General features: G+C 41.2%; 49 protein-coding genes (1 of these 49 running past the window's edge). 37 read left to right on the plus strand and 12 right to left on the minus strand.

Going from position 1 to position 57,671, the window contains the following annotated elements; translation table 11 throughout:
- The first annotated feature begins 226 nt into the window (after nucleotides 1-226).
- From gdhA to Q0791_RS03855, 3 genes are all read left to right on the plus strand, one after another.
- The gene (gene gdhA, locus Q0791_RS03845) at nucleotides 227-1,567 is read left to right on the plus strand and encodes an NADP-specific glutamate dehydrogenase (protein WP_299002905.1); all 1,341 of its coding nucleotides are present in this window, start codon (nucleotides 227-229) and stop codon (nucleotides 1,565-1,567) included.
- A 41-nt stretch (nucleotides 1,568-1,608) separates the two neighbouring features.
- Entirely contained in the window at nucleotides 1,609-2,268 is a 660-nt protein-coding gene (locus Q0791_RS03850) for a cupin domain-containing protein (RefSeq protein ID WP_299002906.1), read from the plus strand.
- A gap of 122 nt (nucleotides 2,269-2,390) precedes the next feature.
- Nucleotides 2,391-4,214, plus strand: coding sequence for a hypothetical protein (locus Q0791_RS03855; RefSeq protein ID WP_299002907.1), 1,824 nt, complete (start codon nucleotides 2,391-2,393; stop codon nucleotides 4,212-4,214).
- A 365-nt stretch (nucleotides 4,215-4,579) separates the two neighbouring features.
- Here the strand turns inward: Q0791_RS03855 and Q0791_RS03860 are convergent, their stop codons facing one another.
- Nucleotides 4,580-5,896 carry an NAD(P)/FAD-dependent oxidoreductase gene (locus tag Q0791_RS03860; RefSeq protein WP_299002908.1) on the minus strand — a complete coding sequence of 439 codons (1,317 nt, stop codon included), beginning with the start codon at nucleotides 5,894-5,896 and terminating at the stop codon, nucleotides 4,580-4,582.
- A gap of 638 nt (nucleotides 5,897-6,534) precedes the next feature.
- Here Q0791_RS03860 and eat point away from each other — a divergent pair.
- The 5 genes from eat to Q0791_RS03885 all read left to right on the plus strand — a co-directional run bounded on the left by eat (nucleotide 6,535) and on the right by Q0791_RS03885 (nucleotide 12,996).
- On the plus strand, nucleotides 6,535-7,959 hold the full coding sequence (gene eat, locus Q0791_RS03865) for an ethanolamine permease (protein WP_299002912.1): 1,425 nt from the start codon (nucleotides 6,535-6,537) through the stop codon (nucleotides 7,957-7,959).
- 44 nt (nucleotides 7,960-8,003) lie between these two features.
- The gene (locus Q0791_RS03870; RefSeq protein WP_299002915.1) at nucleotides 8,004-9,374 is read left to right on the plus strand and encodes a glutamine synthetase; all 1,371 of its coding nucleotides are present in this window, start codon (nucleotides 8,004-8,006) and stop codon (nucleotides 9,372-9,374) included.
- Nucleotides 9,375-9,618: 244 nt separating this feature from the next.
- Entirely contained in the window at nucleotides 9,619-11,037 is a 1,419-nt protein-coding gene (locus Q0791_RS03875; protein WP_299002918.1) for an aldehyde dehydrogenase family protein, read from the plus strand.
- An 11-nt stretch (nucleotides 11,038-11,048) separates the two neighbouring features.
- A complete protein-coding gene (locus Q0791_RS03880; RefSeq protein WP_299002921.1) occupies nucleotides 11,049-12,215 on the plus strand; it encodes an iron-containing alcohol dehydrogenase in 1,167 nt (388 codons plus the stop codon).
- A 58-nt stretch (nucleotides 12,216-12,273) separates the two neighbouring features.
- Nucleotides 12,274-12,996 carry a GMP synthase gene (locus Q0791_RS03885; protein WP_299002924.1) on the plus strand — a complete coding sequence of 241 codons (723 nt, stop codon included), beginning with the start codon at nucleotides 12,274-12,276 and terminating at the stop codon, nucleotides 12,994-12,996.
- Here Q0791_RS03885 and Q0791_RS03890 read toward each other — a convergent pair whose 3' ends face one another.
- From Q0791_RS03890 to Q0791_RS03905, 4 genes are all read right to left on the minus strand, one after another.
- Nucleotides 12,997-13,392, minus strand: a complete 396-nt coding sequence (locus tag Q0791_RS03890; protein ID WP_299002926.1) for a hypothetical protein — start codon at nucleotides 13,390-13,392, stop codon at nucleotides 12,997-12,999. It abuts the gene before it with no gap.
- Between the two features lie 188 nt (nucleotides 13,393-13,580).
- On the minus strand, nucleotides 13,581-16,202 hold the full coding sequence (locus tag Q0791_RS03895; RefSeq protein WP_299002930.1) for an MlaD family protein: 2,622 nt from the start codon (nucleotides 16,200-16,202) through the stop codon (nucleotides 13,581-13,583).
- Nucleotides 16,180-16,821: a paraquat-inducible protein A gene (locus Q0791_RS03900; protein ID WP_299002933.1), complete on the minus strand. Its 642-nt coding sequence runs from the start codon at nucleotides 16,819-16,821 to the stop codon at nucleotides 16,180-16,182. Before Q0791_RS03900 ends, Q0791_RS03895 begins: the two co-directional genes overlap by 23 nt.
- The gene (locus Q0791_RS03905) at nucleotides 16,808-17,440 is read right to left on the minus strand and encodes a paraquat-inducible protein A (RefSeq protein WP_299002936.1); all 633 of its coding nucleotides are present in this window, start codon (nucleotides 17,438-17,440) and stop codon (nucleotides 16,808-16,810) included. The genes Q0791_RS03900 and Q0791_RS03905 overlap by 14 nt, the downstream gene beginning before the upstream one ends.
- Nucleotides 17,441-17,739: 299 nt before the next feature.
- Here Q0791_RS03905 and Q0791_RS03910 point away from each other — a divergent pair, with 299 nt between their 5' ends.
- From Q0791_RS03910 to Q0791_RS03935, 6 genes are all read left to right on the plus strand, one after another.
- Nucleotides 17,740-18,054, plus strand: a complete 315-nt coding sequence (locus tag Q0791_RS03910) for a YebG family protein (protein WP_299003093.1) — start codon at nucleotides 17,740-17,742, stop codon at nucleotides 18,052-18,054.
- A gap of 398 nt (nucleotides 18,055-18,452) precedes the next feature.
- Nucleotides 18,453-18,911 (plus strand): GAF domain-containing protein, encoded by a 459-nt coding sequence (locus Q0791_RS03915; RefSeq protein ID WP_299002938.1) that lies wholly within the window; start codon nucleotides 18,453-18,455, stop codon nucleotides 18,909-18,911.
- Nucleotides 18,912-19,205: 294 nt separating this feature from the next.
- Nucleotides 19,206-19,847 carry an RNA chaperone ProQ gene (proQ, locus tag Q0791_RS03920; RefSeq protein ID WP_299003096.1) on the plus strand — a complete coding sequence of 214 codons (642 nt, stop codon included), beginning with the start codon at nucleotides 19,206-19,208 and terminating at the stop codon, nucleotides 19,845-19,847.
- Between the two features lie 29 nt (nucleotides 19,848-19,876).
- On the plus strand, nucleotides 19,877-21,910 hold the full coding sequence (gene prc, locus Q0791_RS03925; RefSeq protein WP_299002939.1) for a carboxy terminal-processing peptidase: 2,034 nt from the start codon (nucleotides 19,877-19,879) through the stop codon (nucleotides 21,908-21,910).
- An 83-nt stretch (nucleotides 21,911-21,993) separates the two neighbouring features.
- Nucleotides 21,994-24,561 (plus strand): aminopeptidase N, encoded by a 2,568-nt coding sequence (gene pepN / locus Q0791_RS03930; RefSeq protein ID WP_299002941.1) that lies wholly within the window; start codon nucleotides 21,994-21,996, stop codon nucleotides 24,559-24,561.
- Between the two features lie 156 nt (nucleotides 24,562-24,717).
- Complete coding sequence (locus tag Q0791_RS03935; protein WP_299002944.1) at nucleotides 24,718-25,365, plus strand: SGNH/GDSL hydrolase family protein; 648 nt, start codon at nucleotides 24,718-24,720, stop codon at nucleotides 25,363-25,365.
- 82 nt (nucleotides 25,366-25,447) lie between these two features.
- Here Q0791_RS03935 and Q0791_RS03940 read toward each other — a convergent pair whose 3' ends face one another.
- A complete protein-coding gene (locus Q0791_RS03940) occupies nucleotides 25,448-26,428 on the minus strand; it encodes a zinc-dependent alcohol dehydrogenase family protein (RefSeq protein WP_299002946.1) in 981 nt (326 codons plus the stop codon).
- A gap of 156 nt (nucleotides 26,429-26,584) precedes the next feature.
- Here Q0791_RS03940 and Q0791_RS03945 point away from each other — a divergent pair, with 156 nt between their 5' ends.
- The 5 genes from Q0791_RS03945 (at nucleotide 26,585) to Q0791_RS03965 (ending at nucleotide 31,882) form a co-directional block, all read left to right on the plus strand.
- Entirely contained in the window at nucleotides 26,585-27,484 is a 900-nt protein-coding gene (locus tag Q0791_RS03945; RefSeq protein ID WP_299002949.1) for a LysR family transcriptional regulator, read from the plus strand.
- Nucleotides 27,485-27,711: 227 nt separating this feature from the next.
- Complete coding sequence (locus Q0791_RS03950) at nucleotides 27,712-28,467, plus strand: glycosyltransferase family 2 protein (protein WP_299002952.1); 756 nt, start codon at nucleotides 27,712-27,714, stop codon at nucleotides 28,465-28,467.
- A complete protein-coding gene (locus tag Q0791_RS03955; protein ID WP_299002956.1) occupies nucleotides 28,467-29,138 on the plus strand; it encodes a TVP38/TMEM64 family protein in 672 nt (223 codons plus the stop codon). The genes Q0791_RS03950 and Q0791_RS03955 overlap by 1 nt, the downstream gene beginning before the upstream one ends.
- Nucleotides 29,131-30,849, plus strand: coding sequence for a glycosyltransferase family 39 protein (locus Q0791_RS03960; protein WP_299002962.1), 1,719 nt, complete (start codon nucleotides 29,131-29,133; stop codon nucleotides 30,847-30,849). The genes Q0791_RS03955 and Q0791_RS03960 overlap by 8 nt, the downstream gene beginning before the upstream one ends.
- A gap of 22 nt (nucleotides 30,850-30,871) precedes the next feature.
- Nucleotides 30,872-31,882 (plus strand): NAD-dependent epimerase, encoded by a 1,011-nt coding sequence (locus Q0791_RS03965; protein ID WP_299002965.1) that lies wholly within the window; start codon nucleotides 30,872-30,874, stop codon nucleotides 31,880-31,882.
- A 107-nt stretch (nucleotides 31,883-31,989) separates the two neighbouring features.
- Here Q0791_RS03965 and Q0791_RS03970 read toward each other — a convergent pair whose 3' ends face one another.
- Nucleotides 31,990-32,484: a hypothetical protein gene (locus Q0791_RS03970; RefSeq protein WP_299002967.1), complete on the minus strand. Its 495-nt coding sequence runs from the start codon at nucleotides 32,482-32,484 to the stop codon at nucleotides 31,990-31,992.
- Nucleotides 32,485-32,690: 206 nt separating this feature from the next.
- Between Q0791_RS03970 and Q0791_RS03975 the strand changes: the two genes are divergently transcribed.
- From Q0791_RS03975 to Q0791_RS03990, 4 genes are all read left to right on the plus strand, one after another.
- Nucleotides 32,691-34,310, plus strand: coding sequence for a hypothetical protein (locus Q0791_RS03975; RefSeq protein ID WP_299002970.1), 1,620 nt, complete (start codon nucleotides 32,691-32,693; stop codon nucleotides 34,308-34,310).
- 235 nt (nucleotides 34,311-34,545) lie between these two features.
- Nucleotides 34,546-36,516, plus strand: coding sequence for a hypothetical protein (locus tag Q0791_RS03980; RefSeq protein ID WP_299002973.1), 1,971 nt, complete (start codon nucleotides 34,546-34,548; stop codon nucleotides 36,514-36,516).
- Between the two features lie 535 nt (nucleotides 36,517-37,051).
- Complete coding sequence (locus tag Q0791_RS03985; protein WP_299002975.1) at nucleotides 37,052-38,116, plus strand: hypothetical protein; 1,065 nt, start codon at nucleotides 37,052-37,054, stop codon at nucleotides 38,114-38,116.
- Nucleotides 38,117-38,224: 108 nt separating this feature from the next.
- Nucleotides 38,225-38,974, plus strand: coding sequence for a hypothetical protein (locus tag Q0791_RS03990; RefSeq protein ID WP_299002977.1), 750 nt, complete (start codon nucleotides 38,225-38,227; stop codon nucleotides 38,972-38,974).
- 177 nt (nucleotides 38,975-39,151) lie between these two features.
- On the opposite strand, the gene Q0791_RS03995 is transcribed toward Q0791_RS03990, so the two are convergent.
- From Q0791_RS03995 to Q0791_RS04005, 3 genes are all read right to left on the minus strand, one after another.
- Nucleotides 39,152-40,042: an ABC transporter ATP-binding protein gene (locus Q0791_RS03995; protein WP_299002980.1), complete on the minus strand. Its 891-nt coding sequence runs from the start codon at nucleotides 40,040-40,042 to the stop codon at nucleotides 39,152-39,154.
- Entirely contained in the window at nucleotides 40,039-40,869 is an 831-nt protein-coding gene (locus tag Q0791_RS04000; protein WP_299002983.1) for an ABC transporter permease subunit, read from the minus strand. Before Q0791_RS04000 ends, Q0791_RS03995 begins: the two co-directional genes overlap by 4 nt.
- A gap of 217 nt (nucleotides 40,870-41,086) precedes the next feature.
- Complete coding sequence (locus tag Q0791_RS04005; protein ID WP_299002986.1) at nucleotides 41,087-41,779, minus strand: YceH family protein; 693 nt, start codon at nucleotides 41,777-41,779, stop codon at nucleotides 41,087-41,089.
- 113 nt (nucleotides 41,780-41,892) lie between these two features.
- Here Q0791_RS04005 and Q0791_RS04010 point away from each other — a divergent pair, with 113 nt between their 5' ends.
- On the plus strand, nucleotides 41,893-42,525 hold the full coding sequence (locus Q0791_RS04010; RefSeq protein ID WP_299002989.1) for a queuosine precursor transporter: 633 nt from the start codon (nucleotides 41,893-41,895) through the stop codon (nucleotides 42,523-42,525).
- A 142-nt stretch (nucleotides 42,526-42,667) separates the two neighbouring features.
- Here Q0791_RS04010 and Q0791_RS04015 read toward each other — a convergent pair whose 3' ends face one another.
- Entirely contained in the window at nucleotides 42,668-43,501 is an 834-nt protein-coding gene (locus Q0791_RS04015; RefSeq protein WP_299002992.1) for a S1-like domain-containing RNA-binding protein, read from the minus strand.
- A gap of 350 nt (nucleotides 43,502-43,851) precedes the next feature.
- Between Q0791_RS04015 and speA the strand changes: the two genes are divergently transcribed.
- The 9 genes from speA (at nucleotide 43,852) to Q0791_RS04060 (ending at nucleotide 51,747) form a co-directional block, all read left to right on the plus strand.
- Nucleotides 43,852-45,765 (plus strand): biosynthetic arginine decarboxylase, encoded by a 1,914-nt coding sequence (speA, locus tag Q0791_RS04020; RefSeq protein ID WP_299002995.1) that lies wholly within the window; start codon nucleotides 43,852-43,854, stop codon nucleotides 45,763-45,765.
- A 142-nt stretch (nucleotides 45,766-45,907) separates the two neighbouring features.
- Nucleotides 45,908-47,059 carry a hypothetical protein gene (locus Q0791_RS04025; RefSeq protein ID WP_299002998.1) on the plus strand — a complete coding sequence of 384 codons (1,152 nt, stop codon included), beginning with the start codon at nucleotides 45,908-45,910 and terminating at the stop codon, nucleotides 47,057-47,059.
- A 121-nt stretch (nucleotides 47,060-47,180) separates the two neighbouring features.
- The gene (gene speB, locus Q0791_RS04030) at nucleotides 47,181-48,116 is read left to right on the plus strand and encodes an agmatinase (protein WP_299003001.1); all 936 of its coding nucleotides are present in this window, start codon (nucleotides 47,181-47,183) and stop codon (nucleotides 48,114-48,116) included.
- A gap of 55 nt (nucleotides 48,117-48,171) precedes the next feature.
- Nucleotides 48,172-48,810: a pyridoxamine 5'-phosphate oxidase gene (gene pdxH / locus Q0791_RS04035; protein WP_299003004.1), complete on the plus strand. Its 639-nt coding sequence runs from the start codon at nucleotides 48,172-48,174 to the stop codon at nucleotides 48,808-48,810.
- 26 nt (nucleotides 48,811-48,836) lie between these two features.
- A complete protein-coding gene (locus Q0791_RS04040; RefSeq protein WP_299003007.1) occupies nucleotides 48,837-49,421 on the plus strand; it encodes a YceI family protein in 585 nt (194 codons plus the stop codon).
- Between the two features lie 154 nt (nucleotides 49,422-49,575).
- Entirely contained in the window at nucleotides 49,576-49,935 is a 360-nt protein-coding gene (locus Q0791_RS04045) for a DUF3802 family protein (protein WP_299003010.1), read from the plus strand.
- 198 nt (nucleotides 49,936-50,133) lie between these two features.
- Entirely contained in the window at nucleotides 50,134-50,622 is a 489-nt protein-coding gene (locus Q0791_RS04050) for a RimK/LysX family protein (protein ID WP_299003012.1), read from the plus strand.
- Between the two features lie 78 nt (nucleotides 50,623-50,700).
- On the plus strand, nucleotides 50,701-51,045 hold the full coding sequence (locus tag Q0791_RS04055) for a hypothetical protein (RefSeq protein WP_299003014.1): 345 nt from the start codon (nucleotides 50,701-50,703) through the stop codon (nucleotides 51,043-51,045).
- A gap of 141 nt (nucleotides 51,046-51,186) precedes the next feature.
- Complete coding sequence (locus tag Q0791_RS04060) at nucleotides 51,187-51,747, plus strand: ATP-binding protein (protein ID WP_299003016.1); 561 nt, start codon at nucleotides 51,187-51,189, stop codon at nucleotides 51,745-51,747.
- 79 nt (nucleotides 51,748-51,826) lie between these two features.
- On the opposite strand, the gene Q0791_RS04065 is transcribed toward Q0791_RS04060, so the two are convergent.
- Nucleotides 51,827-53,212, minus strand: coding sequence for a methyl-accepting chemotaxis protein (locus Q0791_RS04065; RefSeq protein WP_299003018.1), 1,386 nt, complete (start codon nucleotides 53,210-53,212; stop codon nucleotides 51,827-51,829).
- A 400-nt stretch (nucleotides 53,213-53,612) separates the two neighbouring features.
- Between Q0791_RS04065 and pheS the strand changes: the two genes are divergently transcribed.
- The 4 genes from pheS to lpxM all read left to right on the plus strand — a co-directional run.
- The gene (gene pheS / locus Q0791_RS04070; protein WP_299003021.1) at nucleotides 53,613-54,596 is read left to right on the plus strand and encodes a phenylalanine--tRNA ligase subunit alpha; all 984 of its coding nucleotides are present in this window, start codon (nucleotides 53,613-53,615) and stop codon (nucleotides 54,594-54,596) included.
- Nucleotides 54,597-54,612: 16 nt separating this feature from the next.
- Nucleotides 54,613-57,000, plus strand: coding sequence for a phenylalanine--tRNA ligase subunit beta (gene pheT / locus Q0791_RS04075; protein WP_299003024.1), 2,388 nt, complete (start codon nucleotides 54,613-54,615; stop codon nucleotides 56,998-57,000).
- A gap of 4 nt (nucleotides 57,001-57,004) precedes the next feature.
- Nucleotides 57,005-57,301, plus strand: a complete 297-nt coding sequence (ihfA, locus tag Q0791_RS04080) for an integration host factor subunit alpha (protein ID WP_299003026.1) — start codon at nucleotides 57,005-57,007, stop codon at nucleotides 57,299-57,301.
- Between the two features lie 217 nt (nucleotides 57,302-57,518).
- Nucleotides 57,519-57,671, plus strand: the 5' end (the start) of a protein-coding gene (gene lpxM, locus Q0791_RS04085) for a lauroyl-Kdo(2)-lipid IV(A) myristoyltransferase (protein ID WP_299003028.1). Its footprint extends 786 nt past the window's final position; the window shows 153 of its 939 coding nt (coding positions 1-153); its start codon is at nucleotides 57,519-57,521; its stop codon lies beyond the right edge, outside the window.

The raw sequence follows: 57,671 nt of genomic DNA on the forward strand, positions 1-57,671 counted from the left end.
ACCAATCGAAGGGAGGTCAAACATAGGCCAAGAACTTACTCCCTAAAATTATATTAGCTCTTAACTGACCAGTATTAGGCCCTAGTGAACTTTCTTAGAAATTTTGATTTTTAAGAGAAACGATTGATATTTTATGCTGTGTGATCTGGCTTTATTTTAAAGCGTTTTGTTTTTGACCTATTCTATTAATAGTTGCTTTCTTACATCAGCGATTAATGGAGGTAATATGTACAATGATTTATCCTTAGCGCACTTTATGGATGGACTGAAAAAGCGCAATCCAGGTGAGTTAGAATTTCATCAAGCCGTGTATGAAGTGGCAGAGTCGGTGATCCCCTTTATTCTTGATAATCCCATTTATCAACATGCAGCGATTTTACAACGAATGACAGAGCCTGATAGGAGCATTATTTTTAAAGTTGTTTGGGAAGATGATGCGGGAAATATTCGCTTAAATAGAGGTTATCGAGTGCAATTTAATAATGCAATTGGGCCTTATAAAGGGGGATTGCGGTTTCATCCTTCAGTGAATTTCAGCATTCTTAAGTTTTTAGGTTTTGAGCAAACGTTTAAAAATAGTCTGACAACCTTGCCTATGGGGGCGGCGAAAGGGGGGGCAGATTTTAACCCTAAGGGCAAGTCTGATCGAGAAGTCATGCGTTTTTGTCAGAGTTATATGACAGAGCTCTACCATCATATTGGGCCCGATACGGATATTCCGGCTGGGGATATCGGAGTCGGGGCGAGAGAAATTAGTTTTATGTTTGGTCAATATAAGCGCCTACGTCATGAATTTACTGGCGTACTCACAGGAAAGGCCTTGGAGTTTGGAGGAAGCCTCATTCGCACTGAGGCGACAGGGTATGGCACTGCTTTTTTCATGGAAGAAATGCTTGCTCATCGGGGTGACAGTATTCGAGGGAAAACCTGTGTGTTATCAGGCTCTGGAAATGTGGCACTGTATTGTACTGAAAAAATTATACAGCTTGGCGGTAAAGTGGTGACTTTATCTGATTCGTCCGGTTTTATTTATGATGAACAAGGTATAGATGAAGAAAAACTGGCCTACTTGATTGAGCTTAAAATTTTTCAAAGAGGGCGTATTTGCGACTATGCCGATAAATATCAGTGTGACTTCTTTGTTGATGAGAAGCCTTGGAGGATCCGTTGTGACTTGGCTTTTCCTTGTGCGACACAAAACGAGATTGATAAAAACGATGCTCATTTACTTGTAACCAATGGTTGTATTGCTGTGGCTGAAGGTGCAAATATGCCAACTACGATAGAAGCGATTAAGATCTTACAACATGCCAAGGTCTTATTTGCTCCAGGTAAAGCGGCTAATGCCGGAGGCGTTGCCTTATCGGGCTTAGAGATGACACAAAATAGCGTTAGGTTGTCATGGAGTGCAAAAGAGTTAGAAGATAGATTGGCCAAGATTATGAAAGATATTCATCAGCAATGTGTGAAATACAATGAAGATGGAGATTATATTAACTATGTGAATGGCGCCAATATTGCTGGTTTTATCAAAGTGGCTAATGCCATGTTAGCTTATGGAATATGACATTTCATTTTAATTGGGCTCTTGAGCCTTAGGAAAAGAAGATGATTAAAATGAATATTGTTACCGCTGCTATTTTAGGAATGGGCTTGAGTGTTTGTGTGCATAGTGCTGAAACGGATCCCACCGCTGGCCATTTACCCGATATTCGGCGTATTGTAACGGGGAATAATAGCCAAGGTGATTCTTATATTGTTGAAGATGCTCCAGCGAAAGCAATATTAACGGTGCTCGAGCGACCGGGTTATCGTGTGGTGAATGTTTGGCGCACGAGTGCAGCACCTTCATTGGTGAATACAGCTGATACTGTTTCTGAGCAGCGAGGGATTTTGCCACCTAAGGGAGGGACAATATTGCGTATTATTGATTTTCCTCCAGAGTCTAAAGATCTTAGTGTATTGAGATCAAAGCTTGATGCGACGTTTAGCCAGATGTATCCAGATGCGGATTATCAAAAAAGTAAATACCCTGGAATGCATCAAACCCATACCATAGATTATGCCATTATCTTAGAAGGTGAAATTGTGGCTAAAATGGATCAAGGGGAAACCTTAATGAAGGAGGGTGATATCTTAATTCAAAGGGGCACAGATCATGCTTGGGTTAATAGGTCGAATAAGACGGCGCGAGTGGCATTTGTGTTGATTGATGCTGTGTCATGTTTAGTTAAGGCTGATGTCGATCGATTTTGTTCTCATCGCTAATTTGAACTCCTTTATCTGGTCTGATCAGTTTGTCATATGTTTAAAAAGTTCTGAAAGAGAGTCGTAGCGCAATGAGATATATTCATTTGCAATGTAACTAGACTATTTTCAAGAAGACAATAATGACAATAGGAATATCGACTTCAAGCGCTTTGCCGCAGAATACTATTGATATGGCTGCGTTAGTTACCTTATCAGAGCCTTGCGTAACGCCAAAAGCATTTAATGATACATTTGCCCCTTTACTATTGAACTTATTTGAGGGGGCCGAAAAGGGGAATGCCGAGTGCATTAGCCAGCTATTACAAATTGCATGTAAGCCTGAGGTTAATGAACAAAAAGATTTGAGCGCCGAAATGGCGAATAATTTACTGGAAAAACTATTTTATCGTGCGGACATAAACAGTGCGGCGGGGAGTCAATTGGCGTGTGCAGCGCAAGATTTATATACCTTGACAGTAAACATAGAAGCCAAGTCGCAAGGCCATGTAAAAGGCGATACTCAGCAGCTGCCCAGCATTATATTAGACATGGCGGTACAAGGTTTTTTAAATGCCGATGATATTAATAATGCATCTGCTGCAATGAAAGACTTAGTGAAGGTTCTAGGAGCTGCAGAGCCATCAGAGCCATCAGAGCCATCAAAGCAGGCGCCAATAAAACAGGAGCCAAAAGAGTCTGTTACATCACAGCAGAAAAATCCTTCTGCTTGGATGGCTGGTAAAATACATGCCGAAGCGATAACCAAAGGCGGTAATGGCAATACAGATATCGATCTGAGTATCGATGATGCGTTTGATGACATACCTGATAATGAGTCTGTTATTCGAAAACAACCTTTGAATAGTCAGTCTAATGTGCAACCAGATGCTGATGTTGTTTTAAATAATAGCCTGTCTTCTCCATTTATATCGCCAGTATTGCCAGAGGTAGGCGATATTGACAAATTACCTTTGACGGCAGAAAATTTGCAGACTTTGCAACAGACATTTGAACAAAGAGATAATTTAGTCGCAGCAAACAAGGCGAATAGCGTTAATGTAGCAGATATTGATACTCACTCTAATATGAGTGACAAAACTTGGACATCTTTCCCTCCAATGTCGCCTTCTTCAAACTCTTCTGCTTCTTCAAAAATTAGCTCACTTAATGAGAGTGAATTTAACTTTGACTTTGATGTTGACACTAGCTCAGAGGCTTCATCGATAGCGCCTTTTTTGCCGTCGTCAGTGAATAAAGCGACTGAAAAAGAGAAAAATAGTCAAGTGACCGAGCGAGCGCTTGTCTCCATGGTGAGTGAGCAGGCAAAAGCCCGTTTTGAAGATGCAAGAGCCCGCTTTGAAGCCGCAAGAAATGAATTTCAAGATGGTTTAATGAGGCATTTAAGAGAGGATTATACTGAAGAAGCGCGCATATCAAGGCTCTTTGAGCAAGGAATGGCCCATTTTGATAAGGTGACTTCGATTGAGCGTTTTGAACCTGCAGTTAATGCGGCTGCAATCGCGCCGTCATCAATGAGGGCTATTAATGCTTCAGACAGTGTAAAAGCCATCACATTACCTGAGTCAAGTTGGCCGAGAGCTCAGGGGATCGTTTCACCACAAGTGATGCCAACAGCGGCGAATTCGTCATTTGCACCAGCCAATGACGGGCGAGATCAAATCTTAGCACAACGACAAATAGATGCTGAGTTGAAGAAAGAAAATCGAGTCATGGATGAAGTGGTTGAGCAGTATAGTCAAACGACCTCCCTTCAAACTACGCCCCCTACTGTGAGCAAACCTGTTAGTCCAACTTCCAGTGAGAATGACGATCTTTGGGCACAAAATGCTCCATCTGTTGAAGGTGTCATAAAAGAGGGCATATCAAACATGTTCACGAGTGCGGTGGCTACAGCGACATCACCATTCAGCTGGGCGTGGGGTAAAGTCACAGGAAAGTCGTAGGAAAGTAGACGATAAGAAAAATTGCTGAGGAATGGATTGAGACAGTTACCAATTAATGCTTTTGGTAACTGTGTTTCGATCAACTTTAATACCAATTCCATTATATAGATGATCAATTCAGAGCTTCTCAGGCTTTTCAATTCAAGGCGCATTTATGCTGTAATGGTGATTCCCTTTCAAATGAATGCAACGCAGAAGTGGAATGTCTGAGCAGCTCACTTTGTGCGGGTTTCAACATACTTTATGCTACGTTAGCTGCTTTCGATATAGAATGACTATTAGCTTCAATCATCTGCCTTGCCTACAGCATGTTGAATTCCCGCTGAAAGATCACTTATATAATGGAATTGGTATAAGGCATAGAATTAGTGCAATTTCATTCTCGGTCTCACGGCACGCATGAGCTTTTCTGTTAACCATAGCGCAAATGTTTTGGTTGTGCCGTGGATCGCTTTTTGATGCATACGATAGAGGGAAATATACACTAGGCGGGCCAATTTTCCTTCAATGAACATAGTGTTTTTCGTGAGGTTGCCCATTAAGCTGCCAACAGTACTGAACTTAGATAAGTTAACCAAAGATCCATAATCGACATAGGTATAGCTTTCTAGTGGCTTGCCTTTGAGTTCATTTATTAGGTTCTTTTCGACACATTCTGCCATTTGATGTGCTGATTGAGCGCGAGGAGGGACGAATTTACCATCGGCTTGCTTGCAAGCACAGCAATCGCCAATGACATAAATATCATCATTGACAGTACTGACTAAAGTGTCTTTTACCATGATCTGGTTGGCACGGTTTAACTCAAATAAATTAATTTCTTTAATAAAGTCTGGTGCTTTAACCCCGGCAGCCCACAGCATTAGGTTCGCTTCAATGTGAGTTCCCTCTTTTGTAATAAAGCCTGTGGTCGTGGCCTCACTGACGCAGGTGTTTTCAAGCACATTTACACCGAGTTTAACCAGCTCTCGTCTTGCTGATGCGGCAATGCGATCGGGAAGAGCGGGTAAGATGCGCGGGCCGGCTTCAATTAAATGAATATGTAGCCTATCGGCTGTCATTTTACTTAAACCATAACTTTTCAGCAGCTCAGTGACATGATAAAGCTCAGCTGAGAGTTCAACCCCTGTTGCCCCTGCGCCCACAATGGCAATATCGAGTCGTGTGTTAGTATCAGATTGATGAATACGGGTGAAGCTATCAAGTAATGCGTGATGAAAACGATCGGCTTGTTGATGAGAATCGAGAAAATAGCAATGTTCTTTAACCCCTGGCGTATTAAAATCATTACTGACGCTGCCAATGGCAATGACTAATTTGTCATATTGAATATGGCGCTCAGGCAGAATAGCGGCATGATGATCATTGAGAATTGGTGCTAGAGTGATGGTTTTATCATCATGGTTTAAATGGCAGAAGGTGCCCAGTTGAAATTGATAGCCATGTTTTGCAGCATGAGCGGAGTAGACCACACCATCGAGATTAGGATCGAGTGATCCCGTTGCGACTTCATGGAGTAAAGGCTTCCAAATATGGGTGCGATTTTTGTCGATTAAGGTTATGGTTGCTTTGCCTTTTTTACCTAGCTTATGGCCGAGTTGGGTGGCTAATTCTAACCCTCCGGCACCACCACCAATGATCACAATGTTTGGAATTGTTGAATTAGGGGTTGTTGAGTCCATATCTTCATTCTCACGTTGACTAACACTAGCGCGTACATATTGATGATAGGGCACTTAAATTCAAAATCGTTAAAGGTTAAACAAGATTTTACATTTTTATTTTCTAAATAATGCTTAATAATCAACAGTTTGTTTTGTGATCTGAAATTTAAATGTCAAATCTTAGATTAATATTAACTCATCATTGTGAGTAAAAGCATAAAGCTTGTAGGGGCCTTTACTGACTTGATTAATCAATATTGAATTATTGTTATCACGCACAACATTCACTCTAACAAAAGAGCAAGCTTAATAAATTTACTATTGCATTTACGACTGTATTTCACGTATTAACGCCATAAAACGAGCCGTAAATCGCTAAAGGTTATAGTGCTATATATTGAGCTGAGTGTCACTAGGAGATGTTAAATTTTCGGCAATACTAATAGATAGAGGAATGGATAAAGCGAAATGATATTGCGGTATATTCATCATTCATGGACATAGTTCTTTTTTAGAGCAAATGGCTTATTGTGTTCTGGCTATTTTTAAGGCTAAATCATTTTTATTCCGAATGACTTGGATAGAAAAAGTGTCTTTATTTCGCTGTATCACGGGTATAGAGACAATAAACTTTATTGAAACGATGAGGATATATCATGGTCGATAAAGAAATACCTTACAGCAGCCAGTCCGATACTCAGGTCAAAGATTTGAAGGCGCAATATTTATCTAAACGACAATTAAAGAAAGGGGTGGCGGGTTGGATCATATTGGCCTGTCTTGGTGTGTCTTATGTGATTTCCGGTGATTTTGCAGGGTGGAACTTTGGGTTAGCCTCAGGTGGATTTGGTGGCATGTTGATTGCCACTGTGATCATGGGGATCATGTATGGTGGCTTAGTGCTGACCTTGGCTGAGTTATCCTCTTCTTTACCAACCGCTGGAGGCGGATACAGTTTTGCGCGCAGAGCCATGGGACCTTGGGGCGGCTTTTTAACGGGGACGGCGATTTTACTTGAATATGCCATTGCACCTGCAGCGATTGCGATTTTTATTGGCAGTTATTTGCAAACCTTGGTTGGAATAGATGGCCCCATTGTCTATGGCGGCATTTATGTTATTTTTGTCGGTATTCATTTATGGGGGGCGGGTGAAGCGTTAAGGATCATGATGGTGATCACTTTACTTGCTGTCATTGCCATTCTTGTTTTTATTTTGGCTATGCTGCCTCATTTCCAATGGGCCTTGTTATTTGATATTGCGCCTAATCCTCAAGCTTTTGGTGCAAGTCGGTTTCTTCCAGAAGGCTTCGTGGGTATTTGGGCCGCTTTGCCTTTTGCCATGTGGTTATTTTTGGCCGTTGAAGGTGTGCCATTAGCGGCAGAAGAAGCACAAAATCCGGCTAAAGATTTGCCTAAAGGCATTATCGCTTCAATGATTATTTTGATTTTTTTTGCATTTTCAATTTTGTTGCTGGCCTCCGGTGGAGCAAGTGCTGAACAGATAAAGTCACATGGTGCGCCACTTGTGGGGGCATTAAGTGTGATTTATGGCAGTCAATCATGGGTCGTGACTTTTGTGAATGTGATTGGTTTATTTGGCTTAATTGCCAGCTTCTTTTCGATTATTTATGCGTATTCTCGGCAGCTATTTTCTTTATCTAGGGCAGGGTATTTACCACGATTTTTATCGCTATCGAGTAAACGTAAGGTTCCTGTGTGGGCGCTGATCATTCCCGGCTTTTTAGGGTTTTTGTTGTCGTTAACCGGTGAAGGGGATTTAATGATCACTATGGCGGTTTTTGGTGCGACACTGTCTTATGCCATGATGAGTTTATCTCACATTATTTTACGGGCAAAAGAACCTGAACTTGTTAGGCCTTATCGAACGCCCGGTGGCCGTTTTACATCAAGTTTAACCCTTGTTTTATCATTAGTTGCACTGGCTTCCACTTTTGTGGTGAGTTTTCATGCTGCGATCTGGGCGGGTATTTTTTATTTTATCATGTTGCTTTATTTCACCTTTTACAGTCGACATCATTTAGTGGCATCGGCACCAGAAGAGGTATTTGATGATGCATGACAATACGAAAAAATAAGGGAAATATCATTGAAAAGGGAGTTGATATGCTAAGTGCAAGGCAGGTAAAAACCATTGCGGATGCAAAAGCCATTGTTGAAGAGCGAGGTTTACGTCATGTCAAAGTCGGGCTGTTTGATATTGACGGAGTGATGCGCGGTAAATATATGGCGAAGGATAAATTTTTTTCTGCTTTAGAAAAAGGGTTTGCCTTTTGTGATGTGGTATTGGGGTGGGATCTTAAAGATCAGTTATTAGATAAAACGCAATATACAGGTTGGCATACAGGTTATCCCGATGCGCCTGTTCGCATTTTAGCCGACAGTTGCCGTGACGTTTACGAAGAGGAGGGCATGTTATTATTTATTGCCGAATTTGATGACGAGGCAGGGAAAATTTGTCCTAGGCAAACCTTATCACGGGTGATTAAACAGGCTCATGATATGGGCTTTAATGTGTTTGGTGCACTTGAGTATGAGTTTTTTCTTTTTAATGAAACGCCTGAGTCAGTGCGGCAAAAACATTATCGTGATTTAAATACTTTTACGCCGGATTGGTTTGGTTATTCCATGCTTCGTAACTCGGTACACGCGAAGCTGTATCGAGACATGCTAGAAATGGCTAACTTGATGGACTTTCCCATTGAGAGTTTACATACTGAAACGGGACCCGGCGTTATCGAGGCGGCGATTAGTGTTGATGAGCTTAGTGCGGCAGCAGATAAAGCGGCACTGTTTAAAACTTTTATGAAAGTCTTTGCTCAGCGGCACAATCTGATGGCCACATTTATGGCTAAATGGTCCGGTGAATTTCCTGGACAAAGCGGACACATACACCTTTCACTGCAACATCTCGATGGTCAATCTGCTTTTTTTGACCCCTCACAGAAACATAATATGAGTAATATTCAGCGACATTTTCTTGCGGGGCAGCAAAAGCTGATGCCAGAATTTTTGGCTATGCTTGCACCGACGATTAATAGTTATACGCGTATGATCCCAGGTTTTTGGGCGCCGACTCAAGCCACTTGGGGAGTGGAGAATCGCACCACAGCGCTGAGGGTGATTCAAGGTTCTGATAAATGTCAACGGATCGAGTACCGCTTGTGCGCGGCAGATGCCAATCCTTATTTAGCCTTGGCGGCAGCACTGGCCAGTGGATTATTCGGTATACAGGAGAAGTTAGAGCCTTATCCTCAGGTAAAGGGTAATGCCTATGAACAGCCCCAGCCGAATGAATTGAGTTTGCCAACGAGTCTATGGAATGCCGCGCAAAAATTGAGGCAATCGACAGCCGCAAAAACCTTCTTTGGTGAGGTGTTTGTGACACATTTTGCTAATAGCCGCGAATGGGAAGAGCGTGAATATCGCAAGCATGTGTCAGATTGGGAAATGAGCCGATATTTTGAAATCATTTAGTTTAGCGAGGCTCAGGAATATCAGACAAGCTTTTTGCCAATATTTTTGCCAATAGCCACGAATGGGAAAGACGTTATTTGAAATCATTTAGTTTAGTGAGGTTCAGGAATGTCAGACAAGCTTTTTGCGAATATTCTTGCCAATAGCCACGAATGGGAAGAGCGTGAATATCGCAAGCATGTGTCAGATTGGGAAATGAGCCGATATTTTGAAATCATTTAGCTTAGTTTAGCGAGGTTCAGGAATGTCAGACCAAAATGAGGTGAATGGCGAAGCAATACAAGAAACCCTTTCTCCTGTTGATAATCAAATTTATGTCACTCGTGCTTTAGCGACGCAAGATGAAATACATAGGCGAGTTCAAAGGGCCAATGCGGCCCAATTGTCTTGGGCTGCCGTACCTTTGATTGAGCGAAAGTTGTTGTGTATTCGTGCTATTGATATTTTGATGAGTCAAAAGTCTGCATTGGCGAATGAGCTTTGTTGGATGATGGGCAGACCTATTCGATATTGTGAAGGTGAGATCGATGGAGTCAATGAACGTGCGCAATATTTATTTAAAGTATGTGAACAAGGATTATCGCCCATACACCTTGCTGAAAAAGCAGGAGTGACACGTTATATTAAGCGGGAACCTCTGGGAGTTGTCATGATTATCGCGCCTTGGAATTATCCCTATTTAACGGCGATTAATAGTCTTATTCCCACATTACTCGCGGGCAATAGTGTCATTATGAAACATTCAGCGCAAACACCATTATGCGCTGAGCGGCTAGTGGCTGCGTTTGAAAAGGCTGGAATGGAAAAAGGTGTGTTTCAATATTTACATACTAGCCATGACAATACATTAGCTTGTATTGCGCAAGAAGCTATTCATCATGTGGCATTTACGGGATCGGTATTGGGAGGGCAGAAAGTTGAACAAGCCGCTGCCGGGCGGTTTATGCATCTTGGGCTTGAATTGGGGGGGAAAGACCCTGCCTACGTTCGCAGTGATGCCAAGATAAATCAAGTGGTTGACACTTTAGTGGATGGGGCTTTTTTTAATGCCGGCCAGTCTTGTTGCGCGATTGAACGTATTTATGTGCATGCCAGTCTTTATGATGAGTTTGTCGCTGCATTTATGCAAAAGGTGTTGCAATTTAAGCTTGGACGTTCCAATGATCCCAATACCACTTTAGGGCCTATGGTGAGTCATCTTGCTGCTCAGAATGTGAGAGCGCAAATACAAGAGGCGATAGCGTTAGGTGCCACGGCTCATATCGATGAAGCCTTGTTTCCTTTAAGTCAATTGGGAACGGCATATTTAGCGCCTCAAGTGTTGACGGAGGTTAATCATCAAATGAAAGTGATGACGACAGAATCTTTTGGCCCTGTCATAGGCATACAAAAAGTCAGCGATGATGATGAAGCCATTGCTTTAATGAATGACAGTGATTTTGGGCTCACAGCGGCGATTTTCACTCAAGATATTGAGGCAGGAACGGCCTTAGGGGATAGGGTTAACACAGGGACTGTGTTTATTAATCGATGTGATTATCTTGATCCTGCATTGGCTTGGACTGGAGTGAAGCAATCGGGAAGAGGCTGCAGCTTATCGATATTGGGCTTTGAGTCAATCACGCGGCCTAAGTCTTACTATATTAAACATAGCGTGTCTTAAAGGAGGGGAAAATGGCACTTGAAGCACATTGGCACTACCCTACGGATATTCGAGTAGGGGCAGGGTGTCTATCTTTTATTGCCCAAGCTTGTGAGTCATTGAATATCACCAAAGCGTTATTGGTGACAGACAAACAGCTAGCCAGTTTTCCTATGGTAAAGCAAGTGCAGCAGTTATGTGAAAATCACCAGATTGATTGTGATGTTTTTACTCAAATTGCCTTTGATCCTACCGATGAAAATATTCTTCTTGGTGCGAAAACGGTGAACCAAGATGGGATTAATGGCATTATTGCACTCGGTGGGGGGGCGAGTTTAGATGCGGGTAAAGCCATAGCACTCATTGCTAAGCAGTCATTATCTTTTTGGAATATGGAAGATGTTGGCGATAATTGGACCCATATACAGGGGGACAAGGTGTTGCCTGTGATTGCGGTACCAACAACGGCAGGGACAGGATCGGAAGTTGGGCGCGCTGCCGTGATCACAGATTTACAAGATCAGTATCCAAGAAAACGGATTTTGTTTCATCCTCAATTAATGCCAAAGCGAGTATTACTCGATCCATTACTCACGCTTTCACTCCCTCCACATATCACTGCCGCAACAGGGATGGATGCCTTGTCTCACCTTCTAGAGGCCTATTGTGCTCCCAGCTTTCATCCCATGGCTGAAGGCATCGCTATTGAGGGGATGAAACGCATTAAGCACTTTCTTCCTATCGCATTTCGACAAGGAGATGATATTGAAGCGAGAACACAAATGCTGGTGGCATCAACCATGGGGGCGACGGCGTTTCAAAGAGGGTTAGGGGCTATGCATGCCTTAGCCCATACATTAGGGGCGCTTTATGGTAAGCATCATGGCCTTTTAAATGCGATTTTAATGCCTTATGTATTAAAGTTTAATCAAGCCGTTATTGAAAATAAATTAGTGAATTTAGCCAAGTATTTAGCATTTGAACATCCAAGTGTCGAGGGGGTGATGGATTGGATTTTAGCCCTGAGAAACCATCTTGATATTCCTCATACATTAGCGCTTATCGATATTGATCTTTGTGATGCGAAAATGATAGGTCAAATGGCAATTTGTGATGCAGCAGCGCAAACGAATCCTATCATTTTAAGTGCTGAGCAATATACGGCTTTATTCACCGATGCCGTTGAAGGTCGGTTATAAAACTTGATATTTCTTTTTAGGTGCCCATAAGCGGAAAAATAGGCGCAAGGAGATAAAGATGAAAATAGGTCTTTTACTGTGTGATCGGGTTCGTGACCACCTTCAAGCTAAGCATGGTGATTATCCACAGATGTTTACTCAGCTCTTTGCATCATGCCAACCCAATGCTCCTGTTGAATTCATTGTTTATGCTGCGTTTGAGGGGGAATATCCTCAAAGTATGGATGAGTGTGATGGGTATATCATTTCAGGAAGCCGAGCTGGTGTTAATGATGATGAAGCTTGGATCTATGCATTAGCAGATTTTGTCCGTGAACTTAATGAAGAGCAGAAAAAGTGTGTCGGCATTTGTTTTGGACATCAAATGCTTGCCAAGGCTTTGAAAGGCAAAGTTGAACGTTCTGATAAAGGCTGGGGGCTAGGCGTCATGACTAGCCAAATAGTGCAAGTCATGCCTTGGATGGCTGAAAAGGGGGATAATATGTCAACCTTATCTTTAGTCATGAGTCATCAAGATCAAGTGAAAACGTTACCTCAATCGGCCAGGGTATTAGCTTCCAGTGCATTCTGTCCTTATGGTATGTTTCAAGTGGGCTCTCATTTTTTAGGTATTCAAGGACATCCAGAATTCAGTACTGATTATTGTTATGATTTAATTCAGTTGCGTTCAACAATACTTTTGGCTGACTTATTAGCGCAAAGTACTCTGTCATTAAAGACTGAGCCAGATGCATTATGGATGGCGCAATCGATACTGAATTTTTATCGTTATGAGGAATAATTATGGCTCACGTTTCGCATAACCATGACCTTTTTCAATGCCTAAGCAATCTTCACCGACAAACAGCCAAGTGAGTTGCTCCCCCTTTAAGCTGTATTCATAAATGTATTTTCCTGGACAGGTTGGCGCGGTATTTTTCCAGCGTATTTTAAAGTTTGTTGGGCTGTTTTTCATACCTTTTCCTTCTTTAGCGACACCTGTTGCGGACAAATACTTACCCGTAACCATTTTATTGGTTTGATTGAACGTCATAGTGACGTGAGTGGGGCCTTTTATTTTACTGGTGTAGTTCACGCCGACCCAACGACCGGAGACATTGACAGGGCTTGCAATGGCACTGCTTGTGATAAATAAGATCGATAGTCCTAGATTTAATGCAATATTTGCTATTGGCATAATCACATCCTTAATTGATTAAACATTGGAATAGAATACAGGCATTAAACTGTTTGCTGACTTAATGATTGATGAAAGAGCTGGCTACTAAGAGTCTAGTTGACAATATGAAGGCGTACAAAATGAAAGCGTACAAATCAGTGTTGTGTTCACGCCATGATCTTAGATTATCTCATGGCGTGAGAAAGCTAAGGGGTTGCTTGAGCTGGAGCCCAGTTATCCCAGCTGGGATCCTTTTTATCGTGAAGGGTGAAACTGTCACCGTTTTTTAATGTATTTTCCGTCACTGTCGTGTCTTTGGTCGCGATACCAATTCCCCCTGCTAAAATGGTTTCTAAGGAGCCGGTATCGACTTGCGCACCTGAAAATAATCCAACATCGACTTTGATGCCTGAGAGATCCCAAAATTGACTTGAACGATTCACTAAATTTCGATATTGAGGCTCCACATGGGCGTAAAGTTTGACGAAGGTCCCTTGACCCGACAGTGCATAGTGATCGATTTGTCCAATCTGTATGCCTCTAAAAAATAAAGGGGTACCGACTTTTAATGAGCCCAGCTGTCTTGTGGTAATGGCAAAGGTGAGGGCATCAGGGGCTAAGTGAACTTGTCCTTGTAAGGTACCATTAAAGCTTCGTGCCTTTTGCTCGCTGATCCCAGGGCTGACCTTAACAAATGGACCTGTGAGTAAGGTTTCCGGTGCCTTAATGCCTGTTAAATCAATTTGTGCATCGACCAATGAATATTGTGCATCGGCGCGTAAAAAAGGATTGGCATATTCGCCATAAAGATAAGCTTTGGCCGTTAAGGTTTTTAAAGAAGGATCTAGGCTGACTGTTTCCACTTCCCCAATTTGATAGCCTAAATAACGAATAGCTGCGTTGGCGGCGAGTTTGGCTTCAGCTGGAAAGTGCAAGGTTATTGCTTTGGCTTGCGATAAAGCAAGTTTTTTACTGCTATATAAATGGGTGCTATCCCCTGTTTGCCCTTCATCTAGTATACCTAATGCAATACTGCCTTGTATTGCACCTTTAAGTGGCGCTACGTTTACTTCGAGCCCACTGAGACTTGCATTGACAGATACGGCGCTATTTTGCCAAAAAATGGTTTGCTCGTTCACTAATCCTTTAAATTGCTTTTGGATTTGAAGATTGACAGTAAAAGCTTGTTTCTTATCAGACCAAGTCACTTGTTTGACATGACCTATTTGCATTTTTTTATAATAAATCGGTGAGCCCGCTGATAAACCAGCGCCATCTGGGCTTTGTAATGTGAGTTTGATGGCGTTTTGATGAGCAAAGAAATCGTTTGCGGCGGCATCGGAGGCAAAAAGTTTCAATTGAGCATGGTTATTCACTTTTACAGGCGAGCTTCCTTGCACTAAGCTTATCGCCCCTTTGACAAAAGTGGTTAAATCACGGGTTTTGACTTTGACTTGTTCTAAACTCGCATTGATTGATACAGCGGATTCGGAGACAAAGTAACTGGTTTTTGTTACCAATGGCGTGAATTCAGGATAAATTTTGACTTGATAATCCACTTGGGTGAGTTTGTCATTGAGCGAGACTGAGATCACTTCTCCTATTTTGATTTGTTTGTAACGCACTTCTGCCCCCACAGAGAGATCGGGATTAACGTCTGAATTGAGGGTGAGATATAAATTGTTTGTTTGCTTGTCTGGCGCTTTATTCAGCAATGGGTATTCATCATTTGCAGGCCCAGTACCTGCTTGGAAATTAATCACATTACCTGTGATTAACCGTTCAGGATGTTGTATGCCCGATAATGAAATTTTTGCTCCACTGACCCAAAACTGTGCACTTTGAGTCAATAAATCTTCATAGGCATTATCTAATTTTGCTTTCATAGTGACCCCTTTAGTGGTGAGATCAATATGGGTGACTTGGCCAATTTTTATGCCTCTAAACATAATGTTTGTGCCTTTGTCTATACCATAGCTATTGTCTGCTTTTAGTGTGAAAGGAGTGCCTTCTAACGCCTCTTGCTTGCTGGGATATAAAGTGAAACTATCATTGGCTTGGGCAGATTGGGCGTTATCATTAGAATTAAAGCTGATGCCACCGGCTAAGATAGCAGCGAGGCTTTCGACATTAATTTGCAGATTGGATAGTGAAGCATCAATGTTGAGCCCAGAGACATTCCAAAACAGTGAGTCAATTTTGACTAGATGAGCATATTCTTTACGAATAAAAATACTGATCTGAATATTGTCGCTTTTCTTGAGTTCGTAGGCGACGACTTGACCCACGGGGATTTGACGAAAATAAATAGGCGAACCGACTTTTAAGGAGCCGAGATGTGAGGCATTGAGCTTTAAAATGAGGCCTTTACTGCCAGCTTGCACGACAGGTGCATTGGTTTCAGCTCTAAAAGCCATTTTGGGGCTACCCGTACCTGGTAACATACCAATGTAATTTCCAGAGAATATCGCATCTAAACCTTGTACCCCCATGATGGAGGCTTTTGGCTTGACAAGCCAAAACTGAGTATTCGTTCGTAAAAAGGGTTCGGCTCTTGAATCCATTAAGACGTCAACATTGACGCCGCTTAGATTCTTGTCAATGCTCATATCAATGACTTTTCCCATATTCAGTCCTTGATAACGCACTAATGTTTTTCCAACTTCCATACCACTGGCATTGGGAAAGTGAATTCTGACTGTGATACCGGCATCTCGAATACTTTGTATCCCTAACCATGCTGCCAAAATGAGTGCCACCGCTGGTAGCAACCAAATAGGGGAGAAGAGCTTTTTTTTAACAATTTTAGGGTGTTCTATTTGTGTCATCTTGAGTGTCCAGTCGATCCCAAAGTAAACGCGTGTCTAAAACTTTTGCCGCAGCTTGCGTGAGTAAAATGACTAAGGCGAAGGCCGTTGCTGCAGGGGCGGGTTGAGCATCTAAGAGTTGACCCATATTGACCAAAGCAACAGTGAGTGAAATAACAAAAAGATCCAACATGGACCATCGGCCAATTGTTTCAATAATATGAAAACCTAACATGAGTTTCTTTTTGGATAAAGGCAGGTTGAAAGTAATGGCGCTTAAATACAAGGTTAGCCCAATAATTTTCAACCAAGGTACTAATATACTAGCAATAAAAACAATGATCGCAATAGGTAGCATACCCGTTTCAACCAAGTGGATGATGCCAGAGAAAATGGTATCGTAGCGAACATTACCTTGCTTGGTTAGCATAGTAATAGGATAAAGATTAGCGGGGATCAATAAAATAGCAGCAGTGATCACTAGCGCCCAGCTTTTTTGAAGGCTTAAGGTATCTCTTATTTGTAAAGGGCTATCGCAACGTTGGCAAACGGTTTGATTGACTGAAGCGATTTGTTTGCAAGTGGGGCAGGCCGTTAACTGTATATCCTTCCCTTGAAGTAAGGTGTTAGCTTCTTTCATCTAACTGGCTCCACATGTGTTCAAGGTCGTATTCTCTTAATAGAAATAGACTAGATATAAAAAGCATTGTAAAACAGAATGTTCCCATGCCAAAAGTAATATTTGCAAAATCTGATAGCTGAAATGCTGACACGAGAAAACTAATCACATAAATCTCTAGCATGGATAATTGAGTCAGTAGGGTATGTAACATCAATAATTTTTTGAGTATCTTTCGATGAAAAGGTGAAGATAGTCTGTGTTTGACAATAATGATTTGACTCAGTATGGAGAGGAGTAATAACAGTGGAGCAAAAACCGCAGCTGTCATTACCGCAATGCCAACAACCCAATAACCTTGTTTGCCGACAGCCAGAGCACCTTCGAGTACTGTTGTGGTTCTCACACTGCCTAGGAAATGTAATTCAAGCATAGGCAATAGATGAGCAGGTAAAAAGAAGATCAGTGCTGTGATGCATAAAGCTAACATGCCATTGAGTGAACAGTAGGGCGTGTGGTAAAGAGGAGAATGACAACGAGGACATAAGGCTTTAACCCCTGTTGGCAGGGCTCGTTTTCTTATGGCTAAGTCACAAGAGTGGCATAACACGATACTCCCATTCTCGGCTTGTGAACCCATAATCTTGTTAACCTACTTAGTGATTGATGACAACATATATGCTGATGTGTACAGATTTATTTTTATGATGCTTATTCTATTTCGCGACATTATTTCAAAATGCATCTTTAGTATTGATTAGTCAGAAATATTTATACATAGGAGTAATCTTATTAGATTATATACCTAAAAAACCAGAAAAGGCGAGTTTAGGGATTCAGGTAAGAGGACTCCTTGCACATACCTTGATTTATGGACTTGCATATTCGGAAAAATATGGCAAAATAGATACTGTATATAAAAACAGTATGGAGCAACTTATGGCGGTTATCACACAATTTGTTGTGGTTAGAGAAGGGGTAGAAAAAATGACATTTACATCAAAAAAAGATGCGGATGCCTATGATAAAATGTTAGATATCGCTGATAATCTTCAGCCCCTGTTAGCTGAGTCAGCATTGGATATTGATGATGCCACTTATGAAAGCTTGAGTTTTTATCTGGCGAAGAATAAAGATGAATTGATGAAAATATTAAAAGGGGGATCAAGTGCAAAGGAAGTCCCCTCTGCTGCGGCAAAAACGCCGACCAACAAAAAAAAAGCGATTAAGAAAGTAGGGCAAGAAGTCGCTTGATCGTATTTCCCCGCTACCACTGAACTTTTAGCTATATAGGGGGCAACCGCCACAGCAATGTTGCAATCATCCCTCCCTCTTTTTTAAAGTTAAAGTAGGCATTAAGCCCGCCACTTGGTTAGAGTCTGTTGATTTTTTGTCGATAAATGACTGTTCATTTCAGTTGAGTATGTCATGTTATCTTGATTTAGCGATAGCTTCGATATGCGCGATAAATTGCCGATAAAATCATCACCAACCTTCAATCGGTCTCATCCAAGGTCATTGACACAGGGATATATCTTTGTTGTCATAGAAAAGTCACTAGGATTTTGAGTCATTTGTTTGTTAGACTGCTTGGCTGTTAACGGCATCGCTTGTTGTTGAGATCTAGGAATCTTATTGCGTTAGGATGTGGAATGAGTGTTGAAGATTATGATGTATTGAATCGTCAGGTTCAGGCATTGTTTGCTGGTGAAGATGATTTAATGTGTGCAATGGCGAATTTTTCCGCGCTATTGAATGAGCATTTGGATGATATTAATTGGGTTGGCTTTTATTTGATAAAAAATACCCAATTAGTACTAGGTCCTTTTCAGGGAAAAGTGGCGTGTACTCGTATTCCATTAGGTCAAGGCGTATGCGGTACTGCGGCAAGTGAAAATAGCACCTTACGTATAGAAAATGTACATCATTTTGAAGGGCATATCGCTTGTGATGCGGCCAGTAATTCAGAACTTGTGATCCCTTTTTGTCGTGATGCTAGCGTTATTGGAGTGTTAGATATCGATAGCCCTTCGTTAGCAAGGTTCACTAAAAACGATCAAATAGGCCTAGAAGTCGTGTTAAAAAGCTTCGAAAATTGCTTATTTGGTTAAAAGCTAGCCTATTATTGTGAATTGGTGGTCGCATTCATGGCCACTGTGCTTATAATAGGCGGTTTGATAAATTACAAAATTCAAGTAGGCTATTTAAACTTGATAGAATGAATGTTTGGCGTTTATTCTTTGTAATTGATAAGGTATGTCTGTAGAAAGAACGTTAAGAATAAGAATATTTTCAATTTATCCTTTATTTTTACGTGAATTCAGATAAATATAAACGACACTTAAGACTGGTATATTCGTATATCGTTTTTTAATGTGCCCTTTTTTAAAACTGTGGAAGTAATGATGGAATCAACAGAAAAGTTGACCGACACCAACGCAATTCTTGCGTATTTGTATGAAACATTTCCTTTATGCTTTATCGCTGAAGGTGAAACTAAGCCATTAAAGATTGGATTGTTTCAGGATTTGGCTGAAAGGTTATCTGATGATTCTAAAGTCAGTAAAACTCAATTAAGAATCGCTTTACGCCGCTATACCAGTAGTTGGCGTTATTTGAAATGCATTAAACCAGGTGTTCAACGTGTTGACTTAGAAGGTAAAGAATGCGGAGAACTTGAGCAAGAACATATTGAACATGCTCAAACGACGTTAAAAGCCAGTCAAGAAAAAGCCAAAGCGAAGCGACTTGCTCAAGCGGCTAAACATGCTGAAAAATCCCCCAAAGTTAACAAGAAGCCCGTTAAGAAAACAGCGCCTAAGCGTGCACCTGCAGTTAAATCAAGTAAGCCAGAAAAGAAACCTGCCCCTAAGGTTGATCTTACTCCCGCTGTGCTAACTGAATTAAAGCAAAATCAACGTGTGAATGTGAAACTAGGACAATCTCCTGTTGCTGGCATTATTTTAGATATCAAAAAAGAAGATGTGAGTGTTCAGTTAGATTCAGGTTTAACGGTTAAAGTTCGAGCTGAACATATAATGCTGTAATGGCCAAAAAGTAAAGGAGTAACTTGTTGATGCGAAAACTCATTCTGGCTGCACCTCTCGTCAGTATTTTTCTAGGATTTTCTGTCTGGGCCGTTAGCCCTTCAATTCCCTTCAGCGAGTTACCTGCTTTAAAGCAGGAGCCTCAGCATAAGGTTGCAAGCAAAAGGGTGACCGATTTATTTAGTCGCTCTCATTATCGCCGTTTTGTACTTGATGATGCTTTTTCAGAGCAAGTTTTTGATACTTATCTTAAACAACTTGATTATCGCCGAAATGTCTTGTTGCAATCAGATGTTGATGGCTTTCAAAAATATGCTAAGCAGTTTGATACCATGTTAGAAACAGGCGATTTGAAGCCTGCTTATGATATGTTTCAATTGACCGAGAAAAGGCGTTACGAGCGTTTTGCTTATGCGCTGTCTTTGCTTGATAAAAAAATGAATTTTGATTTAGCCGGAGATAAATATCAATTTGATAGAGAAGATGCACCTTGGCCAAAAACAGAAGCTGAGCTGAATGAACTCTGGCGTGAACGGGTTAAGTATGACGCGTTAAATTTAAAATTGGCCGGTAAATCTTGGGATGAAATTGTCACTATTTTAACTAAACGCTATAACAATGCGATTAAGCGTTTGAGTCAAACAAACAGTGAAGATGTTTTTCAAGCAGTAATGAATGCTTTTGCTCGTACTGTTGAACCTCATACTAGTTACTTGTCTCCTCGTAATGCAGAACGTTTTCAAATGGAAATGAACCTGAGCCTCGAAGGTATTGGCGCTGTGTTGCAAATGGATAATGATTATACTGTTATTAAAAGTCTAGTTGCCGGTGGTCCTGCTGCAAGCAGTGATAAACTCGCCCCTGAAGATAAAATTGTTGGGGTGGCACAAGACGGTAAAGAAATGGTGGATGTCATTGGTTGGCGTCTTGATGATGTTGTTGAGCTGATTAAAGGACCTAAAGGCAGTAAAGTGACACTAGAGATCCTGCCTAAGAAAGGCGGAACCTCTGCTAAAACCTTTAATGTCACCATCACTCGAGATAAAATTCGATTAGAAGATCGCGCCGCAAGTTCAAAAATCATAGAGCCTGAAGAAGGCGTTTATGCAGGCCGCAAAGTGGGCGTGATTAAGATCCCAGGTTTTTATATGGGATTATCAAAAGACGTCGCAAAAGAGCTGGCTCAGTTAAAAGAAAGTAAAGTGGAAGGCGTGATTATTGATTTACGTGGTAATGGTGGTGGCGCGCTAACCGAAGCGACATTGCTCACTGGTTTGTTTATTGAACAAGGCCCTGTTGTGCAAATTCGTGATGCCAATGGCCGTGTCACCCAAAACCGTGATAATGATGGAAAAATTGCCTATGCTGGGCCATTAACTGTGATGGTCGATCGTTACAGTGCTTCAGCCTCTGAGATTTTTGCTGCGGCGCTGCAAGATTATGACAGAGCCTTGATTGTGGGCGAGTCAACTTACGGTAAAGGAACGGTACAGCAGCATAAGAGTTTAGGTCGTATTTACGATTTATACGATAAGCCCCTTGGGCATGTGCAATACACTATCGCTAAATTCTATCGTATTAATGGCGGCAGTACTCAGCTAAAAGGGGTTACACCGGATATTGCCTTTCCTAGTGCACTAGAGCCTGGTGAATATGGTGAAGCGGAGTCTAAAAATGCATTGCCTTGGGATAAAGTGCCAGTAGCAAAATACAAAACGCTAAATGACATTACGCCAAGTATGATTGCGCAGCTTGATAAAAACTATCAGCAACGTATTAAGACAGATGTTGAATTTGGTTATATTAATAGCGATATTGCCGATTTTAAGAAACATCACAATGAAAAGAGTGTGTCATTGGTGGAAAGTGAACGTTTAGGTGAACGCGAAAAAAATGATAAAAAGCAGCTTGATAGAGTCAATGAGCGCCGTGTTAAAGCAGGGCTTAAGAAAGTGAAGTCACTGGATGATGTTGACGATGAAGTTGAGCCTGTAGATGCATTTTTAAATGAGGCAGTCTATATTACATTAGATTTAGCCAAAGCTGAGAAGCAGGCTAAATAGAAGGTGTTTGACTGTGCTCAATAAAAAAACGCGCTAACGGCGCGTTTTTTTATGTCATTAATAAGAGTAAGGATGAGTAAAATATGTCTCAATTGGAACCTAAATATTTAAAAGATTATCAATCTCCTCGCTTTACCATTAGCCATATTGATTTAGTTTTCAATTTAGCCGATGGGCAATCGACAGTGACTGCCACGAGTCAGGTTATCAGGCAAGGGGAACATCAAGAGTGGTTAGTTCTTGATGGTGAAGATCTTCAATTAATATCGGTTAAAGTTAACGGTTTAGATGCCGATTATGAAGTGCTAGAGGGTCAATTGATCGTTAAGAGTGCGCTCAATGCATTTGAATTAGAAATCATTACACAACAAGATCCCAAGGCCAATTCAAGTTTAGAAGGCTTGTATATGTCTGATGGGGCTTATTGCACTCAGTGTGAAGCCGAAGGCTTTAGGCGTATTACGTACTTTCTCGACAGGCCCGATGTATTAGCCATTTATACTGTGACCATTACGGCACCAAAACAAGGTTTTCCTTATTTACTCAGTAATGGCAATTTGATTGAGCAAGGTGAGGTCGATGCACAGCATCATTATGTGAAATGGCACGATCCTTTTCCAAAACCTGCGTATTTATTTGCCTTGGTGGCTGGGGATTTTGATCTGTTAGAAGATGAATATCAGACGAAGAGTGGCCGACAAGTTAAATTACAAGTATTTGTTGATAAAGGTAACCTGCATAAGGCGCACCATGCGATGACGTCGTTGAAAAAATCCATGCAATGGGATGAGTCGCGGTTTAACCTTGAGTATGATCTCGATATTTATATGATAGTTGCGGTCGATTTTTTCAACATGGGGGCGATGGAGAATAAAGGTTTAAATATCTTTAATACTAAATACGTGTTAGCGGATAAACGTACGGCAACGGATGATGACTATCATGGTATCGAGTCGGTTGTAGGCCATGAATATTTCCATAATTGGACAGGCAATCGTGTGACTTGCCGTGATTGGTTTCAGCTGAGCTTAAAAGAAGGCTTAACGGTTTTTCGCGATCAAGAATTTAGTTCCGATTTAGGCTCTCGTGCCGTTAATCGTATTCATGCTATTCGTGTGATGAAAAATCAACAGTTCGCTGAAGATGCTGGCCCTATGGCGCATCCTATTCGCCCTGCCTCTGTCATTGAGATGAATAACTTCTATACAGTGACTGTGTATAATAAGGGTGCTGAGGTGATCCGCATGATGCACACACTGTTAGGAGAAGCGCACTTTCAAGCTGGAATGGCTCTGTATTTTGAACGCCATGATGGGCAAGCTGTCACCTGTGATGATTTTGTCAGTGCAATGGAGACGGCATCGAGTGTGGATTTGACGCAATTTAGGCTATGGTACAGTCAAGCAGGTACACCTGTGGTCAGTGTTGAAGAAGCCTTTGATGCTACAAAGGGCGTTTATCAGCTTACCTTGTCGCAAATGACACCTCAAACACCCGATAAGTTAGACAAACTGCCGTTACATATTCCCTTTGATATTGAGCTGTTAAGTGCTGATGGTAAAAGCATTTTATCTCAAGTGCTTAATTTTACAGAAAGCGAGCAAACCTTTACATTTGAAGGCCTGTCTCATCGACCTGTTGCGTCCTTATTACAAAATTTTTCAGCGCCTGTTCGCTTAAAATTTGATTACAGCATTGAGCAGCTAGTGCACATTATGACTTATGCCAGCAGTGAAGTGGCGCGTTGGGAAGCATCGGTGAATTTATTCAGTCATGCCATTTGGAAGAATGTGGCGCATCTACAGGCGGGTATTGCTATGGTGCTCGATCCTCGCATTGTAGACGCCTTTAAAGGGGTGATCCTCAATGATGCACTGGACAAGGCCCTAGTGGCTGAAATCTTAACCTTGCCGAGTCTGTCGTCGTTAATCGAGCAAGTGGAGCAAGTTGACTTAGACAAATTAAGTTTGGCAAGAGCCTTTGCTATCGAGCAAATAGCTCAAGGTTGTGAAGATGAGTTACTCGCTCGTTATAGAGAGCTGGCGTCAATGGATGATGCTGGAGCGCGTGCGTTTAAAAATAAATGCTTAGCGTTACTGATTGAAAGTCGTGATGAGCATCAGGCTCTCGCTGTCACTCAATTTGAACAAGCCGATAATATGACTAATAGCTTAGGGGCGCTATTGGCACTTAATGCTGAGGCATCAAAGGTGCGTGAAGAGTTGATGACTGTTTTTGAGAAATCTTGGATAGATACGCCTTTGGTAATGGACAAATGGTTTAGTTTACAAGCACTGTTAAACCATGATAGCTGTATTGATAACCTAAAGGCATTGCTTGAGCATTCAGCGTTTAGCTTGTCAAACCCTAATCGAGTGCGCTCTCTTATTGGCATGTTTGCTGCGGGCAATGTCAATGAGTTTCATCGGTTAGACGGTAAAGGCTATCAATTTGTCACGGATATTTTAATTCAGCTTAATAGCGTCAATCCACAAGTGGCGGCGAGGGTGATAACCCCCCTCATTCAATTTAAAAAGTTTGATGCTAAGCGCCAAAGTTTGATGAAAGCGTCATTACAACAACTATTAGATTTACCGGATCTGTCTAAAGATTTATTTGAGAAAGTCTCTAAGGCATTGAAGACCGCATAAAAGCGTTAAAAATGACATCAGCTTGATGATGAGGCTTTCCTGTTTAGGAAAGCCTTTTTTATGGGCAGTCAGCGCCAAATGGTGAATGAATATTTGTGGTTTATTCGATTTTATCTTAAACTTAAAATTATTATGTAACAGGATGTTAAGCCTATTATGGACAATATTTTAGTGTATTCCGATAGTATTTCTTGGGGGATCATTCCCAATACCCGTAAACGCTTGTCATTTGATGATCGCTGGCCCGGTGTGATGGAAAAGATACTGCTTGAGAAAGGCAAATCAGTACGCATCATAGAAAACTGCTTAAATGGTCGCCGAACAGTCTGGAGCGATCCCTTTAGAGCGGGTCGAGACGGCTCTGAAGGCTTGGCACAAGTGATTGAAATGCATTCCCCGTTGAAGCTGGTGATTCTTATGTTAGGGAATAATGACTTTCAATGCACACATGATAACAGTGTCGCACTCTCTGGCCAAGGCATAGTGAAACTCATTAATATTATTCGTCAAGCGCCGATAGAGCCGGGTATGCCAATACCGCAAATTATGGTGGTAGCGCCCCCAAAATTAAAACCCGTCAAAGGGGCTGTGGCCTATAAATTTGAAGGGGCCGTTGAGCGCAGCTTAGGCTTAGCAGCTGAATATGCCATCATCGCCAAAGCCTATCAAACCTTGTATTTTGATGCCAATACTGTGGTTGAAATGAGTGATATCGATGGGCTTCATTTAGATAAAGATTCCCATGCCATCTTAGGTAAGGCATTAGCCAATCGAGTGTCTGCGAGCGTGCTGGCAAAATCATAAGTTAGTTCGTCACCTGTTTATTTCTTTGAGCGGTGACGATTTGTCAGTTATGTCGAGGATCTAGGAATGAATTAAGTGCTTTTTAGCTTATCGTTAAACCTATTTTCCCTACGGCTTGTCCCGACTGCAGGCGCTCATGTGCTTTAGCCACGTCCCAAAGGGTAAAGTTTGAGTCATCGAGCAGCGGGCGAATAACCCCTTTGTCGACAAGCTCAGCGATAATGGTGAGGATATGACCGTGGGTTGCCGTATTTATTCCATGAACGAGAGGAATAAGCATTAATATGCTGTGAAAGCTTAAGCTTTTAAGCGCCACTTGCAGTACATCGTCAACAGGCAAAGTCGTGGCCACAGCACCGTTAAGTTTTGCCGCCTCAAAGCTTTTTTGAATATGCTCCCCAGCAATAGTATCAAAGATGGCATCAAATCCTTGTCCTTGAGTGAGTTCATTGACATATTGGAAAACAGGTGTTGTTGACGCATCAATAATATGATCTGCTCCTATTGTTTTAGCCAGTGCGTAGTGATTGGATAAAGTGGTGGCTGAAACCGTCGCGCCAAAGTGTTTTGCCAATTGAATGGCAATATGACCGACTCCCCCCGTTGCGCCGTGAATAAGGACATTGTCACCTTGTTTGATTTTTAATTTATCATGTAAAGCTTCCCACGCAGTGATCGAAACCAGTGGCAATACAGCGGCTTGTTTCATGGTTAATGTTTTAGGTTTGATGGCCATTAGCGCTTCATCCACTAACATAAACTCTGCTAATGCACCGTTAATCCCTGCAATCCCTCCTGCGCAGCCATAGACTTCATCACCGACTTTGAAACGGCTCACACCTTCGCCAACTGCTGTGACTATACCAGCGACATCACCGTGTAGAATTTCAGGTAAGTTTTCTGACCAAGGTGTGTGGGTTGATCTAAGCATAGTATCTAATGGGTTAACACTGCTGGCTTTGACTTTTACAATAAGGTGACCTTTTTTGATTTTAGGCTGTGGTCTGTCAGCGAGTTCAAAAACATCTGTGTCTCCTAATGATTTGATTATCATTGCTTTCATTTGATTCATCCTCAATATATTTCAAGTAAGTTGGTAGTGTGGTCATTCTATTTGTTGCTACTTTTGCAATCCATAACCTAAAAATAAAAACACTTTTGCTTTTATTGCAAAAGTTAGGGTAGAATCATTGTTTTATGATTGAAGAGAAAATGGTCAATGAGCTCGCTTAATCGCTTACATTATTTCAACTGTGTGGTTGAAACTGGCAGTATTTCACAGGCTAGCCGTATGCTTGATGTGCAGCCTTCCACGATTTCCCGTCAGTTAACGGCATTAGAATCTGAGTTGGGTATACAGTTATTGAATAAAACAACACGCAATATGAGTTTGACGGAGGCGGGACTAAAATATTATGAATATTCACAAAGGATAGTGTCGGAGTTTGACGCGGCAAAACGGGCAGTAAATGATTTGCAAGCCCATCCAAGGGGACGGCTGAAAGTGAGCATGACCGTTGGATTTGGGGAGAGTATTGTACTTCCCTTGATCCCTGAGTTTCAGCAGCGTTTTCCCGATATTTATCTTGAACTTGAATTGACAGAAAGAGTCGCTGATTTGGTGGAGGATAATATTGATATTGCCATTAGAAGTGGTTATTTACCTGACTCGACTATGGTGGGTAAAAAACTCATGGATAATAATTTTCTCTTGTGTGCCAGTGACGATTACTTGAAAAGGAGCGCGCCCTTATTGTCACCTGCAGGATTAACAGATCATCAATGTATTTTATATCGTTATTCTGGCTGGCAAGATTGGTTTTTAATGGAAGAGAGAGCCATTAAACTGGCCATTAATCATAGTTTATCGGTGAATTCTGTGAACGGGCAAAAACAATTGTTATTAAATCATGCTGGCTTAGCGCTCATGCCATATTGGGCGGTTAAGAATGAACTTGACAGTGGAAAGCTCGTTCACGTATTACCTGAATATCAGTTGAGCCCATATGAGCGATTAAGTTCAACTTACGCTGTGTATTTAAAAAGACATTTGACTCCTCCTAAAAATCGCGCTTTTATTGATTTTATGAGTGAGAAAATAAATAAAAACCAAAGTTAACCAGCACAGAAGTATATCGATATACAATAGTATTAATATTGGAAGATATATTGTAATGTCAATACAGTTTAATAATACTTTTTTCTCTATATTTTAATGCCTAAGGGTTAAATACTAGTTGTATTTAATCATTAATTACACTAGGTTGTTATTTTTAATATGTTGATGCATTCGCTGTTCATCTTCTTAAATTTTAATTTGATTATATGTAACAGGTGTCATTTTTAATGTCTTTAATTTCAGTGGTGTTACCAGCAAAGAATGAACAGGGAAACATTGGTCAGTTAATTCAAGAAATTCACCAGAGTTTACACTCCGATTATTCATTTGAAATTGTGATCACAGACGATGGTAGTGATGATAGTACAGTGCAAGAAGCCATTGAAATGGCAAAATTTTGCGGTTGCTCATTACAAGTGTTATCCCATTCCCATAGCTGTGGACAAAGCACTGGCGTGTATAGTGCGGTGTGTCATGCCAAGGGTCATTGGATTATTACTTCCGATGCGGATGGGCAGAATGATCCTGCTGATTATCCCAAATTGATTGCCCTAGCGCAGCAGCAAGTGGCCACGCATTTCTGCATTGCGGGTTTTCGGCATCAACGTTTAGATACGCCTTGGGTAAGATTTCAATCTCGCTTTGCTAACAAAGTAAGGCAAATATTATTGGCTGATGGTGTGCCTGATTCAGGCTGCGGATTAAAGCTTTTTCCGAAACAGACATTTATGTTATTGCCTTATTTTGATCATATGCACCGCTTTTTACCTGCGCTTATCAAGCGCCTAGGGGGAGAGATTATTATTTGCCCTGTGAATCACAGAGACAGACGTGCTGGCGTTTCAAATTATAATGTCTGGAATCGATTGTGGGTGGGGATTATTGATCTATTTGGTGTTTTTTGGCTAAGACAACGCACTAAATATCCTGGATCTGTAACAGTGCGTTTTGATTCAAATGATGAAAAGTCCGCGGATCGTTAATGAAAGTGTTTAAGGCTTTAGTGTTTTTGGCTGTCATTGCTTTATTAGTGACTGATGCCATTGAGCCTATTTTAGTGCGTCTGTCTGATGAAAATTGGATTAATTCATATTTGCAACAGCAAGGCATGATAGGTTATGTGTATGTGGTTTTAGCCACCTTTGTCTTTGTGTTGATTGGCGGCCCTAGGCAAGTAAATGGCTTGCTCTATGGTTATTTATTTGGGGCGCTTTATGGGCTTGTATTTGCTGTGCTTGTGAGCTTAGTGGCGGCCAGTGTTAATTATTGGATTGCCCATTATCTGTTAGGGCATTGGTTAAGAGCTCATTTTTTCAAAAAAATAAACCAGTTTCACCAATTTTGTCAGCGTAAACCTTTTTATAAAGTACTCACGATACGCTTGTTTCCAGTGGGGAGTAATCTGCTCACCAATGTCTTTTGTGGCTGTATTAATATTCGGTATGTGTCTTTTATCACTGCCAGTGCCATAGGGTATATTCCGCAAACACTGATGTTTAGTTTAATGGGGGCGGGCATCAATGCGTTGAATAATCAATTAATGTATTTAAGTTTTGTGCTATTTGGAGTGAGCATGTTGCTTACTCATTATTTGTATCGCGATCATATGAAATCAAAATTAGCATTTTTAAAGGATGATATTGTTAATGAGTAATGAGATGCCGTTGCCGCAAAAACAGTATTATCAAACATTATTTTGGCTGCTCATGATTGGGTTCATTATTATTTTTGCAGGCATTGGATTACGGGATCCTTGGCCGGCTGATGAGCCTCGTTTTGTGGAAGTCGCGCGCGAGATGGTGGCATCGGGTAATTGGTTTTTTCCTCAAAGAGGCGGGGAGTTTTATCCTGATAAGCCGCCTATTTTCATGTGGTCAATGGCGATTTTGTATCTGTTAACGGGTTCCTTGTCTTGGACCTTTTTATTACCAAATGCCGTGGCGAGTTTGATAACTTTATTGTGTGTATATGATTTAGGTGCAAGGTTGTGGAATATTAAAGTGGCAAAGAAAGCGGCCATATTATTGTTGGTTGCCCCTCAATTTGTGATCCAAGCGAAAACCGCCCAAATCGATGCTATGGTCGCCTGCTGGATAACCATTAGTATGTATGGGCTGATTCGGCACTTTTTTATCGGGCCTGCTAAATTATGGTATTTGTTTGCCTGGTTTTTTATGGGATTAGGCGTGCTGACTAAAGGCGTGGGTTTTTTGCCGATATTTTTTCTTATTCCTATTTTTGTCTTGCATTATACCAAAGAATATCGGTTTGATGCTCAAATGAATATGCAGTTGTTTTTCGGTCCTTTAGTGTTATTCATGGTGTTGCTCGCTTGGCTGATCCCCATTTTGTACTTTTCATATACCAGTGATAATCCCGACTTTGCGGCCTATCGGGATAATATTTTATTTAAACAAACTGCTGAGCGATATGTGAACTCTTGGGGGCATATTAAGCCTTGGTATTTTTTCTTTGTGAGTGTCATTCCGTTTTTGTGGTTTCCTTTGTACCTATTGATGATCAACAAAGGATTTTGGCGAGAACTCAAGGCCTCTCCTGTGGCAATGTCATTATTAATTTGGGTTGGATTAGTGATAGTGTTTTTTAGTTTAAGTCCTGGTAAGCGAAACTTGTACATTTTACCTGCCTTGCCCATGTTTGCATTAGTCGTAGGGGCGTGTTGCTCATTATCACAGGTAAAAAAATGGTTTAATAAAGTGTTGGCATTCACAGGGATGATATTGGCGTTGGTGTTGCTTATTAGCGTGTTTTTGTGTCTTCTTAAATTACCGGCTATCACACGACAAGTGGGCGAGACGACTTGGCCATTAGCTTTAGTCTGTTTAATCGGTGCAGGGACTTGGATAAGTGTTTTGTATGTGGGGTTTCGTCAAGATAAGCGAATGAGACTAAGCCTTTATCAATACGGTATTGGCATTGGTTTAACTTGGGTAGTCTATGGATTGATGGCTTATCCTGCGATGAATGAGGTTCGCACACCTGCTAAAGCGATTATGGCTAAAGTACAGCAAGATATCGCGCCTGGTAGTGAAGTGGGGTTAGCACGATTTAAAGAGCAGTTTTTACTGTTTTCACCTATGCCTTTAGTGCATTTTAGTTATTTAGCCTCACCACAAGAACAAGATAAAAATGCTTGGTTATGGATGAAAGAAAAGCCAAATCGCTATCTGCTAACGCAAAAGTCTGACGATTTATTGTGTTTTGAATCGTCAAAAGGGATAGACTTGGGCATTGCTCATCGCCGTCACTGGTTGTTATTGGGGCATGATGCAATGTTAGCAAGCTGTCCTAAACCTCAGCGAATACAGCGTTATGTTCAGGTAATGAAGCAAATTTATCAATAAGCTGCTTAAGGATGAAGTCGCAATGAAGTATTTAGTCACGGGAGCAGCGGGATTTATTGGCGCTGCTGTGGTAGAAAAGTTATGCGCTCAAGGACACCAAGTCGTAGGCATTGATAACCTCAATGATTATTACTCGGTGAGTTTGAAAAAAGCCCGTTTAGCCCATATCGCCCACCATTTATTTTGTTTTGTTGAGTTGGATTTAGCCAATAGGCAAGCCGTTTCGGCACTGTTTACTAAAGAGAAATTTGATAAAGTTATTCATTTAGCGGCACAGGCAGGTGTACGTTATTCTATTGATAACCCAATGGCTTATGCCGATAGTAATCTCGTTGGGCACCTCACCATTTTAGAAGGTTGTCGCCATCATGATGTTCAACATTTAGTATACGCATCGTCGAGTTCTGTTTATGGCTTAAATCAAAAAAGCCCTTTTCAAACATCGGATCCTGTTGAACATCCTATTTCGCTTTATGCTGCCACGAAAAAGTCTAATGAATTAATGGCTCATACTTATTCGCATTTATATCAAGTGCCCACCACAGGGCTGAGGTTTTTTACTGTTTATGGTCCTTGGGGAAGGCCGGATATGGCACTCTTTAAATTTACTCGTGCGCTATATCAAGGGGAGTCGATAGATGTGTATAACCATGGTGATATGCAACGTGACTTTACTTATATCGATGATATTGTAGAGGGCATTATGAAAATTAAAGATATCATTCCTAATGCATGCCAACACTGGAATGTTGAAACGGGTTCGCCTGCCAGCAGCTCGGCACCTTATAAAGTCTATAACTTAGGCCATGGTAGTCCCGTGAAGTTAATGGATTTTATCGATGCGCTTGAACGGACAACAGGGCGGCTTGCACGTAAAAATATGCTGCCAATGCAATCGGGTGATGTGTATCAGACTTATGCCGACACAGAAGATTTATTTAAGATTATAGACTATCGACCTCAAACACCAATCGATAAAGGAATTGCACGCTTTGTCCATTGGTATAAGGGTTATTATTCAATTAATGAGTGAGCACTAGTGCCACCGAGTACTTGTTTCAAGTGCTTAGCGGTTAGAATTTAAGTGTACTTTACTTAATGTGGGCCATCGGGCCATCATTTTTTGTGGCCCACATAGTGTTATTCGTTTTCGTCTTCACGTTCATCCTCGTGCTCATTATCGCCGTGGTTTTCGTCCTCACGTTCATTTTCGTATTCATTCTCGTGTTCGTCATCGCCGTGGTTTTCGTCCTCACGTTCATCTTCGTATTCATTTTCGTGTTCGTCATCGCCGTGGTTTTCGTTCTCGCGTTCGTCTTCGTGCTCATTATCGCCGTGGTTTTCGTCCTCGCGTTCGTTTTCGTATTCATCCTCGTGCTCATTATCGCCCTGATTTTCGTCCTCGCGTTCATTTTCGTATTCGTTTCCATCCTCAGTATGCCTGTAACGGCTCAATAACAATGAAGTTTGCTCTACTGGCATGATGGAGAAGGAAGAGGGAAGATCGAGTGTTTGACCTATATTGTTTTGTTCGGCGAAGAGCCTATTAGTATGCTTTGAAGAGTGAGAATGAAAGGCTAGACTGGCCGAGCCAAAAGCAAGGGTTAAAGCACATATTTTAGTAATGAATGACATTTCCTATCCTTGTGAAATGAATGAAGGGGATTAATAACTATTTTAGCTGATTTTGACGTTAATCATTATTGTAATTTGAGTATTGCACATGGTTTGTTATGTTTTTTGTCAACCTACCAGACTTTCATCTATGCTTAATTATTGATAAGAATATGTAGAAAAAGTCGATTATTCAGTTTATTTTCAATGTGTGAAGGTGGGCCTTTATGCTAAGGTTGGCAAATAGTAAGAAAATTCTATTGTTGAGTATTTTTTTTTATATGCAGGGTTGTAGTGACTCCACTTCTGGTGAGTTCGGCAATTTTACAACTTCGACATTTGATACTGAACAAAACTCATTAACGGTTCAAAGCATTTTAGTTAAAAATACCAGTACTAGCGATCCTCATACTTTTCATATTAGTTTAAATACCCATTTGGGAAGCGCACAAGATATGCCAGCGTTTTCTTTGGTTAACGGGGAAGATTTTCCTTTATCTTGTGTGGCAAGTGATGAAACACAAGTCACACTAGCCAGTGAGGGTTTTTGTTATTTATACATTAAAAGTGATGCTCAAATCGATGTGGGAGAGTATGCAACGGCAGCATTAACCTTATCTGATAATGAGTATGATAGCGTGACTTATCAGCTGAAGGCGCAGAACCTTCTCTATGTGGGTGGGCTTTACACTTACCTTAATCAGGATACGAATATTAATATTGCCTATTGGAATGGCAGTGAATGGCAACAATTGGGTAATGTAGGGTCAAATAGCAGTGAAAGCTGTAATGGAGCCAACAATGATTTAGGTTTGCTTTATAGTTTAGTGCTTGATGAAACCACGGGTCATTTATTTGCTGCAGGTTGCATGAGTGAAATTGATGATATACCAGTGAATTTTATTGCTCAGTGGAATGGTGAGAGTTGGAATGGGTTAAACAGTGAGCTACCTTATGAAGTCAGGAGTTTACACTGGGATTCGAATACTGACGCTTTGTTTGTTGCTGGAGGCACTAATGCATTAGCAGGTGTCGACGGGGCATTTGGTTACCTTTATCAATGGCAAAATGATACTTGGACTGATCTTGGCAGTGGTGATGACAGTCCAATCAATGCGCAAGTGACCTCATTATCTCTGGATGAAGACAATGCCTATTTATACTTAGGGGGAAAATTTACTGGGAATATCGATTCCCAATCGGCGAGTCGCATTGCCTTATATGATATTAATAATCAAGCTTGGTTCCGTTTAGGCGATGGCGTAGAAGATACGGTCAACGGATTATTTTTTAATGCTTATACTGACACTTTGTTTGTTGGAGGTTTTTTTTATCCTGGGATCACGACTTGGAATAACGCTCTCGCATCATGGACAAATATTGGCGTTGCTTGTCGAGTCGGTACGCCCCCTTGTGATGGGGATTCTGACAGCAGTGATAATGCCAATGTGGTGGGGTATTTGGCCATTGATAAATATAGCATGTTTATTGGTGGGAACTTTACTTCCGTGGCGAATGAGTCTGATACGAATGCCGAAATTGATGCAGAAGGGTTAGCACAATATAATCCGATTATCGACTCATGGTCGAGTATTGATAATTCTCCGCCTGTGGAGTCTGGCTTTGTTAAACCCCTTATTTATGTTGCAAATAATAATATTCTTTATGCTGCGGGTTCTTTTACCATCACTGAGAATGTGGATTCACCCATTTATAATATTGGTAAGTGGGATATAAGTAGCAGTGAATGGCAGCCACTCAGTAGTACTGAGGCGGGCCTTGATGGCAGTATAGAAACTATGGTTATAGTGTCGAAACAAGCGATTCCAACACTGGTGGACGAGTAGTGATATTGGATGTCAATGCTTATACACAAGGATTCGTGTTATTAGTCAGTTTCACGGGTATCAACTCATTTTTATGATTGATTTCATCGTTTATTCACAATAATTAAAACGATTAAGTTTGTGGGTTGTTTTTGTTTTTTGTTAATTTTATTTTTTTTCGGAAGCAAAGCTCATATTGTTTTTGAATACTAGTGCCCATTAATTTTTATTTTAATTAAAGGATGATTGTTTATATATGGGTGCTTTTGACACTATTGGGGCTCGACTGCAAAATAATGCTTATGTTAATCAAGATGCGTTGCTCGCTCAATCAGGCAATGAGAAACAGCAGTTTCAAATTAAGAGTGAGTGGCATGATACTCAGGCTAAAATCGCTTATTTTAAAGAGGCTTGCCAAGTCTTCGTTGCTGAAATAAAAAGCCTATTTGGCGCTAATATCGCTCTTGATGTGATTAAGCAGGCACAAAACCTCGCCGATACCCATGAGCAATGGATGAATTCAACCTCTGTTTTTGAATTTGACAGAGAAAATAAGAAGTTTGATGCTGCTCTTGCTAAATTACAAACCGAATGTGAAAAAGTTGGGGCTATATTTAAACGAGATGGGGACCAGTTATCGATAGCGTTACCGGGTGAAAAGAATCCGCTTAAGTTTACCATTCCAACGCCGGATAGAGAGCATAAATTACACTTGCAATATGATATGTTAAATAAAGTGGTTAATGAGCAACATCAGTGCGTTGCCAGTCATCCCGAGCTTGAAGGTAAAAAGCTATATAAATATAAACTTAATAGTATTTCTAATAATATCGCTGCAGTGGATTCAGCTAAAAAACAATTAGCTCAAATAGAAGACAGGAAGCAGCAGCAAGGGCAGTTTGTCGGTGGGTCCTTAAGAGACAAGTTGATGTCGGCATCTACTTCTGCTTCATCCGCTGAAACCGAGCAATGGCCTTCACACTGGCGGCATGATTATCGCCATCAAGATGAATATGAAATCCACGGGAAATTGTATAAAGCATCGCATTCAGTGCTGAAACTAGCTGAATTAATTAATGAAAGTATTGATGGAGTGAATCAACAATATAGTTTCAAATTGAAACCCGTAGAGGGTGATGTGGTGCCATTTTTTGTTAATAACGACACTGGTGAAGAAGCAAAATATGCGAGTTTTAAGGAACTGACCACGCCTTATTATGAATATTTTTATTTCAAAGAGGCATTTGATAATGCTGGAATTTGTTATGGTTTTGAAGATAATGATCTTTTTGAGGAGTTTGGCGAAACGGTAACAGCGATTTCTTTGTCAGCGGCACAAGAGCCATTTTCGACTTCTGTGCTGGCTCAGTTACGTGAAGACTTTATAAATTGGAAGCAAGAGAGTCATTTTAGGTTATCAAGTCTAGAACATTCACCGGTACTTGATATTCCTAAGCAAGCAGAAGCGCTCATTCAGGAACAAACGACATTGGAAGATGCCGAGTTGATGAGCATCTTTATTGATTTAAAAATGCGTAAAACATTTGCAGCAACTAAAAATGATTCTCAATCTCTATTAGGAAAGGTAGAGGCTTGTTTGCGTGATATTCTTGCCGCCAAGAATGATAAAGCTAAGCTTGATGCGCAGAATAAATATCAAGCTGCGTTATTAGAATTACGTGCCTTGGGTAAAGTTATTGCGTTAGATGCGGGGGCGATGGCTAAGCAACAAGATCCTCAAGATCATAGGGATTGGGGAGTGAGTCACTCTTTCGTATTAAATGCAGTGGTAAAGCAGGAGGGAGAGCCAAAGTCGAAACTTGATGCCATTGAGCAGTATTTAAACGACAGGAGCAATAATAAGCCTACAAATGATGGTCGGTTTGTAACCTTTATGCGTTTAAGAGGTCCAGATTATAGTTTGTTTAATTCACTAATGAGTAATTGGTTGGAGATCAGTACATCAGCAAGCAGTATGGAACGCTTATATAATGTGATAGAAGGACAGTTACTCGAAAAAAACAAGCAACTTGATTTTTATTTTGCAGCCGAGCGGCTGTATAAATATGCTCAAGAGAATGGCATTGAACTGTCACAGCCAAGTGGCAAACACCTTGCTATGATCCAAGCAGGGCATTCTCAGCGGGATGATTTCTGTGAAGAAAATGGCCTTCCAAAGGATAGCCTTTACAAAGGGTATATTCCTGACAATTTGCTTAAAAAATAAGAGGGAATAGCGGTGTGTTGACCAACAAGGCTATGTGTCATTGGCATGGCCTTGTTGTTAACTACGGCACTTTTCAAAATGCTGCTAACATGTTGCCTGTATATACCTATAGGGCCTATATGTCAGGATAATGCGCAGCTTATCTTGATAACTTATCTTGTTATGTTAATAGTTAAGTTCACGAACCTCAGCCTCATATGATAAAAAGGCAAACTGAGTCAGTATGTTACACTTCAAAACTCACTCATTCCGCTAATATTACTCATTTTTCCAGCTCAACATGCAGACATGTAGGTTAAAAATAGTCAGGTTATGACTTAATAAATGTTGAGTGTTGAATTCTGGTGAAAAGCTCAGTATGTTATTGATTAATAATGGCTGGCTTTAGCTAGCTATAAATAGCCATGAAATTCATAGGCTACTATAACAAAGTACTGCTAGGGACAAATTTACGCTATGCTTCAGTTTCCCCCAGAGCGCGGCGTTATGCCTTCAGTATGCCAATGGTATGTGATTGAATGAAATAGGATGTAAAATGAAGAAGGAAGATATGCTTGAAAGGTTGGTTGAGAATGGAATCGACTTCCTAAATAAAGCTGTAGATGATTTGCAGGATCACCCTAAATTCTCTGTAATACACTTTCATGCTGCCGTTGAACTATTCTTAAAGGCACGATTAATGGCAGAGCATTGGTCGTTGGTTATTTCTCAAAGACAAGATCCAGATTGGAATAAATTTATTTCTGGTAACTTTCAATCTGTATCACTTGACGGTGCAGCAGATAGATTAGAAAAAGTTGTTAGGAGCGGACTAACTAAATCTGAATTAACATCATTTCGAGAGATCACAAAGCATAGAAACAAGGTTGTGCATTTCTTTCATGAAGCTCATTCTTCTGAAGAAAATAGTGAGCAAGTTAGAGATACTGTTAAGCAGCAGTTGACTGCCTGGTATTTCCTTCATCATATATTATCTACGCGTTGGAAAGATGTGTTTAGTCATTGGAATGCTCCTCTTTTAGAGGTAGATAAAAAGCTTCGTTCCTTACATACATTTTTACAAGTGATTTACGATCAAATTAAGCCTGAAATAGAAAATAGAAAAAAAGAAGGGGAAATATTTCAATGTTGCCCGTCCTGTGGGTTTGAATCTCAACACAATGAAGTGGATCAAAAAATTGTTTATGAGGCAAACTGCTTGGTTTGTGGTTTGACAGAGAAAGTACTGAAGATAGACTGCACGTCCTGTGGTGAGGAAGTAACATTCATAAATGAAGGCTTCGGTCAGTGTAACAATTGTGGTAAAAGTTTTGAACCTGATGACTTAGCTGGGGAGTTGATTGATGAGGGAGCTGCGTATATAGCAGCTAGAGAAGCTGATTTATCATGGGATTTAGGTAATTGTAGTGACTGTGATGGTTACCATACCGTTGTGCGTACTGAAGATTATTCATATATCTGTACGAGCTGTTTTCTTACACTCGATTATCTTCAGTTCTGCGGATGGTGTAATGAATCTAATACAGGGGATATGGAATATAGTTCTTGGGCTGGTTGTAATTATTGTGATGGAAGAGCTGGATGGGACAAAGATGACTAGCCTGTATAGTTGGCATTATAAGGCACTGTTGTCGGATTAGTTTTCTGTTGCGCTGTAAGTAGCTAGGTGTTTCAGACGTTATGTTTTTCTTATAACGAGGAATAAAGATTGGAAGAAATTACAATAATCTTGCCGTTAGTTCGGCTAATCAGTGTAGTTGTTGTTACTATTGGCGTGAGCGTTGCGGTGTTGACTTTTGTCACAAACCGCAAGGATAAAGCAAAAGAATTAAAAGATAAGAAATCAGAATTTTACCTTGAGCGTTGTGAAGTCGCACTAAATGAGGTTTGGAATAATATCAATAAGCCTCAACTAGATGAACTTGGAAATTATACAATTGTTGAACTGTTATCTGACTACCAAGAGTTGAAAAAACAGGTGATGATTGAAGAGCACAAACATGCGTTGAATTTAACTGAGTCTCGTTATCGTAACTTAATACATAATGTCATATCCCAAGCAAAGATAAATTACGTAATTGGTATTGATATTCCCGCTGAGAGCAATGACTTTGATGGTACTTATGAAAAGCTAAGATCAGTAGCTGAATCCTCCCTGTTTGACTTTCCTATTATTAAGGGGTCAAATTATTTCTATGGACATTTAATGTTCATAAATGGGGCCAGTACCGAGCTTTTTGAGTCAATTGCTAGTTTTATAAGTGATAAAGATAAGGCCACGATTGTTTGTTCGTATAAGGCTAACCACAGGGCTTTAAAGTCATTGCGTCGAAAATACCCTGTGTTTATTGCTGCATATAGCTTTCTTGTTAGTGTAGAACAAGGGCGAGAGCTTCAAGAGCTTGTGAAACCTGTATTAACAATGTTTAAAAAATTTAGGTTTTCAGAAGAAACATAACAATAACCATGGCATCAACAGTGCATTCAATGTTTTTGGTGCTTGTACTGCTTGTACTGCTTGTACTGCTTGTAAAACATACCCCTTTTTAGCATTAACACTAGCCATTCACACCCGTTATTTAGACAGACATCATCAGTCTTTATTTGAGCTAAAGACTGATGATGTTTTATGGTGTTAAGAGAATAACTTTTCTTCTAAGCGGCGGCCTTTGAGCAGAGATTTATATTGCCAGTTATGCTTCGAAAATAGCGTGAATAAGGCGATTTCGATATTGGCTTTATCATGTTGAATGATAAATTCATTCTCTTGTTTTTGCGCTATAGTATGCACCCCTTCTAACGCGGAAATGGCACTGATAAGCTCATCGCTTTGGCATTGGCTCATAGTGAGAGTGAGGTAATTTTGTTGCTGGCTATCACTCATAGAAACTGACTGATTAAGCTTGCCATTATCTAAGTAGAGCACCTGATCACAGAGTTTTTCTAACTCATCTAGATTATGTGAGCTGATCATAAAGGTGGTGTTGCCGGATTGGGATTTGACTAAATGGCGAATGATTTTGGCATTGGCGGGATCCAGCCCTGCGGTCGGCTCATCGAGCAATACCAGTTCGGGCTCACCTATTAAGGCTTGGGCAATGGAGACGCGTTTACTCATACCATGGCTTAGAGCGGTGGGGTTTTGATTGGCACTGCTTTCTAGCCCCACTAAACTCAGTACGCGCAAGGCTTCTTGCTGGGCAGCGGTTTTGGAAAAACCTTGCAAGCGCGCAAATAAAGTTAGCTGGGTAATAATGGTGAGGTTGGGATCTAAGCTGGCATCTTGGGGTAAAGAGGAGACTTTACCCAGTAAGGCTGGGCTACCCGGCGCATGACCTAACAGGCTGATCTCGCCACTGCTTGGCTGAATATAGCCACATAAGAGACTAAAGAGTGTGGTTTTTCCGGCACCGTTAGGGCCAACAAGGGCGATGGGCTGACCCGCCTTTAAGGTTAAGCTGACCTGATTAAGGGCACATTTACTGGCATAATGTTTGGTGAGATTGTGGCACTGAATAAGGCTCATATTGCACTCCGTTTCATGTATAGGCGACCCAGAGTCAAGAGTACTAGGGTTTGTAATAGTGGCATGGGAGCATAAATAAAACTTCCCAAGCCATGGGTGTTGATCATCTGTGAGATCTGCGCGCCCGGTAGCACCCATTGAAGAGCGGCTATGATGCTAGGGTGTTCGCTAAAGAAGCTGCTGACAATAAATAGTAATGCCCATAAGAGTACGGCATAAATGGTGGCTTGTTTTGATGAGTTAGCATATAAAGATAACAGGCCCATTAAGGCAGTGTAAGGCATTAATACTATGATGATATTAATACTGGCTAAGGCACCAGAGCTTAAGGCGGGCAAGAATAAACTGGCATCACGACTCACGCTGAGAATAATGGTTGCTGCCACTGTAATGAGTAACAAAATGGACTGGATCAGCAAGCTTCCTAAAAAACGCCCAAAATAGAGGCTGTCGCGGCTGGTTCTTAAGGTCAAGAAGCGAAAACTGCCACGGTTTTTATCCGATGCAAATTGATCCGCCGCCACAGAAATGCTAAACAGGGGGAAGATGAATAATGCGATGACCCAAAAAATGGCCATTTCTGCCACTTTCCAGCTAAAGAGTTGGTTTACTGAATTCTCTCCAAATACACTAATGAGTAATTGTCTGAAACTGGGATCGAGTAAATAAGTCGACGCATCTTTAATCGGATAGAGTAAAATTAATAGCCAAACTAACGCAAAAGCGGCAATGGCGATGAGGCCTCGTGTATTGAAGAGTATTTTTTTCACTTCAAATAAGGCGATAATGGCAGTGTTTTGTAACTGACTGGGGGCGGCATTATTCACGATAAGACTCTCTTCTATTCAGGGTTAACAGCTTCAAGGTTAACAGCATTGGTTCGCCTATTCTTTTTGTTAAACAAATTGGTTAAATTAATTAGTTAAATAAGATTTAAATCAGTAGTTTAAGTTAATTATTTAAATCAATCAGCAGGGTTTAAAGCAAGTGCTTAGAGCAGTTCCCTCAGGCACAGTTCCCTCAGGCACAGTTCACTTGCTAAGGTTAATCCAGTAAATCCGCCAGCGCCGTCTTTAATCTGTCGACTTCTTGTTCCAATACACTTACGCGGTTGCGCAATTGCGTGTATTCACTGTTATCTTCATTGCAGCAATCTTTAGTTGTGTTGGCACGGGTTTGAAGTGATGGGGTGTTTGAATGTACCTCGTCCTGTGCAATGTGAGGCGACGTGCTGTTGCTTGGCGTGAAACACTCATCAAAGCGGGCCTCGCGTTTACCGGGTTCTTTGGCTAATTGTATGGCTAAGGCTGGGCTGAGTTGGGCCAGTTGATGTAAAGTCTGCTCGACCTCGTGGACATCGGTAAAGCCATGTAAACGATTACTGCGGGTTCTGAGCTCTCCCGCAGTTTGAGGGCCGCGAAGTAACAATAAACAAATAATGGCCACTTGAGCTGGGCTAAATTGCCGATCGCTAAATTCAGTATTACAAAAGCGGTGTTTATACTTGACCACTCGGCTGCCAAAGCCTGATTGCTCCGAAATGAGGCGTTTTTTATTCAGGCTATCGACTCCAGCTTGCACTTCTGTTTCACTTAGCGACAGAACAGGGAAGCGGCTGGATTTTTGATTGCAGCCTAAGGTGAGGGCATTAAGCGACAGCGGGTACTGCTCAGGTGTGGTGAGTTCTTTTTCCAGCAGTACTCCAATAATTCTCGCTTCTAGTGGCGTGAGTTCCATATTTGGCTCCAGATATGCTTTTAAATTGCTGTGGGATGCCCATTATGGCAAAGAATATCATCTTAGAGTAACCTAAGAGTACCCCTTAATGATATAAAAAATAAGGTGTGCACATGAGCCATGTTAGGTTGATGATCTTGCTGGCGCTATTTATGATTATTATTAGTGCGATGACGGCATCGACAATAGTGGCGCTAAAGCCTGTTCATTTCATCGTTATTTTTCCGTTCTCAAATATCATTTTTGCTTTGTTTACGTTTCCTATCATCGATGGGATCTGTGAAATGTATGGTAAACAGCTTGCTTATTTAATCTCAGTATTAGGGATAGGATCTCAGGCATTCTTTGTTATTTTTATTCAGTTGTCTATTATCGCTCCAGGTGCGTCAATCTGGCACGATCAAGTGCATTACCAAGCGATATTATCGAAAAATTATCTTGTTTTTGTGGGGTCTTTTGTGGCTTTTCTGGTCGCACAATTTGCGGATGTCTATGTATTTCAAAAGATCAAAAAGGCAATGCGTCATCGCCACCTCTGGTTACGTTGTGGAGTTTCAAGTATTATTGGCCAATTTATTGATTCAGTGATCTTTATAAATATTGTGTTTTATTGGGCTTCAAATAAATTGACTTTAGTGCTTGGTTCATTTCTTTCTAAGTCTGTTTTGTGTCTTCTGGCGATACCTATTACTTATTCCATTGTCTATGCGATCAAAAAATTAGATCGGTATTATCGATCTCGTTGATTTGCTCAAGGCTGTGACTGTCTCGTCTAAAAACGGTATTGCTTTTTTCTTTTATGAAGGATCATTCAGTGACTCATTGTTATTCATAAAAGAGTCAAATATCAAGTAGGCTTCCCCATCCATGGGGTTAGAGGTGTGGATTTTATTTCACTAGCCTGATCCCATCTTTGTCTATGGTGATCGTTTGCTGTTTATACAAGGCGCCGATGCTTTTCTTAAAGGCTTTTTTACTCATGGCTAATTGTGCATAAATGTCTTCGGCTTGGGTCTTATCTGTGAGAGGCAAAAAGCCGCCAGCTTGTTTTAATTTAAATAAAATCGTCGTAGCGTGTTTATCTAGCTCGACTTTTGCGCCTTTTTGCAAAATCAGATCAATTTTTCCGTCGCTGCGAACTTGCTTAACATAACCTTTAAGTTTTTGACCAAATTTGAGGGGCTGAAAGACTTCATTTTTGTAAATAACGCCCCAGTGAGCATGATTGACTATGGCTTTATAACCCAGATCTGTGGTGCCGCCGATGATCAAATCCACTTCTTGTCCTTTGCCATAATGTGGCTCAGTTAAATCAAGAAACTTGTCTATCTTGGATGAGGCCACAATACGTTCATCCACGGGACTTTGATAAACATGGACTAAATAGGAACGCTCAGCTTCGATTGTTTTATGTTGTTCACCAAACGGCAGTAATAAATCTTTTTCTAATCCCCAATCTAAAAAGGCACCAAATCGGCCAATTTCAACGGCTTTTAGATAGGCAAACTGACCGACCTGTGCTTTGGCGCGTTTTGTGGTGGCGATGATCATATCTTTAGAGTCTAAATAAAGGAACACAGTCACTTTATCACCGACTTTACAATCTTTGGGTGTGACTTTTCGAGGAAGCAAAACCTGACCCAGTTCTTGTGCATTTAAATAGACGCCGAAATCGACTGTTTTCACGACTTCAAGGGTACAGGTTTGACCGATTTGGATCATGGTATTCTCAACTCTAAAAAAGGGATAAAAAAAGATACGAGGTATAGCAGCGAGATTATAAGGAAAAGTCATGAGTAAGTCTTGTTTTAAGCTTGCTTTATTTGACTTTGCGAGGTTTAATTGCGTTTTTTAGAAAGCGCCATACACTCACAGCAGGTTTAAGCCTATTCGAGTCGCGTTTTTTATCAAATCAATTATTATTTTATTGTCCTTTCACCAATCACCGAATCAAGTTTAAGGTGAATAGTGAATAACGTCTCTTAGGTTGATGGCCCAGGAGATAAAAAGCCAGTTATCTGTCTGTGTAGAGAGAGCTGAATTGAAGTCGGTAATAGTCAGGTTAGAAAAATATGAACAATTGGTCCATTGATGATGCGCGTTCGCTGTATAACGTTAATTATTGGAGTCAAAGCTTTTACGGGATCAGCGAGACGGGTGAAGTCACTGTGTCGCCGGACTTGGCGCGTCCCGAGTGTAAAATTGGCTTAAATGCGCTGACTCAAAATTTAGTCAAAGCCGGTGTGGCTCTGCCTGTTTTAGTACGCTTTCCACAAATTTTGCATCACAGAGTCCACAGTCTGTGCCAAGCCTTTAATCAAGCGATACAAAAATATCAATATGACGCTGATTATTTATTGGTTTATCCCATTAAGGTGAACCAGCAACAAGCGGTTGTTGAGGAAATTCTTGCCAGTCAAAAAAGCAAAGAAATCCCCCAATTGGGATTGGAAGCGGGCAGTAAACCTGAGCTGATGGCGGTATTGGCCATGGCACAAAAAGCCAGCTCAGTGATTATTTGTAATGGCTATAAAGACAAAGAATATATCCGTTTGGCCTTGATTGGCGAAAAATTGGGCCATCAAGTGTATATTGTTCTTGAGAAAATGTCAGAACTTAAAATGGTTCTGGAAGAGGCGCAAGATTTAGGTGTCACACCTAGATTAGGTTTACGAGTGCGTTTAGCTTTTCAGGGTAAAGGCAAATGGCAAGCCAGTGGAGGAGAAAAGTCGAAATTTGGTTTATCGGCGGCCCAAGTGCTAACGGTGATTAATGAGCTGAAAACAAAAGACATGTTGTCTTCATTACAGTTATTGCATTTTCATTTAGGTTCACAGATCGCCAATATTCGTGATATTCGCCAAGGTGTAGGGGAAGCTGGGCGCTTTTATTGTGAGCTCATGAAGTTGGGCGCTAAGGTGAAGTGTTTTGATGTAGGTGGTGGACTGGCCGTCGATTATGATGGCACGCGGAGTCAAAGTACTAACTCGATGAATTATGGTTTAACTGAGTATGCGAACAATATTGTGAGTGTACTAACAGATATCTGTAATGAATATGAACAGCCCATGCCAAGGATCATCTCTGAATCGGGGCGTTATTTAACGGCGCACCATGCGGTGCTGATCACCGATGTTATTGGCACAGAAACCTATCAGCCCGAGGTGATTGAGCCGCCGCATCCAGACTCGCCGCAATTACTGCATAACATGTGGCAATCTTGGACAGAAGTCAGTGGCAAGGCCGATCAACGGGCCTTAATTGAAATATTTCATGACTGCCAAAGTGATTTAGCAGAAGTGCATTCTTTATTTTCATTGGGGCAAATTGGCTTAATTGAGCGTGCATGGGCCGAGCAAGTGAACTTAAGAGTGTGTCATGAGCTGCGCGATAATATGAGCAGCAAATACCGTTTTCACCGACCTATTATTGATGAGCTGAATGAAAAGCTTGCCGATAAGTTCTTTGTGAATTTCTCTTTGTTTCAATCTTTGCCTGATGCTTGGGGGATCGAACAAGTCTTTCCTATTTTACCTTTAAGCGGCTTGGACAAAGTGCCAGAAAGACGGGCGGTGATGCTAGATATTACCTGTGACTCTGATGGCACTGTGGATCAATTTGTGGACGGGCAAGGCATTGAAACCACATTACCGGTTCCCACTTGGAGCGCTCAAAGTCCTTACTTTATGGGATTTTTCTTAGTGGGTGCTTATCAAGAGATTTTGGGCGATATGCATAATTTATTTGGTGATACCCATTCTACCGTGGTGCGCTTAGATGACGCAGGGCAAGTGGATATTGAATCGGTTCTGGCGGGAGACACAGTGGCGGATGTCTTAAAATATGTGAACCTTGATCCACTATCTTTCATGCAAACCTATGAAGACTTAGTGCATCAACATATTGATGAGCAAGAGCGAGTGGATATTTTAAAAGAATTGCAACTTGGGCTTGAAGGTTACACTTATTTGGAAGATTTTTCCTAAACCAAGCACACTTTATCCTTATGCCAGGTTTCATACTGGTGATGTTGTTATTTAAGTTATCTAAAAAGAACGGCAGTGGTTCATCATTGCCGTGATTTTTAGATGTGTCCATCAAGCTTAAATGGAGTGAATAAGCTGCAGTATGTTTTTTGAAGGAGTCGAAAAAAAAATCTTGGTCAAAGTGTCTGACAAACATATTTCGCTGCGGCAATTTGACGCCGACTTTTGGGCGTATCTCGTCTCTTTTTCAAGGGCAAAAATACTCTCTAAGATCAGTAGCACTCAATGTGATGCTTATTTGCTCAGTGAATCTAGCTTGTTTGTGTGGGATAAGGCTTTTTTAATGTTAACTTGTGGTGATAGCACGTTAGTTGACAGCCTTATACACTTTATGAGCCAAGTGCATAAGGATGCGGTAGTTCAGGTGCGCTATTGTCGGCGCAATGAGTTTATGCCTGCGTTACAACAACAGCACTTTTTAGATGATATCTCATTGCTTAAGCAAAAAATCAATGGCCGTGCTTATCGTATTGGTCATTTAGACGGTCATCATCAATATGTCTTTCATGCTGATTTAGCTGTCTTGAACCCTGTAGAGAAGAGCCATGATAAAATAAACAGCGGTGAAATAAAGCGCGATGAAATAAGCAGGAATGAAAAAAATACGGGTGAGATGTCCTATGATGCAGTGATCTATGATGAAGAGAGTTGTGATGGAATGGCTTTGAATGAGATGGTCTGGAATGAAGTGAGCTGTGATGGGATAGCTTTGGATGAGATGGCCTGCAATGAGGTGAATAGGGTTGAACTCAAGCCCTTTTCAGCGGGGTGCGAGCTATTGATGTACCATATTCAAGGGGAGTTTGCCACGTATTTACGCAGCGACAGTGTCAGTTGCGAGGGGATTCGAGAGCGATTGGGGCTAGAGAGGTTTTTTCCTCAGTTTATTTTGGACGATCATTGTTTTTCACCTTACGGTTATTCAATTAATGGTATGTATGACGCGAATTATTTTACCATTCACATTACACCGCAAACACAAAGCTCTTATGTGAGTGTTGAAACCAATTTTGGTGGGCATGATCAATACTCGGCTTTGGTCGAGCATTTTTTATCATTATTCTTACCCAAAAAGTGGGATGTGCAAACCTTGAATAGGCCTCTAGTGCTGCCATCCAATCAAAGGGTATTGTGTTTATTAGAAAGTCAGTTATCACTGTCCAACACAGAAAAGCTATTTTTTTATCAATATCAACTGAATCATACTGAGGTCTTGCCTGCCTACGGGCTATAATAGGGCTGAATTTTAGCATCACTATGATTGATGCATCGCCATGGATTGATGCATCAGAGTATGAGTTAATTTTTACGCACAATTTTTACGCACTATAGTTGAGTGCTATTTTGGAGAAGTTATGAGCACCATTGCTGATAAAGCGGATTATTCTTTGTATTCAAATGCATTTGGTTATCTACGCCAACCTTTAGATTTTAATCCCATTGCCAGCGAGGCTGATGTGGTTGTATTAGGATTGCCTTTTGACATGGCGACAACGGGACGCTCTGGTGGTCGTATGGGACCGGGGGCGATCCGTCAAGCATCAGTCAATTTAGCTTGGGAAGAAAAGCGTTGGCCATGGGATTTTCATTTGTGTGAACACATTAGTATTGTTGATGCGGGTGATTTAGTTTATGACTGTGGTGATGCAAAAGACTTTACTGCGAGGGTGGAGCAGTTTGCTTCAAAAATTGTGGATTCGGGTAAGGCATTATTGAGTTTTGGTGGCGATCACTTTGTGACTTTGCCTCTGCTAAGAGCCCATTATAAGAAACATGGCAAAATGGCGCTGTTACATTTTGATGCCCACACAGATACATACAGTCAAGGAAGTCAATATGATCATGGCACTATGTTTTATCATGCCCCTAAAGAAGGAATTATTGATGCTGAGCACTCAGTGCAGATAGGGATCCGTACTGAATATGATAAACAAAATCATGCTTTTCAAGTCATTGATGCAGCTGCGGCTAACGATTTAAGTGTGGATGATATTGTTTCTCAGGTTAAGGCTTGCATTGGCGATCGTCCTTTATATATCACCTTTGATATTGATTGCTTAGATCCAGCTTTTGCACCGGGTACAGGCACCCCTGTTTGTGGCGGGCTGACTAGCGATAAAGCCCTTAAGATCATTCGTGGCTTAAAAGACATGAATATTGTAGGCATGGATGTGGTGGAAGTGGCGCCAAGCTATGACAGCAGTGATATTACCGCATTAGCGGCGGCGACCTTAGGATTGGAAATGCTGCATGTTTGGGCTTGCAGTAATGGTAAAGTCACTGATAAGTAGTGTGGTGATTGCTATAAAAATACACTTGTTTCAATGAATATTAGGGATTAGTTTAATGACAGACATTAGTGATATTAGACGTGAATATACTCTCAGTGGTGATATTCACGAAGATATGCCGAGCAATCCTATGGCATTATTTACCCATTGGTTAGAAGTGGTAAAGGATTCCAATATCGCAGATCCCACTGCGATGTCCGTTGCCACGGTTGATGAAACCGGGCAACCGTTTCAGCGTATTGTTTTGTTAAAACGCTTTGATGACCAAGGTTTTGTTTTTTTTACTAACTTAGGTAGCCGTAAGGCGAAACAGATTGCAGTTAATGGGAAAGTCAGTTTATTATTTCCTTGGCAATCCATTGATAAACAAGTGGCAATAACAGGGGTTGCTGAGCCCTTGTCAAAAAAAGAAGTCTTGAGTTATTTTGTGAGCCGGCCTAAAGACAGCCAAATCGCAGCTTGGGTGTCTAAGCAGTCGAGTCCTATTAGTGCTCGTAATGTGTTGGACAGTAAGTTTAGTGAGCTTAAGGCCAAGTTTGCCAAAGGAGAAGTCCCTGTACCTAGCTTTTGGGGGGGATATCGCGTGAGACCTTCAAGTATTGAGTTTTGGCAAGGAGGAGAGCATAGACTTCACGATCGTTTTTTATACACTCAACATGAAGGTCAATGGGACAAAGCGCGTCTTGCCCCTTAATATGATGATATGAAATGGAGCAGAAAATGAAACAGGGTTTAAAAACGGGGTTACTCGCTTTGCTATTGCCTTTAGGCTTTAGCGTCAATGCTGCCACTTGGACTGTGAGCAATCAAGAATCTAATGTGAGTTATGTCTCCATTAAACAAGGCAAAATCGCGGAGGTAAATCGTTTTACTCAAGTCGACGGCCAATTGAATGATAAAGGGGCTTTTTCGTTAACCATTCCTTTATCCAGCGTCTCAACGGGCATAGCCATTCGAGATACGCGAATGAAATCTGTTTTTTTTGAGGTGGATAAATACCCCAAATTAACATTGAGCGCCCAAATTGATCCCAAATCGATTCAGGATCTGCAGTTAGGTGAAGTCGCTAGAATGGAAGTCGATGCCAATATTGATTTTCATGGTGAAAGTAAAAAAATGTTAGTGACGGTGAGCGTGGCAAAACTGTCTGAAACCGGCTTGTTAGTGACCAGTACTCAACCTGTTATTATTAATGCTGGGGAGTTTGAATTGGTCTCGGGTGTGAATAAATTACGGGATCTTGCAGGGCTAACGCAGATAAGCTACGCGGTGCCCGTGTCTTTTGTATTAAGTTTGCATCAGTAATCCACATTCTTTGCTTGAACTTTTGCTTGAGCTTTTGACTTTTGTTTGAATTAGGGAGGCGGTTTTGTAAGCCGCCTCTTGTCGTGCCTTTGTGGATGCTAAGCACAGGTAACTACTCAGTATTAGGGTGAATCAATAAAGGAATTGGGGTTTTATGGTAACAGATAAAGAAGGTTACATACATCTGATACACTATTTATCACAGCATTTGGACTTATTTGAAGATCCGACTTCAACACGAATTGATGATACTGTGATGGAGCTGTTTGAGTCACAGTTAGCAGCCCAAATTATTATGGTTTGTGGTCAAAATCCGGCGTTATCTTTTAGCCAGCGTAATCAAGTGATTCGAGAGGTGGATGCTATTGTTTATGATCTGGAAGAAATTCTTGCCAATGTTGCTAATGAACCAGCGACCCAAGCACAATCGGTTTTTATTAGTGAATTTTCAGTGCTCATAAAAAATTTATTTGATCAAGAAGTGGCACTCATCTTAGGTCAAAAAACCGCATAAAAGCGCCTTTTGTGGAGTATTAGCACAATGTTGCGATGTTTTAACCCTGTTAGCGGCTTGTCACTATGATTTGACGAGCTGCAAGATGGAATGGGTTATTGGCTTAAAAAATGCGGGCGGTATATTGCGGTTCTAAAATCCATGTGCTATCACCATGCTTCAAATCTGTTTCCCTGTTGAGTCGTCTTGGAGCGTAAAGTGAAAGTGAGTTTTAAATTAGGTCTGTTAACCTTGTTGTTTTCGATTTCGTTAGCGGGTTGTGCATCAGGCAAAAAAGTGATTGGTGCTACGGCTGATATGTCAGTAAAAGGCACTGGGCTTAATTATATTGCGCGTATTGACACTGGGGCAGCAAGAACTTCATTAAATGCAAAAGATATTGTTGTGGAAGCATCCGATGGAAAAACCATGCGTCATGATATTGGCAAAATGGTGTCCTTTACGACAACGAATGCCGACGGTGAGTCTAAACGTATGACGGCTAAAATAGTGGGTGTCTCTAAGATAATCAACTCTCAAGGAGAAGAGCGTCGCTATATCGTTAAAGTCACTATTCTTTATCAAGGTGAGGCACGTAAAGTCAGCGTCAACTTGCGTGATCGTAGTCACATGGACTATAAACTATTGATAGGACGAGATTGGTTGAAAGGCCATTATATGGTAGATGTGGAAACGGCAAGAAGTTAATGTTAAACGCATTGGAATATTATTAATGTTATATTTATCCTTTTATGGTGACTTAAGAAGTAAGAATGAGAGGTAAGTATGCCGCAAATAGAGCTGAAATACTCCGATGACTTGACCCTTGATACTGACGCTATTTTTACGGCTATCGAACACAGTATCAATGGTAAAGATAGCAGCGCCGGAGTGTGTAAGAGTCGTGCCTTTCCTGTGAGTGAGTATCGTCACTCACATTTGTATATTTCTGTTATGCTGCTTAAAAAGCCCCATAGAGATGGGGCGTTTATGCAATCTTTGGCTGAAGAGCTCAAAGCGGAGATCATGCCTTTATTATTACAAAATTGCTATTTCTCTCTATCGGTTGATTATATTGGTGATTACTACATTACGGATTATTTTCAATCTTGGCATAGCCAAATCAATTAATGCTGACTTGAAAGTGAGTCGAGCATGCAGTTGATGAGCAAATTTCAACCTCTGTTTTTGAATAACGATTTAAGTCTTATAGAGAAAATTGACTTTCTATAAAAAAGTTGCTAACGTCCTATTTTTATAGGACAATTTAATATGCGAATTGCTATATCTGGTACTCATTGTGTGGGTAAAACAAGGTTAATTGATGATTTAATTATTCGCTACCCTGAATATCAATCAATGAAAGAAGTGTATTATGAGTTATTAGATGAAGAAGATGGTGCATTTGCATTAGAACCTACGATTGACAATATGCTAAAGCAGCTTGATGCTAGTATTGAGCAATTAGAACAGCAGGATATGGAAAAAAATATTATTTTTGACCGCTGTCCTCTCGATTTTATTGCTTATGCAATGCATGCAGCCGAACTGGACTCGATTGATATTCATTGTCATGAAATTTCCGAACGCTTTCCCCAAGTCATTGAAATATTGAACCAGCTCGATCTGATTGTTTTTTTACCAATGACTGAACAATCACCTGTGTTTTACGCTGAAGAAAACCCTGAGTATCGAAAAGCCGTGGATAAATACTTTAAAAGATTATACCGTGATGATGAATTATATTTATTTCCGAATTACAATCAGCCAAAAATTGTAGAAATTTTTGGTAGTCCGCAAGAACGAGTTGAAAAAATGTCTACTTATCTTTAGATGGTGATTTTAGATGTTATGGCAGCTTTTTACCGCTGCCATATTTTTTTAACATTCTGATTTTATTACTTCTTGATCTTTATACTTTAAGCCCCACTAATAATGCATCGAGTTGCTCTGCGGTGGCATGGAGTTCATCACAACCTGAAACACTCATATTCGCTGATTGCTCGACATCATGGGATTGATTACGAATTTCCATCAAATTAGTGGCGATTTCATTGGCTACGGCAGACTGCTCTTCGGCTGAGGTGGCAATGAGCGCACTCATTTCATAGACTTTAGCGCTATGTTGGGCGATGGCATCTAAATCTTTTCCAGTGGCCAATACATGCTTTTTGCCTTCGTCGGCTTTTTCAACCGTGCGCGTCATGACACGAGTCAAATTTTGTGAGCCAGATTGTAGCGCTTCGATCATGGCTTTAATTTCAACGGTGGCGGCTTGTGTTCGCCCAGCTAAGGTTCTGACTTCATCGGCGACCACGGCAAAACCTCGACCTTGCTCACCCGCTCTAGCCGCTTCAATGGCGGCATTTAAAGCCAATAAATTGGTTTGTTCAGAAATGGCATTGATAGTAGTGATCACTTCATCAATTTTAGCAGCATTGTCATTTAAGTGATCCACTGCGGTTGAGGCATCCCCAATTTCGCTGGACAGTGTGCCAATGGCATTCACTGTGGTATTAATGTCTCTCGATCCCGCTTCTACTTGGTGGTTAGCTTCTTGAGTTTCAATGGATGACTGCTCCGCATGACGGGCAACTTCTTTGACGGCTGCCGTCATTTGTTCCATTGCGGTGGCCAAAGAATCTAGATGTTGGCGTTGATCTTTTGCCAAAGATTGCCCTTCTTGTGCGGTGTTTCTAAATGCATGTACTACTTGGCGGATTTGCGCCGTTGCCTGAGACATTTGCTGAACCAGGGATTGTTGGCGATCCACTAAGGTATCTATACTCAGGGCGAGATGGCTAAATTCATCTTTGACTTTAAAATAATTTAATCGACCCGTTAAATCTCCGGCTGCGGCTTTTTGCAGTGCCATGACATTGGTGTACAGTGCGCCGCCGACAAAAGTGGAAATATAATAAGATACGACAAAAATGGCTAAGCAACTGCCCAATAGTGTGAGGTAGGCCAAGGGATCATCATATAAGTGATAGGGGGTTATTGTGGGACTGTTTGTTTTCGTGGGGGTCATGCTTTGATGGATTTGTTGCTTGACACTGGCTTGAGTGGTGTCGAGCAATGAGCTTTGGGTCTGATCTCTGAGTTGGTTTAAGGCTTGTTCATGCCGCTGTGCTTGTTGGGTTAATTGGGTTTGAAAATGGCTGTTTAATTGCTTTGTCAGAACTAAAGTGAGTAGGATGAGTGCCAAAATGGGCAAAATAGCCAAAATGGCGAATTTGGTCTTTAAGGTCATGTGGATCAAATATTGATCAACCCAACGAAATTTAACTTCTTTCATGGTATTTCTCATTTTTGGGACTTACCCTAATATCGGTCAAAGGCGCTATAACTTGAATGATTTGTTGTTATTGTGTTTCATTTTTTGTTGGCCTAGTGACGTGAAAATAGCGCTATTAAGATACATAAGGCAATTTATGTTAATTATGTGGAGCTTACTATTAACAATTTAATTGAGTAAAACACCAGCAAAAAAGGGTTTTATGTTAATAAATCGCCGCTATTTTAAATGCTATTGAGAAATATCCGTCAATTGAATTAAAAAACCTCGAATTATCACTAGTCAAATGCGGTATGCTCACGTAAAATTTGTATTTTTTCTTATTTTCACTCTTGAAATTAAAGTTAGCCAAAAAAAGTAATGGGGCTCAATATGGGGTCACCACGCACTGGAAGAGATAATGTCACAGTTAACAGAAATCGTAGAACAGGCCTTAGCGGCAATCGAAGGAGCTGATAATTTAAAAGCCCTCGATGACCTTCGTGTCGATTACCTTGGTAAAAAAGGTCAGATCACCGACATGATGAAAATGATGGGGAAATTACCTCCTGAAGAGAAGCCAGCTTTTGGACAAGCGGTCAACCAAGCCAAGCAGCAAGTGCAAAAAACCTTATCTATGCGTATAGAAGGTTTAAAGGCGGCGGAATTGGAAGCACAGCTTGCCAGTGAAGGGATTGATGTGACATTGCCTGGTCGCCGCATTGAAAATGGCGGCTTACATCCAGTGACTCGCACTATTGAACGTATTGAAGCCTTTTTTGGTGAATTAGGCTTTGAGGTGAAAGAAGGTCCGGAAATTGAAGACGACTTTCATAATTTCGATGCGCTGAATATTTCAGAGCATCATCCCGCTCGCGCGGATCATGACACCTTTTACTTTAATCCTAAGGTGATGTTAAGAACACAAACTTCTGGTGTACAGATCCGCACCATGGAGCAAGAGAAACCGCCGCTACGCATTATTTCTCCTGGTCGTGTATACCGTAATGATTACGACCAAACTCACACGCCTATGTTCCATCAAGTGGAAGGCTTGTTTGTGGCTGAAAAAGTCAACTTTGCTGAACTTAAAGGCATATTGCACGATTTTTTACGTAACTTCTTTGAAGAAGATTTACAAGTGCGCTTCCGTCCTTCTTACTTTCCTTTCACTGAGCCTTCTGCAGAGGTAGATGTGATGGGTAAAAATGGTAAATGGCTTGAAGTCTTAGGTTGCGGCATGGTTCATCCAAATGTACTGCGCAGTGTGGGCATCGATCCTGAGCAATATTCCGGCTTCGCTTTTGGTATGGGCGTCGAGCGTTTATCAATGTTGCGTTATGGCGTGAATGACTTACGTTCATTCTTTGAAAATGATTTACGCTTTTTAAAACAATTTAAATAATCGGAGCTGTACTAGCATGAAATTTAGCGAATCTTGGCTTCGTGAGTGGGTTAATCCAAGTGTTGACCGCGAAGCATTAGCGCATCAAATTACCATGGCAGGATTGGAAGTTGATGGTGTTGACCCTGTTGCCGGTGAATTCAGTGGCGTTCTTGTGGGTGAAGTGGTGGAATGTGGCCAGCATCCTGACGCCGATAAATTACGCGTAACCAAAATCAATGTAGGCGCAGATGAGCTCATCGATATTGTGTGCGGCGCACCCAATTGCCGACAAGGCATTAAAGTGGCGGTCGCCATGGTCGGTGCTGTGTTGCCAGGTGACTTTAAAATTAAAAAAGCCAAATTACGTGGACAGCCTTCTTTTGGTATGTTGTGCTCTTATGGTGAGTTAGGCATTGATATTGAAAGTGATGGCATTTTAGAGTTGCCCGAAGATGCGCCAGTAGGGCAAGATCTTCGTGAGTATTTAAACTTGAATGATGCCACCATTGATGTGGATTTAACGGCGAACCGCGCCGATTGTTTAGGCATAGCGGGTTTGGCTCGTGAAGTGGGCGTGCTCAATCGTCAGGCCGTGACTTTGCCTGAGTGGCAGCCAGTGCCAGCCAGTATTGATGAAACCGTGTCGGTGGATTTACAAGCGCCAACGGCCTGTCCACGTTATTTGGCTCGTGTCATCAATAATGTCAATGTGAAAGCACAAACGCCGCTTTGGATGCAAGAAAAATTGCGCCGCAGTGGTATTCGCTCTATCGATCCTATTGTGGATATTACCAATTTTGTATTGCTTGAATTCGGTCAGCCTATGCATGCTTTTGATAAAGCAAAAGTGGAAGGCAATATTCAAGTGCGCTTGGCAAGCGGTGATGAAAAATTAACCTTGCTTGATGGTAATGAAGTGACTGTGCCTAATGATATGCTGGTTATTGCATCGCAAACACAACCACTTGCTCTTGCAGGGGTTTTTGGTGGTGAGTATTCAGGTGTGAGTCAGCAAACACAGTCTATTGTATTGGAATGTGCTTTCTTTGCGCCGCTTGCCATATTAGGTAAGGCACGTCGTTTAGGGCTACACACTGATTCTTCACACCGTTTTGAGCGTGGAGTGGATCCTGAGCTGCAGCACAAAGCCATGGACAGAGCCAGCCGCTTAGTGCTTGATATTTGTGGTGGTGAAGCCGGTCCCGTTGTGGAAGCCAAGTCTGAGGCGAATTTGCCAAAACCGTTAAGCATTTTACTGCGCCGCGCTAAACTAGACCGCATTTTAGGCCATGAGATCAGTGACACAGATGTAGAAGAAATTCTGACACGTTTAGGCTTTAGTGTTGAGGCTCAAGCAGACAGTTGGCAAGTGACAACGGCCACTTATCGCTTTGATATGGCGATAGAAGAAGATTTAATTGAAGAAGTGGCACGTATTTACGGATATAATAATATTCCTAATATTGCCCCTGTTGCCTCACTTAAGATGTCCGATCATAAAGAAGCGGATATCAGTGTAAAACGTGTGCGCAATGTCTTAGTGGATAGAGGGTTTCAAGAGGCGATCACTTACAGCTTTGTTGATCCTAAACAACAGGCACTGATCCATCCGGATCAAGATGCCATGATTTTACCGAATCCCATTTCGGTTGAAATGTCGGCAATGCGTTTGTCGACAATGACAGGTCTTTTGTCGGCTGTGGCTTATAACCAGAGTCGTCAACAGAATCGGGTGAGGTTATTTGAAACAGGGTTACGCTTTATTCCTGATGAAAATGCACCGTCCGGTGTACGACAACAAGCCGTGTTAGGCGCTGTGATTGCAGGCAATCAAAGTGACGAACATTGGACCTTGGCGTCACAAACGGTTGATTTTTTCGACCTTAAAGGCGATCTTGAAGCCATAATTGGCTTGACAGGATCGGATCTAGACTTTAGCTTTAGATCAGCAACACACTCAGCGCTTCATCCTGGGCAATGTGCTGAAATTCTTAGAGGTGAGCAAGTAGTAGGTATCATCGGAGCCGTTCATCCTAGTTTAGAAAAGCCGTTTGGCCTGAATGGTAAAACCATCATTTTTGAGCTGGAATTGGATGCTTTATTGCAAGCCAAATTGCCGCTAGCCCAGGCTGTATCTAAGTTTCCAGCTAACCGTCGTGATATCGCGATTGTAGTTGATGATGCAGTTACAGTGGGCAATGTTGTAAAAGTGATAAGAAAAGTTGGCGAAAATCAGTTGGTTGGCTTAAACTTATTCGATGTATACAAAGGTAAAGGTGTAGAGGCTGGCAAGAAGAGCTTAGCTATCGCACTTATATTTCAAGACAACACTCGTACGCTTGTAGAAAAGGATATTGCTGAAATGGTAAATTCAGTGGTTTCTGCTCTCAAGTCTGAGTTCAACGCATCGTTGAGGGACTAAAAGTATGGCACTTACCAAAGCCGAAATGGCAGAACATCTTTTTGAAACGCTCGGTCTCAATAAGAGGGTAGCAAAAGAGATGGTAGAGTTGTTTTTCGAAGAAATTCGTCAGGCGCTCGAAAGTGGTGAGCAGGTCAAGTTATCTGGCTTTGGCAACTTTGACCTAAGGGATAAGAATCAAAGACCGGGAAGGAACCCGAAAACTGGCGAAGATATTCCTATTTCGGCACGTCGTGTTGTGACGTTCCGTCCTGGACAAAAGCTAAAAAGTCGAGTTGAAGAGGCTAACGCAAATAAGTAGTTGCGTGCTAGCAGTATGTAAAGGCCACTCTTCTGAGTGGCTTTTTCATTATTGTGGTAGGATACCCTGTCATATTTCAAGTATATTGTTACATCTTGAGGTATTCTGGGGAGATATATGCAGCTTCATATTCTATTGAATGTGGATCTGCACTTTCACTTTATATAAAAAGAAGTGATCTGATATTGTATTCGTTGTCAGATCAGAGGTTGAAGTCTTGTCTACACATGCGAATTATTTTGATCGTCGTTTTTCTTTAAATCTATTGCATCCTAAGTTTTGGCTATCTTGGGTCGGCATTGGTATTTTGGTGTTGTTTTCCTTATTGCCCGCTTGTATACGGGATCCCATTGCTAGAGTGTTAGCCAAG

Source organism: uncultured Shewanella sp. (assembly GCF_947495455.1).
Taxonomy (GTDB): domain Bacteria; phylum Pseudomonadota; class Gammaproteobacteria; order Enterobacterales; family Shewanellaceae; genus Shewanella.

Bases quoted from the DNA above. Each gene is read 5' to 3' on its own strand.
- Q0791_RS03950 (WP_299002952.1), top strand. From the start codon at position 27,712: ATGTCTTTAATTTCAGTGGTGTTACCAGCAAAGAATGAACAGGGAAAC.
- Q0791_RS03985 (WP_299002975.1), top strand. From the start codon at position 37,052: ATGAAGAAGGAAGATATGCTTGAAAGGTTGGTTGAGAATGGAATCGAC.
- proQ (WP_299003096.1), top strand. From the start codon at position 19,206: ATGGAATCAACAGAAAAGTTGACCGACACCAACGCAATTCTTGCGTAT.
- Q0791_RS03970 (WP_299002967.1), bottom strand. From the start codon at position 32,484: ATGTCATTCATTACTAAAATATGTGCTTTAACCCTTGCTTTTGGCTCG.
- Q0791_RS03965 (WP_299002965.1), top strand. From the start codon at position 30,872: ATGAAGTATTTAGTCACGGGAGCAGCGGGATTTATTGGCGCTGCTGTG.
- Q0791_RS03975 (WP_299002970.1), top strand. From the start codon at position 32,691: ATGCTAAGGTTGGCAAATAGTAAGAAAATTCTATTGTTGAGTATTTTT.
- Q0791_RS03935 (WP_299002944.1), top strand. From the start codon at position 24,718: ATGGACAATATTTTAGTGTATTCCGATAGTATTTCTTGGGGGATCATT.
- Q0791_RS03960 (WP_299002962.1), top strand. From the start codon at position 29,131: ATGAGTAATGAGATGCCGTTGCCGCAAAAACAGTATTATCAAACATTA.
- Q0791_RS04015 (WP_299002992.1), bottom strand. From the start codon at position 43,501: ATGATCCAAATCGGTCAAACCTGTACCCTTGAAGTCGTGAAAACAGTC.
- Q0791_RS03940 (WP_299002946.1), bottom strand. From the start codon at position 26,428: ATGAAAGCAATGATAATCAAATCATTAGGAGACACAGATGTTTTTGAA.
- gdhA (WP_299002905.1), top strand. From the start codon at position 227: ATGTACAATGATTTATCCTTAGCGCACTTTATGGATGGACTGAAAAAG.
- Q0791_RS03945 (WP_299002949.1), top strand. From the start codon at position 26,585: ATGAGCTCGCTTAATCGCTTACATTATTTCAACTGTGTGGTTGAAACT.
- Q0791_RS03850 (WP_299002906.1), top strand. From the start codon at position 1,609: ATGATTAAAATGAATATTGTTACCGCTGCTATTTTAGGAATGGGCTTG.
- Q0791_RS03890 (WP_299002926.1), bottom strand. From the start codon at position 13,392: ATGCCAATAGCAAATATTGCATTAAATCTAGGACTATCGATCTTATTT.
- Q0791_RS03880 (WP_299002921.1), top strand. From the start codon at position 11,049: ATGGCACTTGAAGCACATTGGCACTACCCTACGGATATTCGAGTAGGG.
- Q0791_RS04060 (WP_299003016.1), top strand. From the start codon at position 51,187: ATGCGAATTGCTATATCTGGTACTCATTGTGTGGGTAAAACAAGGTTA.
- Q0791_RS03855 (WP_299002907.1), top strand. From the start codon at position 2,391: ATGACAATAGGAATATCGACTTCAAGCGCTTTGCCGCAGAATACTATT.
- Q0791_RS03860 (WP_299002908.1), bottom strand. From the start codon at position 5,896: ATGGACTCAACAACCCCTAATTCAACAATTCCAAACATTGTGATCATT.
- Q0791_RS03895 (WP_299002930.1), bottom strand. From the start codon at position 16,202: ATGACACAAATAGAACACCCTAAAATTGTTAAAAAAAAGCTCTTCTCC.
- Q0791_RS04040 (WP_299003007.1), top strand. From the start codon at position 48,837: ATGAAACAGGGTTTAAAAACGGGGTTACTCGCTTTGCTATTGCCTTTA.
- pdxH (WP_299003004.1), top strand. From the start codon at position 48,172: ATGACAGACATTAGTGATATTAGACGTGAATATACTCTCAGTGGTGAT.
- Q0791_RS04010 (WP_299002989.1), top strand. From the start codon at position 41,893: ATGAGCCATGTTAGGTTGATGATCTTGCTGGCGCTATTTATGATTATT.
- prc (WP_299002939.1), top strand. From the start codon at position 19,877: ATGCGAAAACTCATTCTGGCTGCACCTCTCGTCAGTATTTTTCTAGGA.
- Q0791_RS03875 (WP_299002918.1), top strand. From the start codon at position 9,619: ATGTCAGACCAAAATGAGGTGAATGGCGAAGCAATACAAGAAACCCTT.
- Q0791_RS03915 (WP_299002938.1), top strand. From the start codon at position 18,453: ATGAGTGTTGAAGATTATGATGTATTGAATCGTCAGGTTCAGGCATTG.
- Q0791_RS04005 (WP_299002986.1), bottom strand. From the start codon at position 41,779: ATGGAACTCACGCCACTAGAAGCGAGAATTATTGGAGTACTGCTGGAA.
- Q0791_RS04065 (WP_299003018.1), bottom strand. From the start codon at position 53,212: ATGAAAGAAGTTAAATTTCGTTGGGTTGATCAATATTTGATCCACATG.
- Q0791_RS03995 (WP_299002980.1), bottom strand. From the start codon at position 40,042: ATGAGCCTTATTCAGTGCCACAATCTCACCAAACATTATGCCAGTAAA.
- pheT (WP_299003024.1), top strand. From the start codon at position 54,613: ATGAAATTTAGCGAATCTTGGCTTCGTGAGTGGGTTAATCCAAGTGTT.
- Q0791_RS03870 (WP_299002915.1), top strand. From the start codon at position 8,004: ATGCTAAGTGCAAGGCAGGTAAAAACCATTGCGGATGCAAAAGCCATT.
- Q0791_RS03980 (WP_299002973.1), top strand. From the start codon at position 34,546: ATGGGTGCTTTTGACACTATTGGGGCTCGACTGCAAAATAATGCTTAT.
- Q0791_RS04055 (WP_299003014.1), top strand. From the start codon at position 50,701: ATGCCGCAAATAGAGCTGAAATACTCCGATGACTTGACCCTTGATACT.
- Q0791_RS03905 (WP_299002936.1), bottom strand. From the start codon at position 17,440: ATGGGTTCACAAGCCGAGAATGGGAGTATCGTGTTATGCCACTCTTGT.
- Q0791_RS03955 (WP_299002956.1), top strand. From the start codon at position 28,467: ATGAAAGTGTTTAAGGCTTTAGTGTTTTTGGCTGTCATTGCTTTATTA.
- pepN (WP_299002941.1), top strand. From the start codon at position 21,994: ATGTCTCAATTGGAACCTAAATATTTAAAAGATTATCAATCTCCTCGC.
- Q0791_RS04025 (WP_299002998.1), top strand. From the start codon at position 45,908: ATGTTTTTTGAAGGAGTCGAAAAAAAAATCTTGGTCAAAGTGTCTGAC.
- Q0791_RS03885 (WP_299002924.1), top strand. From the start codon at position 12,274: ATGAAAATAGGTCTTTTACTGTGTGATCGGGTTCGTGACCACCTTCAA.
- pheS (WP_299003021.1), top strand. From the start codon at position 53,613: ATGTCACAGTTAACAGAAATCGTAGAACAGGCCTTAGCGGCAATCGAA.
- Q0791_RS04045 (WP_299003010.1), top strand. From the start codon at position 49,576: ATGGTAACAGATAAAGAAGGTTACATACATCTGATACACTATTTATCA.
- ihfA (WP_299003026.1), top strand. From the start codon at position 57,005: ATGGCACTTACCAAAGCCGAAATGGCAGAACATCTTTTTGAAACGCTC.
- speB (WP_299003001.1), top strand. From the start codon at position 47,181: ATGAGCACCATTGCTGATAAAGCGGATTATTCTTTGTATTCAAATGCA.
- Q0791_RS03910 (WP_299003093.1), top strand. From the start codon at position 17,740: ATGGCGGTTATCACACAATTTGTTGTGGTTAGAGAAGGGGTAGAAAAA.
- speA (WP_299002995.1), top strand. From the start codon at position 43,852: ATGAACAATTGGTCCATTGATGATGCGCGTTCGCTGTATAACGTTAAT.
- Q0791_RS03900 (WP_299002933.1), bottom strand. From the start codon at position 16,821: ATGAAAGAAGCTAACACCTTACTTCAAGGGAAGGATATACAGTTAACG.
- eat (WP_299002912.1), top strand. From the start codon at position 6,535: ATGGTCGATAAAGAAATACCTTACAGCAGCCAGTCCGATACTCAGGTC.